Here is a 57671-nt window from a genome sequence, read left to right as displayed (position 1 = left end):
TTTTACAATCGGAGATAATTCGGTTAATGCTGCCAAAATTGATGTTTATACTACTACAGGCTCGCCCATTACAGTTGATCTCATCGCAGATGGTGATTATTTAACTAAAGAGCTGGTAGATTTATGATCGTTCACAAACATTACCCGCATTAGTATCAACAGCATAACGGATATTGCCGGTATTGGATATGATGACTTTCAATTCAACTTTGCTCCAGTCAACCTTCCTCCAGTTGCCGTTGATGACAGTGCCACCACTGCCTTTAATACTGCTGTGACCATCTCGGCAAGTACCCTGTTAGCTAACGATACCGATCCCGACAGCAACCCCCTCAGCATCACTGGTGTCAGCAATCCTACCAAGGGTACAGTAGTCCTGAATGACAACGGCACGGCTGGCAACTCGGCAGATGACTCTATTGTCTTCACCCCGACAACTGGGTTCAGCGGCAATGGCAGCTTTAGCTACACCCTCAGCGATGGTAGCCTCACCGACATTGGTAATGTCACCGTTGCCGTGGGGACTAACCTTTTTGGTGGTAACGGGGAGGATTTACTTGATGGCACAGCAGGCAACGATCGCCTCGATGGCGGCAACGGCAAAGACATCCTCATTGGCCGCGCTGGTAATGACATCCTCAATGGCGGTAACGGCAAGGATGAGTTGACAGGCGGTACTGGCAACGACATCTTAACTGGTGGCAATGGTTCTGATACCTTCATCTTCGCAGCCCTAGACGGCACTGATACGATTACCGACTTTACCCCTGGACTCGATTAAATTGGTCTATCCGGCGGTCTGACTTTCGGCGCTTTGTCCTTCTCTGGCAGCAACATTATTGTTACCGCCAGTAATGAAATTCTGGCAACTCTGACTGGTATTAATACCACTACCCTCACGGCTGCTGATTTCTTAGCGGTCTAGGATTATAGCCTGTTTAGCTGATTGGTCATGCGATCCCTTTTGAACTCAAAAGAAAACGGGATTGCATTTTCGTACATACAGCTATTTTAAGAATTTGATATTTGAAAACTGGATGCGATTGAATTAGTTGGCTCGATCGCTGCTACCTCGCTCTGTAGCTGTTTCTACTGCTTCCTGTGCCGGCGTAACTGCTTCGCCCACGTTATTTTTTACCGATTCTATAAATCTTTTGGTACTGGGGGCAATGGGTTGGTCAAGATTCAGCTTTTCTCGGATATTGTCAAGTACACCACTTGCATCCTTCTCTGTATCACTTGTTGGCTGCCGATCGGGACGGGCAACTTCGTAAGACTTAGCTTCAGGGGTTAAATGTGTAGCGATCGCTTGCATTTTGTGGCCCAAAAATTCCTATTCGGAGCTAAAAATCAGCGCTATTCCTACAGCAAAGATTATCCTACTCGCAGGCAAGTTGTAACTAAGCGCGATGTAAACTTTTTTATTGAAAAACTCTGTTTTTTCTGTAATGACTTTTATACAGAATAATTGCTGTTGTTGGTTCGCAAATCTATCTAAAGATATGACTTGGTGTCAATTTATGGTGTTAGCATCCTTCCCAAATCAACCTCAACAAGAAAGTTTTTGCCGCTGCGGCGTCAACAGACAACCGATCGCAACTACGAACTCAAGAAAGGTACATTTACTACTTCCCCTGGCACCGATCCGACTTGCACTTTCAATCCTTCGCCGCCCGCTTTTGTGCGGATGTAAGCAAGACCAAAAAATCCCGATTCAGTTTCCGTAAAACTGGTGAGTTTGCCGACTTTTTCTTCTCCGATTGTGACTGCTGTTCCGGGTTCAACCGCACCGCTCAACTGCACGCCCCAAAGTTGCTGTTTGACTCCTTTGTAGGTGTTCAACCGGGCAATTGTTTCTTGACCGATGTAGCAGCCTTTGTCATAGGTAATCGTGTGTAAAAGACGGGCTTCTAGGGGGTTGTAATCGTCTGTGAGTTCAAAATCGGGGGCGGGGCGTCCTTGTTCGATTCGCAGTTGTTCCCAAACTCGATCGCCCATCGGTACGGCCCCAGCTTTGACTAATTCATGCCACAAGTGGGCTGCATCGCTTGCTGACGCAATTAACGTGTATCCGGGAGTTGCTAAACCGCTACCAACCGCAACTCGAACCCCCCCTTCATCCCCCCCTTGGTAAGGGGGGGAAAGAGGGGGGGTTTTTATCAATTTGTTAGTAGCGTAAGGTTGATTTTCAAGTTCGACAACTCCGATTTTTTCTAATAGTTGAGTGCTTTCCGGGCCGAGCAAACTGAAAGCAACAGTTGTATCAGTTAAATCTGTTAACTCGACGCGATCCATTGGGAAAATATAGCGATCGAGCAATTCCAGCAGTTGGCGGCGGCGGTTGGCTGAAACTAACAGCAGTACAGCATCTTCTGTAGCATAAGCGGTGGCGAGGTCGATCGTCCGGGCGGTGGATGTGACGAAAACGGTATCGCAACCTTGACCGGGTTTGAGTATATTGAAGTTATTGGTACTTTGATTGTGCAAGAACCGCAGCCGATCGCTGTCTGAGATTTGAATGCGTCCCCAGTGAGTGCGATCGTACAAAGCCGCACCTTGTTTAGTTGCTGCGATCGCTTTTGCGTCGTTACCAAAACTGACTGGCACAATTTCTTTGGTTGTTAACTCTGTAAAAGTAGCACCTGCTGCGGCTTGAATGTCGTGCAATTCTTGAATCAGCATAAGATTTTGTTGAGTGTTGACTGTTGACTGTTAACTGTTGACTGTTGACTGTTAACTACTGCTTTCCTGTCAACTGACAACTGAACTATTTGTCCAAATTAGCGAATATTTCTTGTATTAATTTGCTGGCTTTGGCATCAAGACGATTCCAATCTACATCCCCAGTGTCATCCTCAATCAAGCTAGTGTCAATTACGACTTCCTGACTTTGCAGTTGAGTGTGGGCGGGCTCGTAGTTGACAAAGCAGACTCGATAGCAAAGTTCCCAAATATCGACGCATCTTTGCTCGCCTTGATGCTCTAAAATTAGTTGATAGCCGGGAATTGGAATCTGCACTTCTTGATAAGTGCCCGTCCAGACAGACTCCTCTAATTGTTTGCGGATGTTGTCGAGCACTCGGATCATCGCTGGCTGCATGAGCAGTTCAGCTTGCTGCCACGCGATCGGGCTAGTTATTTTAGGCTTCATATACACGGTTCTAAAAAAGAAAATCAATAAATTCATTTTCTAGCATTGCGTGCCAACTTTTGAGACATCCGCCACAGAATGTTAAATTTAGTCGTCACCAAATTCACAAGTCAACCGTCAACAGCAACAGTTAAAGCCGTTCTCGGCTTGACGGCTAAAAACGGCTGAAACTGTTTATATTGAGTTATCGGATGGGTAATGTAGGATTTGAACCTACGGCATCCTGCGTGTAAAGCAGGCGCTCTACCACTGAGCTAATCACCCAATTGCACTCATAGGGATTTATCATATCACAGTAACTCAGAAAGATCAAGTAAAAAAAATCCTAAACTTTAAATGCCCTCTGGCCGCACCCACGATCAAATAACCCTGTGGAGTTTGCCCTTGGTGGCAGGCCTCACCTTTGGCCAGACGAGCAGCAGCAACCTGACTTTGCTCGTTTCCGGCAGTTTCTTATTCGGCGGGCTGATGTTTGGCCCCGACTTGGATATCTACTCTTGCCAGTATCAGCGCTGGGGATGGTTCAAACCGATTTGGCTCCCGTACCAAAAAAGCCTGCGCCACCGCTCTTTTTTGTCCCACGGCCCTCTGATCGGCACTGCTTTGCGAATCTTGTACCTCGCTATCTGGATCGCGGTTTTCGGAATGTTGGGATTGGCAGTTGCCGAAAAAGTCGGGAACTTAGGCGGGAATTGGCAGGATGTGGTTTTGAGTTACGGGCGATCGATCTGGGAACACCACATCGAAATTTTAGCCGTTTACATCGGTCTAGAATTGGGCGCTATGAGCCACTATCTGAGCGATTGGGGCGGCTCTGCTTACAAAAGATTCAAAAAGAAAGGATTGAGCGGGTTGCGCCCTCCTAAGACAATTAAGAGGCCCAAAATCAAAGCTCCCACTCGCACATCTAGCAAATCCATAGCAGAAGGAAGAAGGAAGAAGGAAGAAGGAAGTTCGGCAACGAGCACTGTACAAGATGTAACGGATGTAACGGATGTCAGTTCGATGGAAGTCGGAAGAAGGAAGTCGGAAGAAGGAAGAAGGAAGAAGGAAGAAGGAAGAAGCAAGAAGGAAGAAGGAAGAAGCAAGAAGTAATAAAATTAATGGTTGGAGCCCTTAACAACGTTATAACCGTCTTGGCGGTTGATATAAAAGGTAAATTATTATGTCTAATCCTGAAAGTAGATCGCTCACCGCACTCAAAGAACTTATAGAAGTTGTGGCTAAATTGCGATCGCCAGACGGCGGATGTCCTTGGGATTTAGCCCAAACTCCCCAAACTCTACTTCCTCACATAATCGAAGAAGCTTATGAAACGGCCGACGCGATTCGCAAAGGAGATAAAGATGCGATCGTCGAAGAATTGGGCGACTTACTGTTACAGGTAATTCTGCAAGCTCAAATTGCCAGCGAATCCAATCAGTTTACCTTCGCCGAAATCGCTGCAGGCATTACAGAAAAACTAATTCGGCGACATCCCCACGTCTTTGGCGATGTCGAACTCAACAGCGTGGATGAAGTCAACGAAAACTGGGAAAAAATCAAAGCAGCAGAAAAAGGTACAACTTCGGAAAAGCCAGCAACTTTAGCCTCCAAGATGAGCCGTTATGCCAGCACTTTGCCTCCGATCGCCGCCGGGATGAAAATCTCTCAAAAAGCTGCGGAAGTGAGTTTTGATTGGGACAGTGTAGACGGCGTTTGGGATAAATTTCACGAAGAAATGGCAGAATTTGAACACGCTCTCAAACACGAGGATAAAGCAGCGCAGCAGTCGGAATTGGGAGATATTATGTTTGTGTTGATTCAATTAGCTCGCTGGTATGATTTAGATCCGTCGGCTGCTTTGCAGGGAACAAACGATCGCTTTGTGCAGCGGTTTGCGAAAGTAGAGGCTGCCTGCGATCGACCTTTGTCAGATTATGCCCCAGAAGAGTTAGAATCTCTGTGGCAGCAAGCTAAAGCTTTAATTGCTAAACAAAAGGGCGATCGGTAATAACTTACTCCCGATCGCTATTGTTAAGAACAGGCAAGATGCCTGTTCCACAACAACTCAATATTTTGCTTGTGGGCCGTTGCTCCTAGCCCGCCCAAAAAAAGCTGATTAACAATACTGCCAGATGTCAGCAATCAACTACTCGTAAAGCTTCGCGTCATTATAGGGGGGATGTTCGCAAGCGATATAAAGCGCATTTGTCGGTTCCAGGGCTTCCCCAGTCACCGGATCGATCGGCTTGAGCACAAAGCATAACAGAGAGAGCGATCGCCAGTCCAAACTTTCTAACTTCCCGCGTTCGTAGCGACTAACAGTAGCATTACTAATACCAACATCTTTTGGTACAGGATCTCCGGCTGTCCGAAACAGAGCGGCCTCATATTCTTTTGTGACCATTTCTGTTTCAATAATTGACCAGCCCCGAATCTCTCTAGCTGCTTTCAGAAGTTTGCCCAATCTACTGCGTCCCGTATCCGTAAATCGCACAGGGCGCAGTTTTTCCCGATCGAGGACAGCCTTAAAGTCAAGAAATCCGGGCATTTTACAGATCCAATTTAACTATTATGTCAATCCTACGCCTCGACGTTTGGGTTCCAAAATTCAGTTCCGATCAACAGTAAGTCTTCTAGAGTAACCAACCGCTTTTCAACCGGGTGAACTGGTTCGAGAACATCGAGGAACAGCCACAAAAGATCGGGTGCAGGCTTGTTGTAATAGCCATTTTCGATTCTCGAAATGCCTGCAATGCTGACCCCCAAGACTTTCGGCAAAGGCTCTCCCCCTAGATTATAAAATTGAGCCTCATGCTGCTTGGTCTTTTCGCTCAGTTCGTGAACGCTCCACCCCCTAGCTTCCCGCCACGATCGCAGGAATTTACCCAACCGCCGCAGCCCGGTATCAGTAAATCTCCGTCTCAAGTATTCTTTTTCTGGCTTAGCTTCTGCTACCACCATCAGTCATCACCTATCTGCAAATAATCTAGTCGTAGAGCTTCGCATCGTTGTATGGGGGATGTTCGCACGCGATGTAAAGCGCATTTGTCGGTTCCAGGGCCTCTCCTGTCACCGGGTCGATCGGCTTGAGCACAAAGCATAACAGAGAGAGCGATCGCCAATCCAAATTATCCAGCTTCCCGCGTTCGTAACGGTTGACTGTTGCGGCACTGATACCCACATCTTTGGGTACGGGTTGATTTGTAGCTGTGAACAGCGCCTCTTCATATCCCTTGGTTTTGAACTCTGTTTCGCTGACAGACCAACCTGTTGTCTGTCTTGCCGCTTTTAAAATCTTCCCCAAACGCATCCGCCCCGTTTCAGTGAAGCGAACGGGACGCAATTCCTGCTCTTTGTCTACCACAGCTTTGTTAGAGAGTCCTGACATTTTTCCCACCTACGTTAACTCTCAAACTAGCACAGCATCAATGATTGAGGGTTGCACGAGCAACATCTGAGCTGAAGAAGTTTAAATTAATTTAATTGCACAAGTGCAATAAGAGTCTGATATAGTAATATGTAATTGACTCTAAACCGAACTTGCCTCTCAAGCCCTGAGTATACAGCCATGACAGCACTATTTCGTCGCATCCAACCCTCGAAAAAGCTCTGCATCACCGTCAGGTCGATCGCCCAACTGCTCAAAATCAGCCAAAACCTGATTAAGCGAGTCGAATCCTGGGCTTTCGTGGTTTTCGTGCACCGGCGGGACAGAGGCGGACAATTTATCTCGTACCGCAGGCTGGAAGAATGGCAAAATGCAATCGCCCATCAAATCCAAACCTGCCCCACCCTTGGAGAACTCTCGCAGCTCAAAACATCCATTCTGTACGACAGCCGGAAATTCAAAAAACAATCTCTCCCAAAAACACTTGACTTTTTAAATCAAATGTGCACTGAAAGACAAGACGAACTCAACATCTGGGAAAGCTTAAACTGCATTGCTTCCTAGGAGAAATGAGGCAGATTTCCTTGCCAGAAAACAGAAGCGAAACATTTGCGAGCAATTGCGAGATAAAATCACCCCAAAAATCACCCGCGAATGCTCCGCCACATTGATGAAAGCAATCACCAAAGCAATTAAGACATTGCCTGAGCGATATAATCAAAATAAGGAGCTGCTTCCTTAGCATCCTCCTGATTGAGCAAAGCCAAAGAAGCTTCCTTCAAACAGCGGATAGCTTCGACCATGCCAGGAACAGGAACGCCGAGAGAATTATACATTTCCCGAACGCCAATCAAACCGATGCTTTCGATCGGCTCCTTGTCACCCGCCAAGATACCGTAGGTAATCAGGCGCAAGTACCAGCCGTAGTCGCGCAGACACAAAGCCCGTTCGCGCTGGCCGTAAGCATTGCCCCCAGGAGAGATAAAATCAGGTCGTTTTTTCCAGAGTTTTTTACTAGCTTCTTCAACAATTTTCCTCTCACTGTCAGACAGCGCAGTAGCAATACGCACCCGCTGTTCTCCGGTTTTAAAGAAATCATTGATACTTTGGAGTTCGCCGGTACTGGGATAACGAAGTTCGTCGTCGGCTTGGAGAATTAATTGGCTAACTACGCTCATTGTTATTCAAATTTGAGGATAACATTAATAAACATTCCCATCAGTTGGCGACGGGATTCTTGGTTCGCAGACTTGCCTTGCTCCTAACATTTATGAATCCTAGAAGTAGAGGGTAAATCTCCCCAAGCGTTATGCTTGATGTTCAAGCCAGTTTCCTTGTGTTCCAGGGTACTGCGGGAAAAAACTCAAAAATTGCGAGTGAGAGTTTTGATGTCGGCAGACACTTTGACTGTTTAACGAGTTTTTGCTACATCGCCCCAACAGCCGATCGCACCGACGGGATCGAGGCAACTCGCGACAAGCTCGACTCCCCGGTTGAAGCTTGGCTTTAGCAGCAAGACGTTCAGCAGCAGGAAGACAGCCTGCAATTGAGCTTGAGTGCGATGGCTTACGCCCCGCTTCGCTACGACTTATCTCAGGAAAGAGAGAGCGATATTGCATTACCATATTAAATCCTACCATGACTACTTGTGACCAAATCTAAATTCCCCACCCCAAACTCGACGAAATTGGCAAACCCGTGCCAGCAAGGTCAACTGATTGAGATAGAGATTACCGACTTGACAGACACCGGCGACGGAGTTGGCCGTTTTGGTGAGTTAGTAGTGTTTGTGCCCGATACCGTGACTGGCGATCGAGTCCTTGTGCGCCTCGTGCAAGTCAAATCCACCTATGCTACAGGCAAGCTGGACACACTTCTGGAAACCTCCGAACACCGCATCCGAGCTAACTGCATTGTCGCCGACAAGTGCGGCGGCTGTCAGTGGCAGCACGTAGATTATCAATATCAACTTGCAGCCAAGCAAAATCAAATCATTCAAGCCTTAGAAAGGATTGGCGGATTTAGCAATCTGCAAGTCGATGAAATTTTAACTGGAAAAATCGAGGGATTTCCTCAATTTTTGGGATACCGCAACAAAGCGACTTATCCTGTGGCCATATCTGCAACAAATCAAGTCCAAGCAGGTTACTATCAAAAAAGCACCCACAAATTAGTCAATCTCAATCAGTGTCCGGTGCAAGACCCGCGCCTCAATCCTTTGTTAAAAGAAGTCAAAGAAGACATCCACTGGCGGGATTGGCAAGTCTACGACGAAAAGAAACATACAGGAGAATTGCGCCATTTGTCCTTGCGAATCGGACGGCGCACCGGCGAGATGCTGCTAACTTTAATAGTTCGCACTGGAGAGTTGCCGGGACTCGAAGAGCAAGCATCAGAGTGGCTGAATCGCTATCCTCAACTGGCAGGGGTTTGTTTGAATATAAATCCCGCTCAAACTAATGTGATTTTTGGTGCAGAAACTCGCTGCATTGCGGGTCGTTCTTATCTGCGAGAAAGCTTTGCTGGTTTGAAATTTCAGCTAAGAGCCGATACTTTTTTCCAGGTAAATACAGAGGCTGCTGAAGCATTGTTAGAGGTGATGGTAGGGGAATTGAATTTGCAGGGAAACGAGATTTTGGTTGACGCTTTCTGCGGAATTGGTACTTTTACTTTACCCCTGGCAAAACAAGTAAAAATAGCCATAGGTTTAGAAGTGCAACCGGCGGCGATCGAACAAGCCAGATTAAATGCTGAGTTAAATGACGTGAGAAATGTCGAGTTTCAGGCGGGAACAGTAGAAAGTTTGCTGCCTTCCTTGGGATTGACACCGGATATTGTGCTGCTAGATCCGCCGAGGAAAGGGTGCGATAGCGCGGTTTTAGAAGCTATCAAGGAAATCAAACCAAATCGCATTGTTTATGTTAGCTGCAAGCCTGCTACTTTGGCTCGCGACCTGAAGATTTTGTGCGAAAATGGGGATTATAAGTTAGCGCGAGTGCAGCCGGCGGATTTCTTTCCTCAGACTTCTCATGTTGAGTGTGCGGCGTTTTTGGTGCGGTAAATCAAAAGGGCGATCGTTTTTTGGGAATGAAAGGGCGATCGCGCTTATGTGATTCTTGGCATTTTGGTTGAGTGTTATAATACTATTGGTGCTAAGTTCCTAAGTGCGTGGGTTTGGAGAGAATGGAAACTAGGTCTTTGAGTAAAGTCTATGTCGGCTAGGGATGTTTTCCATGAGTCTGTGAAATCCGCTCTCATGAAGGATAATTGGGTGATTACTCACGATCCGCTGAGGCTAAAGTTTAGCGAAGACGATCGGCTCAGAATTGACTTGGGGGCGGAACAGCTTTTAGCTGCAGAGCGAGGTGTGCAGAAGATTGCGGTGGAGGTTAAAAGCTTTCTGAGTGAATCAGCTATGTTTGATTTCCACCTAGCCCTCGGTCAATTTTTGAATTATCGACTAGCACTCAGAAATTTGGAGCCAGATAGATCGCTCTATTTGGCAGTTCCCATCGCTGCCTATAATTCATTTTTCTCTCGTGCTTTGCCCCAAGCGGCGATAGCTGAGTATGATTTGAAGTTGTTGGTATACGACCCCACGAATGAGGTGATTGTGGAATGGATCGATTAGCTAAATATCGGCAGATTGTTCGTACCTTCCTGATGGAATATAGCAAGACTAAACCCATCAATGGCGACCTTGAAATTCAGGTATTATTTGACACCGAACATGACCATTATCAAATAGTAGAGTTAGGTTGGGACGGTCACAATCGGATTTATAGTTGCCCGATCCACTTAGATATCCGAAATGAAAAAGTCTGGATTCAACGCAATCAAACCGATGAACTGATTGCTGAGGAGTTAGTGCGGATGGGTGTGGCACGGGAGGATATTGTTTTGGGGCTTCAGCCTCCCTATGCAAGGCAGTTTACGAGCTATGGTGTTGCTTAGGCTGTGGCGATTGTCACAAGGGCGATCGCTTTTAGGGAATGAAAGGGCGATCGCCCTTCTGTTAGATTGGTTTGTTGAGGGGCGATCGCACACTATTGCTCCCCTTCATTCAATTCGCTCAAAACTTTTGCCACTGCTGATGCTTGCTCTGGATACAGTCGCGCTAAATATCCACACATTTGATAGGCAGTATCTAAGTAGTATGCACAGGGAATTAACAAGCGTTTAAAATTTACTCGATCACCGGTTTCAGCAAACAATAACGCAATGTCACGTAAGTGCGTGTTACGGTCGCTAAGCATCGCCTCTAAAGTTCTTAGAGCCTCCTCACCTTTTCCTGCAATTGCTTGTATTTGAGCAATTTTCTTGAGGGCTTGCAGGCGTTTTTTTTCATCTTCAATTTTTTCTTGAGCTGCAAGGGCGATCTCAAGAGTTGTAAATTGTTGTCCTTTTTTGAACTGCTCCCAGGCGATTTTCCAAAGTGCGTTTAGTTGCTGGGCTCCCTCTTTAATCTCGTTGATAATTTTAATAGCAGTGGGAAATTCCCCTATTTCTGCATATCCTATGGCTATTATAGAAAAATCTTTATCACGTTCCCCTGGTTCTTTTGTTTGTGCAGCTTCAAGAAAATCGGCAAAAGTTGCTAAGGCTGCTTGGGTTTCTCCTACAGTCGAGCGTGCCACTGCTATAATAGTCAAAGCTTTAAGCATATTTAAGAATTCAAAAGAGAGAGGATCTGCACTTTTATAGTATTCCTCAGCCTTATTGAGGGCTATCTTGCATTTCTCTATTTGTTGTGGATCTGCCTCTACCTGCAACTGTGTTATACTTCTGAGTGCATGAACATGAAAGTATGGGAGAGGGATTGCTTCCAAGGTTCTAAGAGCAACGTCAAACTCTCCTACCCTTGCTTGTGCTTCTGCTATTAATCCTAAACTTTGCGATCGTTGACGTTCTTGGTTTTTACTAATTTTTTGTGCAAGTTCAAAAGCGCGATCGCAGATAGGTTTCGCCTCTTCTATCTTTTCTGCTTCTACCAAGATCCGTGCTATTATCGCTAACACATTTGCTTTTTCCGCAGGATTATCAATATTTTGTGCAATTTCGCAGGCAATACGGGCGGTAGTTACTCCTGCTTCTTTTTGAGCATTTTTCACCTGTACTTCTGCTACTCTTGCTAGAGCTGACGCTCTCATAAATGAGATAGAAGCTTCTGGTTTTTTTTCAATTTTAAGGAAAGTAGCAAAAGTAGTTCGTGCTGCTTCATATTGTCCAGCTTGTGCCTGTATCTCTGCTATTACTCCTAGAGTTTTCGCGTGCATTGATGGAAGATCTATTTCTGTAGCTATCTTCAAAGCAGTAGTGAAATCTTCTGCTTTTGCGTATACCTCTGCTATTGATGATAAAACTTCATTCTTCCACTCTTTACCGCAAACATTGTCCTTGATTTTCAGTAGGGCGGGAAAATTTTTCACTTGGCCTTGTATCCTCACTATTTCCACCAAAGCCTGCGTTCGTTCTCGTTTACTCTCAATCTGTTCAGCAATTTCAAGTGCATCATCAGTAAATGGGCTTGCCTCAGCTTTGGCTATTGCAATTCCACACAAAGCCTGTGCCTTAAATGGCTCCTCGATCAGGCTTGCAGTTACTAACGCATCAGGAAAATTTCTTGCCTCGGCTTGCGATGTTGCAATTGCCGACAAGGCCTCGGATTGATAATGCTTAATCTCAATTTCTTCAACAGTCTCTAGTGCAGTAGTAAATTCCCTCACTTTGGCTTGCTCTGTTGCTATTCTCATTAAGGCATATGGTCTGTCTGAACAGTCAATCTTTTTAGCCGTTTCACGGGCATCGGCAAACTCTCCTAGTTCAGCTTGCGCTATTACAATGTTTCGGAGAGTGTCAGCTTTTTTTTCTTCATTTGCAATACCATTTGCTATTTCTAACTGTCTTAAAAAAATTGCTTTTATTTTGTCTTTATTTCCTGTTTTGAACCACACTTTAGCTATACTTATACTTAGAAAAAGTTTTTCAAGTTCTGGTCTATCGTTAATTTTTTGTAGAGTGGCGATCGCTTCTTCAACCATTCCTACCTCTGTCTGAACATTTGCTAGAGAAACAAACGCACGTACTTGATGCAATGGGTTATCTATCTTATCTGCTGTTTCAAGAGCTTCAGTCAAAGTGGTTTGTGCTGATTCCCTGTCGCCCACTTCTATTTGGGCTTTTGCTATCTTCTCTATCAAAATTTCCCACCATGAGGTTGAAACAAGTGTTTTTACAATCTCAAAAGCGTTGGTAAACGTAACAAAATATTCTATATCTCCTTTCTGTACCTGTACTTTTGCTATATTTAACAGCACTGACACTTGCCATAATATTTGTGAGCTAACGCCCTGCACAGTTTTTAAGGCAGCAGCAAAGTTGCCGCGATTACTGATATTACCGCACAAAATACAGCGGTAGCGATCATCAAAAAGCTTTTGCTCTAAAGAAGTACAAATATCTTCACTGACTTCAAAAACATGGGCAAGTAGGTAAGCAGCAGACTCGCTTTGCCACTCCTTAACCCCATTTGTTGGTAAACGAGGCAATTCCTTTTGCTGCAACCGCTCCAGTGTTTCCTTTGATTCCTGAACTTTGCCTGTATCTTTCAATTCCCACGCCAGTAATAAATACCACAATATACGGTACTCAATTTCATATAAATCTGTCAGGTTCCAAGCTCGTTCTAAATAGCCTTTCCGCAAAGCATCTAGGGGTGAATCTTGCGCTGTTGTCTGCAAAAGTTGCCGTGCGTGTAACAGCATAAATTCTGCCATTTCTCCTGCTTTGTCTTCCTCGGCGGCGGCTAACAAGGCAGTCTGCACGGTCTTCAAAGGCAAGTCAGGCTCATCGGGAAACTGTTTAATAGAGTGCGAGTAAAAGTCTTCGTTACGTGCGATCGCATACAACTCCTCGCACCGCTTCGCTTCGCTTAAATGTTCTGCATAGTATCTCAAGGCATAACGACTCTCCTTTCCCGGCCCATGACTACAGTAGTTAATCAACTTATCCAAGGCATCCTCACCATCGTCACGCAATTCGATAGCAAACGTCGTCCCCAATAGTGGGTGGGCAAAAGCGTAGGATTCATCGTTTGAAATCTTTATCCAGCGTGTCACTTGCCAACACAGATGTAGTTGGCGTAAAGAGCGATGGCGCATTCCCGTAATTGCCTTAACATCTTGTTTTTCAAGTGCGCCTTTTGCTACCGCCAACAGTGCAAAAAATTGCCACCTTTCATCGGGCAAATCTAGTTTATCTAAGGGCTTTAACTGCTGCTTGACATAGTTCTCAAATCCCTTGGGAGTTTGTGCCAATAGTTGTCGTATATCTTGTTTCTGTTTTGCAGCGTGACTCAACTCATCAATTAGATAACTCAGGTAAAGTGGAAAGCCTTGAGTAATTTCATCTAATTGGGTAACGAAATTTATATCTTCGGCAAATACTGCTAACTCACCGTCACCAGTTTGTTTTAACCAGTCTGCGATCGCACAACGGGGCAAACGATCGAGGTGTATTGGCTCAACATCATTTGTCCAACCAGACAAGTATTCTGGCTTCTCCCCTTCAGAGGCTCTCGCTGAAGCAATGACGAATACATTCGGAGGTAAAGGAGTAGGAAAGGGTGGTGAGAAGGGAATATCTGTTTTATCTAATTCATCCAAAGCTTCTATGAGAATGACTAATGGCTTTTCTTCTTTTCCAGGCTCTCTTAATATGTTGTATAGTGCTTTCCTTAACTCATCTATTTCGTTAGGGAGTTGCTCGTAATATCGTTCATAATATGTATAAATTTGCTGTAGTAAATTCCAATAAGCACTTTTAGCAGAACGAGTTTTATCATACCGTTCGCTGAAGAAATGATGAGCAATAAAATAGCCTTGTTCATGCCGTACTTTAAACCAACTAGCTAACAGTGAAGTTTTACCAAAACCAGCACTAGCAGTCACAAGGATGACACCACTGGAATTATCAGCTAAAAAATTGTCCAGTTTTTCAATTTCTTTAGAACGTCCTATAAATAGCTGGGTGTGTTCGCTTACTATCTGCTTAACCTTATCGGCCACCTCGCGATCGGGCTGTTTTCTTTTTTGACCAAAGTTGTCGTCTAAAATCTTTTCAACTTTGCGTACTCTATCGATTTGGAGTTTAGAAACCTCTTTTAGGATATTTCGATAATCCCAAATATCTTTTTGTGTGTCAAAAGTTAACTTCCCCTTAATTATTTTATTAATCTCTTTATCGCCGTAAGAATCTTGCTTTTTTGTCAAAATATAAATAATTATCCGATCGTATTTTTCGTAAAGTTTGTGTTCAACAAACTTGGTTAATGTCTCTTGAACTTTTTCAATACCACGCGTGGCTGTAATTTGAAAAGCCACTCTTGCAGTTTCATCACCCAAATCAACGCTGGGGTAGTTAGTCCCTTTGGTAAAATTTAAATTTTCCAGATTTCTATAGCAGTAAACCTCCGCAATGATAGGTATCAATATATTTTCAGCCACCTTGTTAGGGTCTGTTAGGCCCATTGCCGTACAACCTTCAATTTCGGTTACGAAAATAGCCATCAACTCGTTAATTCTCTTTAGTGATTGCTCAAGATTCATACTCTCTATTTAGAAACTGATTTACTTCTTGTTATTATTGTACATTACAAAGACTGCTGTAAGCGCAAAATCATCAGCCTTGAGTAAAAAAAATCGTTTGCTTATCAAGGGTCATAGCTACCTTGATAAGTGCTGTAGATGCGGTAGCCAGGGAATACTAAAGCAATGCCAATTGGGCTGTGAAGTGTCCCCGGATAGTTTTCTTCTGGCAAGCTAGCCCCCATCCGAATGTTGATCGCACCCAGCCAAATGTAGAGTCATGGTCTTCTATACATTCTCTTCAATCGCGTAGCCTTGATTTCTCCCCCAATCTATCCAAGCTGATGCCATCTGTTTTACCCTTCCCCTTTGTTCGGGTTTAATGGGATTTTCACCCGTAAGTGCACTCAACGCCGATAACCAGTAAAGGGGATTTCTTTTGAGTTCCGATAGCAACAGCGGCACGATTTGTGTTCCCATACTAATAATTTCCTGATAGGCAGGATGCTGAGACATTTGGGCGGTTGAAGAAAGTCCAGCAACATCTTTCTCCCAATCCGAGGCGAGTGCATAAAATTTGTCAACTATATCAGGGGGAATTTTAGCATTTTTGTTGAGAATATTTTGAGGAGTATTGGGTGAAAGACTTTCTGGCTGTGCGAGTAAGTTTTCGATGCCTATTAAAACTAACTCTTCTATCGATACATTCAAGTCGTTGGCGAGTTTTTGTAACTTCAGGAGTCGCTCATCAGAAAGGGCGATCGCGATCGTATTCATCTGACTTACGCTCCTAGCATGATGCCTTAAGTATAGCCAATAAATCACTGACCTTTAGTCACCGTTAAACCAAATTGTAGGGTGCGTCAGACATTAATTCTTTCGATTTCAACAGGTTTGAAGGATCGGACGCACCCTACGGACAGTATTTCCATCGTCCCCACCATCAACTAGATGCAACCTAGATCCAGTCCGGCCTGAATAGGGGGGAGTCCAGAAGTATAGAATAGAGGTTGCCAAACCGGCACACCGCCCGATCGCTCGTCCCCAGCAATTTGTTACCCTAAAAATAGTATCTTCCCTCCCTCAACTCTCTCCCATGAACAACGCTTCTCCCCTAATTCAAACGATAACTCCAGAACGCTGGGCCGGGTTTAGTATGGACTTTATAGGGGCGGGTTACACGGGTGTGTTGGTCAAAAACGGCCGCGCCGTGCGTACCCTAAAATCCGGGCGACATTTCAGCTTTGCCCTTCCCCTGCTGGAACAGTCTCAAATTGTCCTCGTAGACACCAAACTCCGCAATTTGGAGGTGCAGTCGCACGGAGATTTTTTGTCTAAGGATCGGTTTTTAATTGATGCCACTCTGACTGTTATTTATCAAGTTATAGATCCGAAACGGGTAGCTTTGGAATTGTCCGATCCTATAGGTGCTTTAGCAAGTGCAGTTAAGGATTGTATGGGATTAGCGATCGGGCAAATACCTCTACAACAGCTTATCAGTCAAGGACGACTGTTGCTGCGCCAAAATTTGCTCGATCGCGTCCAAGATTTTTATACTCTGGGTTTTAACTTAGAAGACGTGCGAATTGGCGATGTCAGCTTTCCCGAAACCAACGGAGTTATTCGCCAAGTTGAGGGAATGAGTGCCCGACAGGAAGCAGAAAATGCCGCCGCCCTGCAAATGAGAATTGCCGAAGCAGGCCGTCCGATTGTTCCTCAATCTCCCGTACAGCAGTTAAACTTAATTTCAGGTAATTCTCCTGCGAGTCTTCCAGCTTCAGACACAGCAGCAGGGTTCGATCGAGATTTACAACAACTGACACAACAACTTGCTCAAAACAGTCTCCCTCCTGGGAGAAATCCTCCCCAACTTGCACCAACGGTACTCGCAAGCAGCGATCGCAAAACAACCGCATTTTTAATCTACAAATTTTCTGGAGAAGCGATCGCTTTAACGGCCAATCCTTTTACAATTGGACGCGAACCAACCAACACTTTAGTATTACAAGATCCGCAAAGTTCGCGCTACCACGCTCAAATCCGCCGGGCCACCGACGAAATTGGCAAACAGCGATATCAGCTTGTCGATAGCGGCAGTTCCAACGGCACTTTTGTGGGTGGGCAGAGGCTGGCGGCTAACGAGCCTTTTTGGCTGCCAAATGGCTGCGAAATTGCGATCGGCGACCAAAAATGGATCTTTCAAAATTCGTGAGTGAGAGAGATGAAGATTTTTTTAAACAGCAGATAAACACAGATTAATTCCATCCGCTTTCATCTGTCCGGCTTCTGTAGGCTTTGTCAAGAGTCCCCGCCCTTTCAACACAGCTTGACAACTTCTCCCTCCCCAATTCCCTATACTCCCAGGTAGAATTCTCTTGCCAACCCTAGGGGGGATATCTCCACAAGCATTTCGAGCGACAATTTGTCAAGATTGAAAATATAAGTAGAGGACAACCCCATGAACTTTTCTATACAATCTGTTTACAACTGGTACCGCGACACCCTCCGCAACCCCAAATACCGCTGGTGGATTATTCTGGGAACGCTGGCATATTTGGTAAGCCCGATCGACATTGCCCCAGACTTTCTCCCCGTCATCGGACAAATTGACGATGTGGCAATTGCTGTCTTGCTGATTTCCGAAGTTTCGCAAATGGCGATCGACTACTTTAAATCCCGCCAAACAGAGACAGCCTCAGCATCCGAAGCGACCGGTGCCCATTATTCTGAAGCCCAAGGCAGCACCGTTGACGTAGATGCAGTTTCTGTAAAATAATTGCCAAAAATAATCGAGCGCTACAACCCCGACTTCTTCAAGAAATCGGGGTTCTTGTTTTTTAAATGGCAACTGCTCAGATCGTGCTCCAAAGCTGGTAATTTTAACTATGATCCATCTGTGCTAACAACAAATTTTTATAGATGAAGTTTAGCGAAATAGTACAAAAACTTAACTTAGCCACCAGTCGCACCCTCACAGCGTCGGTTGCTACCGATCCAGAAATTACAAGCGCGGCCCCTGTTGATGAAGCTGCATCGGGCACAATCAGTTATATAGAAGGTGCTAAATTTGCCGTTCATACAGCCACTACAAATGCTTCGGCTTTAATTTTACCCTTAGATGAAAGTCTTCAAGCTCAATGTGACGATCGCAACATTGCTTGGATTGCCGCACCCGATCCGCGATTGCTGTTTGCTGAAACGATCGCCATTTTCTATCAACCGTTTCGCCCAGCATCCGAAATTCATCCCTCAGCCGTCGTTCACCCCTCAGCAGAAATTGGTGAAAATGTCTATATCGGCCCCAACGTCGTTATTCAAGCAAAAGTCAAAATTGGCAGCAACGTTTGCATTCATCCAAATGTCGTAATTTACCCAGATGCGGAAATAGGCGAAGGCACAGTTTTACACGCTAATTGTGTCATTCACGAACGTACTCGCATCGGGGCAAATTGCGTGATTCACAGCGGTGCGGCGATCGGTTCCGAAGGTTTTGGGTTCGTGCCGACAGCCACAGGATGGGTAAAAATGGAGCAGTCTGGGTGCACTGTATTAGAAGAGGGCGTTGAGGTTGGCTGCAACAGCACGATCGACAGGCCCGCTGTCGGAGAAACCCGCATCGGCCAGAATACAAAAATCGACAATTTAGTACAGGTAGGTCACGGCTGTCAAGTCGGGAAAAATTGTGCGTTTGCCGCTCACGTTGGCATGGCTGGCGGGGTGAAAATTGGCAACAATGTAATTTTGGCAGGTCAAGTGGGAATTGCTAATCAAGCCAAAATTGGAGATGGGGCGATCGCCACTGCTAAAGCCGGAATTCACAGCGACGTGCCCGCAGGTGCGATCGTGACGGGCATTCCAGCAATTCCCCACAAACTATTTCTCAAAGCCACAGCAATCTACAACCGCTTGCCTGAAATGTACCAGTCTCTGAGGCAAATTCAGCGCAAGCTCGATCGGTAGTCATTAGTTATTAGTCATTCGTCATTAGTTAACCATTAACAGTCAACAGCAAACAGCCAACAGTCAACAGTATTATAGTTGCAACCCCTTAAATGTGAATAGCATAAACAACCTGCGACTGCTGTCGCCGTCAATACCAGCAATTGTCAAAATAATCTTGTTTTTCTCAACTTGGATTGTTGTGTGGCTTCCCGCAGCGATTGTGCTGGCGATCGCCCTCAAATGGCATCCACCCCAACCCTTGGGAAACAAAAAACTACCTTTACTAGCTTCCCTCTACGTAATTGTCCCCTTTATTTTATGGGCGACAAGTTGGATCGAAAACACATCTTTTGTTAACTGGGGTTGGGATTGGCAACCCGCAGTTTTGATGTCATTACTGCGGGGATTAGGATTAGGAATAATCAGCTTAGTAATTTTATTCGGTCTGCAATTAACTGCAGGCTGGATCGAGCTACAAATCAGGGAAATCTCCACCGAAACAGGCGAAAAAATAATTAATTTTTGGGCTTTAATTCTTAATCCTGCTAGTCTGCTGACTCTGTTATTAGGACTGTGGATTAGTGCGACAGAAGAGTTAATTTTTCGCGGCTGTTTGCAAACAATACTCCAGCAAGATTACTCAGTATTAATAGCAGCAGCGATCGCCAGTTTCATTTTCGCGATCGCCCACCTAATTTGGGCAGCCAAAGAAACTCTACCGCAACTGCCCGGATTGTGGCTGATGGGGATGGTTTTAACATTAGCCCGCATCGCCGACAATGGTAGTTTGGGATTGGCGATCGGCATTCACGCAGCTTGGATTTGGGGTATAACTACCGTAGATACAGAAGGCGCAATTAAACCTACTTCTACCGTACCAGAATGGATTACAGGAATTGCCACCAAACCGCTAGCAGGTGCAGCGGGAATTCTGCTATTGCTAGCAACAGCAGCCGTACTGTCAATAGTGATTGGTTATCAACCACCAACTTGAACGCGCAACAATCCAGAATTACCCGTTTCTTCTTCATTAAACATATTCCTTACCACCGCGCGCCAATGTTCGCCAGCAGGTAAAGTGTAACCACTGACTCGCAGCGGAATTTTGAGATTTTTTTGACCGCAAAAGTCTACTGAAAATCGTTTGACTTCGCCTCCTCCTTCCAAACGAGAAAGTGCAGCCGGCAAACATACTTGCAGCAACAAACCCGGTTGGTAAGATTCCACTTCGGCAATTAGTTCAACAGTATCACCCGGTTGTAGAGAACTATTCGTTTTGCTCAATAGAATTTTGACTGGTATATCTGCGGCAAAGGTACTCCAATCTTCGATCGCAATAGTTTTCATCTCAACTAAAGCTGTACCTTCCAAGAGAGCGATCGCCTCGATTTTTTGAGTGCTAAAAACCTCCTCTGATTCCAGTGGACGCATTTCACCTTCCTGCAGGGCATAGACAGTACCATTCAAATTGATTCCCGCCGCTTGGAAAGCACTCATTAAGGCAATCATCCCTACCGAATCCACAGTAGAATATAAACTACCGCTGCCATTTAAACAGTTGGCAAGTTGGTTGACAGTATTGAAAGCCAATCCCAAATCGCAATTCTCCCCCGCCATTAATAAAACTGCCGCACAGTAAGCTTGTTCGCTGCGGTTGATGACATTATTCTGATGCCTTATTTCTTGAGTTTTTAGGTAACTGCGAGCATATAACAAAGCTTCTTTTCTGGTAGAAGCAAGCCGCATAAAAGAGCGGTAAGCATCGCGACCGTTGGCAATTTGAGTTGGTATAATTGGCAAATGATAGGCTGCGGCAGCACCTTCACCAATTGCGATCGCCCTTTGCAACGCAAACTCAAGTTCCCGATCGCTCTTAACTTCTGCTAAACCAAATAAAGACTCGCCGATCGTACTTAAATCGCATAGATGTTGGGCAGCTATTCTACCCCAATAATTATCTGCTTGAACCGCATCACCCCATTTCCTTTCTTGCGGAGGGTATAAAGCTAATCCTTTTCCCGGCAAATACATCTTTTGTTCTCGCGCCGTTCCAGCTATAATTACATCGCGCAACTTTGTCGCATCGCCTCCTGCTGTTAGAGAAGCAACCGCAGCTAGAAGCTTAGCAGCCGTTTGTTCGCAGCAGTGATGTTCGTAATTAGTAGTTGCATCGCACAGCAAGTTAAAAGGCTTTTCTAAACAGGATAAAACTCGCAATTCCAATACTTCGTGCGATCGCAAATCAAAAGTTTCACCAGCCCGCAATAATTGAAAGCGCTGTGCCACTGCTTGAAACTTACCGAGTTCACCAACAGTGCTAACGCAAACATCATAATCTTGAGTAACTAAATCCTGCACTTCGGCCCGCCACTCACCAGGCTGTACTTTAAAAATTACCTTAGCTTGATTGCCTTGATAAGTATTGAGTGCGATTTGTTCCGCATCCAATAAACTGAATTCAACCGGGACACCGTTACAAAATAACCGCAACCCGAATTGCCCGCTAGCACACTTTACGTATAAAGTTGCGGGACTTTTATCGCCCGGATAAATGAACTTAGGTAGCTTAAATTCAGCTCAAATAGGTAGGGAAACCTCCAAACGCTTTTTGACACTGCACCATTCTTTACCCGACTGAGACAGAGCAAATGCCTCAATATTATAGGAAGTAATAGCATCGGGTAATTTGAAACTAACCTCAGCCTTACCCCATTCATCGGTGCGAACAATACCGCAGTAAGCTACATCAGCAAAGTCAGTCCGCGGCAAGAATTTTTCATTAGCGCGATCGGGCAAATCTACCAAATATACGCAACCATAACCTTGATTAAGAAAACTTGCCTGAATCGCAGCACCGAAAGCCACTACTTCATTTGGGTTAATGCTCTGCTGAGGTTCTTTATTCAGCATTTGCCTGACTAATGCTTGAACTGCTGGAATTTGGGTAGAACCGCCAACTAAAACAACTTCATTAATGTGAGATTTGTCAAGTTTGGCTTCGCGCATGGCGTTTTCTAGGGCGTTTTCTACGAGGATGCGGTAGCGATCGATCGAATCCGAGCACACTTCTTCAAACTTGGCCCGCGTCAAAGTCGTGTTCAAGTGTTTTGGCTTGTCTGGAGTCGCGGTAATAAACGGCAAGTAGATTTGGGCTTCGGTAACTCTCGACAGCTCTATCTTGGCTTTTTCTGCTGCTTCTGTCAGACGTTGCAGTGCTTGTTTGTCTTTTCGGAGGTCAATTCCTTCGGATCTTTGGAATTCATTCGCGATGAAATCGACAATTTGATTGTCAAATTCATCACCTCCTACATGAGCTTCCTCGGCAGTGGCTACCACTTCAAACACGCCATCGCCAACTTCTAGAATGGACAAGTCCAACGTGCTACCACCGAGGTCAAACACCAAGATGGTTTCGTTAGACTTTTTGTCCAACCCGTAAGCTAAACACGCCGCTGTAGATTCGTCAATGATTCTCAATACTTCTATTCCAGCAAGTTGGCCAGCTTCTTTAGTAGCTTGACGTTGAGCATCATTGAAATAAGCAGGAACTGTAATTACGGCTTGATTTACTTCTTCATCCAAGTAGTTACTAGCCTCTTCAATCAGTTTTCGTATAATTTTCGCTACTATTTCTTGGGGTGTCAATTGTTTGCCTAAATTCGGACAATTAAGCTCAATATCACCGTTAACATTGGTAACTTGGTAAGGTAGTTGACTGGGTTCGCGGAGGACTTCATTATATTTGCGTCCGAGCAACTTCTTGACAGAATGAAAAGTATTTTCTGGGTTGAGTGCAGCTTGACGTTTAGCTTCCTCGCCTACAAGGCAAGCTCCATCTTCAGTATAGGCAACCACAGAAGGAATACTAGCGATCGCAGTAATTTGACCGTACTTCTTAATAGCTACCTTTGAGCGAGTTGCACCCAAATCAATGCCGACTACGTTGCTGCTTTTGAAACGACCCCATTCTGGGTGTTGTGTGAGGTTTTGTGTAATATAGCGCGAAGTTGCCCAATTACTTACTTCTTGTAACTTTTCCTGGAGTGAGGCGGCGAGACTTTCTTCAGGACTAGCACCTGTTAAACGGCTATCCCGCACTCGCAGGTAAATGGCTGCGGCTTTATCGGCGGTAAGACTCAGTTCTACGGTTGCGCCCGGACTAGCAGTTGCAGGTGCGCTTACAGCTAGCTGTGCTGTTGAAGGAACAAGTAATGTTGACCAACCTTCCCAAGCTTTATCTTCTATCCAAGCGGCAATAGCTATCAAACCTACAGGTGCGGGCACTTCAATATCTATTTCCTGTCCGCAAAAGACATCGCCTAAGTCTTTTTCACAGCAAACATTTCCTTGCAAATCTAATATTAATAACCGCGCTGCTTGTGCTCCAACCATCCACCGCAACTGCGTTTGACGGTTGGCGGGTGTGGGGTCAAGAATCATCGCGGGGGTATTTTCCACCTTGGTAGTTTCACACCCAGACCCGTACCAGCCATCATTCATATCGGGATCTGGGGTATTTTCCACCCTGCTACTTTCACTCACATACAGTCCCCGCACTAACCTAGTTTGCGGTTGCGGCATCATGCTTACTCGCACCTCTGGCCCTAAATTTGAAAGCAAAGTTGCACCTCGCTCTACCTGTTGGGAACCGGGAATAACAACTGTCGCCACTGCATCGAGGTAACTGATCCGCAATTCTAATCTTTTAGTAGTGAAAAATGGTAAATTGAAATTAGCGTTATAAATGCCAACTGTGACGGGTTCTAGTTGCTGTTCACCGAGTTTGCGTTCTCCAATCCACAATTCAACTTGTATGGGTTGGTTAAGCGGTTGATTAAAACCCTCGACTTGCAGGCGACAATTTAAATTATGTTCCTGCAATTCATGGCTTTTTAGGGTAGCTTGCAAAGGTGAGAGAACATATTCCGCTACACTGAAAGACCATTCAAATTTATTATTTTGATATTCCCAGTCTTCCCTGTCTTTCAAGTAAACTCGATAATTCCCTACAGGAAGCTGAGTCAGTTCTACTAACGTTAACCCTTCTGTCGCTAACTCGATTTTTTGAGTGCGGTAAACGCTCCAATTTTTTTCGATAGCTAATTCTACAATTTCCTGTGATGTTGCATCCTGACTTTGTTTTATTAACCAGTCGGGGGCTATGATGAGTAAACGTATCGAGTCATGAATTGCTTGATAAATTTCCTTGTCTGGTAGCAATATATGGGATTTTTTAAAATGTGGTATTTGCGGTTTTATCTTAAAACCGGGAAATATCTGACCGTTCGGCACTAAGGGAATTGTGCGCCGTTGCGGTGGGCCGTAAAAGTTTTCTAGTGAAATTTGATAATTATCATAATTTTTAGAGGGTTGGGAATCGATGAAGGCGAACGCATTTCCGACTAACATTCGATCGACATAGTAACGAGCCAGTTCTGGGTCGGTAACATGAATATTTAAATTAGACATTGCACTGTGTGAGGTGAATAAACTGTGTTGTTATATTGGCTTGGCTCGATCTAAAAACATCAGTGGGAGGTTACTACTTAAGGAGGAGAGTTTTCCCTATAACCCTTCTTAAAACGAAATTTAAGTTTTACAATTTTTACGTTATAGTTAAGAATTGCCTTCACACAGTAGGTTAGATGCACGCTGAAATTGTGGATTTGGTATAACCAATTCGTAGCGGTAAGCTATTCTTGTTGCACCCTACAAATAGACTATGCGTAAATCCTATTAACGTTAATCTGCGTTAATCTGCGGTTAAAAATCAGACATTAATTCAAGTGTCGATCGATCGTCACAATCGAAACAGGCCGCAACGCATCAAAACGAGTTGAATTTCCCCCAGCCACAGAACGCGATAACTGCACTTGCACGATTCGGTAACTCCAGTGCGGTTCCCGGCGCACCCGATCGCCCATCCAGCTCAAAACAGTAGCAATATCTTCAAAAGCATCCAAAGCCAGGACTATCGAGCCTCCAGGGAGCAGCCGCAGCGCGCAAACGCCCAAAATTTTAGTCAACCCTCCGCCACTACCACCAATAAAAATCCGGTGCGGAGGACGCAAGCGGTGCAAGATTTCCGGGGCGGTTCCGTTAATCGAGAACACATTTTGCAGCCCAAAACGGCCGTAGTTGAACTCGATTGCAGAAGTACCAGAAACCGTTTGTTCGATCGCGTAAACCTCAGACTGCGGGAATAAACGAGCAATCTCGATCGACACAGAACCGTTACCAGCACCCACATCCCAGACCACTTGTCCCGGTTGCAAAGCCAATTGTCCCAACACCAACACCCGCAATTCCCGTTCAACCGTTAAACCAGGCTTATCGCCACAACCGATAAAAGCTGCATCCGGTATTCCCAACAAAGGCAACTTTTCCAAATCCAAAGGTTCTGCCCTCGGCGGGGGTTCCCGCAGCATCACAACCACGCTCAGCGGTGCAAAAGACTCTCCCAGCAAAGCTGACAGAGAACGCAGGCCCACCCGCTCGTCAGCAGAACCCAAATTCTCGCAAACCCAAAACTCGTAGCGTGTAGGCAAATCTAGAGCTTTTACCCAATTTGCCAGGGCCGCCGGAGTATGAGTTTCGTCTGCGAGCACCGCAATTTTCTCGACACCGAGCTTGAGTTTGGCAGTCAGTTCCTCAAAATAACGTCCTTGAGAACCCACAAAATGAGCGTCTTGCCAAGGGATTTGCAAGCGGTTAAAAGCCAACTGCACAGAACTGACGTGGGGGTGAAAAGTCAATTTTTCTGCCGGCAATTGGGAAATTAACAACTTTCCCCAGCCGTAGAACAGCGGGTCTCCCGCCACCAAAATTACAATGAGTTGAGGCCAGGGGGTGGAGGGGGGCGAAAAAGTCCCTGGATCTGGCTCTAAATTCGCATCAGTTGCCAACCAGCGCTTAATTTCAAGAATTGCCGCCGTCAAATCTTCCAACACCCAGATCTCGCAGGAATGGTGCGGGAAATAGCTCAAATGTCGATCGCTCCCTATTAGCAGAGCGGCCATTTCTACAACCTGCCGCGCCGAGGAGCTCAGCCCAGCAGCTCCATCCAAACCTATACCAACAACGTGTACTGCCACTTTTTCAGCAAAGCTGTTTTTTTCTGATTTTTCATAAGTTTTTTGCTTGACTTTGTTGCCAAGCCCAAGTAATTAAAGCATTTAATAGGCAATATCCTGAGTGTTGTCACAGGGGAGAGGGGGAGAGGGGGCGAGAGAGTTGGAGAGTGGGAGATGGGGAGAGTCAGATAGGGGAAAAAATCTTCCTTCTTCCCTCTTTTTACCCTGAGCGAAGCCGAAGGGCTTTCTTCCTTCTTCCCTCTTCCTTCTTCCCTCTTCCTTCTTCCCTCTTCCTTCTTCCCTCTTCGTTCGTTAAAACTCAAAAACAGGCCAGTCCGGTTGCCGGAGGTAGGTAGCCATGTCCTCAAACTTCCGCAGTTCCACTCGGTTTACGGACAGTTCTTGCGGCGTGTCCAGCCATTGCTCGTTTAACTCTGACAGCAAAGCGCACAAGCGATCGCGGTCTAGGTTCGGCCCGGTGTCCCCAAAATAAGCCAGAGTAATGTGTGCCGTAAAATGATATTGCTGTTCGATTCCTAAAGCAATTAAATCGGGATTTTGATAGATCGATCGGCGAAACTCAAGAATTTGCTTGTAAGAGTTTTCGTCCGTCGGTGCCAAACAAACACCCACAGCTCTAGTCATCACCATCAACCCCAGCACTATCCAGCGAATGGGAGTGCCGCCCGCCAAGGGTTTGCAGGCGGCAAAACGATCGGCCATGCGCGAGCGCAGTTGCTCCTCAAATTCTGGATTTTTATCAGAGGCATCTCGAAAAGCGCTGTTCCAAATCAAATCGGCTACGGTTAAATGGAAGCTATCAGGAGGCAGTGCCACGAGCGCACCCTCCGCTATTTCCTGCAATAGCCGTTGTTGGCTCGACTGCAAATTACTATAAAATGCAGCATTTTCTGCATCTTCCCCCGCAGGCGGCGTAATCACTGAATAACCTGGAAAAGGTACAGGATCTCTCCGACCTGCTTCGTCGGGCTTAAATTTTGGAGATTCCTGAATGTGTTCCACCTGGGACTTGTAGGAGTCCAGCAGCGTCATTCGCGCCACCCGATTTACGTAAGCTTGATAAGTATCATCCAATCTTGATTTCCTCGCGGTGACAAACTCCCACACCAAATTTTATATTATGCTGCGGGCTTCCAACAGTCCAATTCAGGATATGTTGGACTTGCGGAACGTGCAACTCTGATTTTTTTGGCTACTGAGCGTTTTTCATGCAAATTTACCTGTTTTGGGGGGAAGACGACTTTGCCATGGCGCAAGCTGTGACAAGTTTGCGCCAAACTGTCCTCGACCCCAACTGGGCTAGTTTTAACTATGACAAGATTATTGCCGATTCCGCCGGAGCTGTGGTCGAAGGGCTCGATCGAGCCTTAACGCCGCCCTTCGGTACCGGCAGCCGTTTTGTCTGGCTGGCAAATACGACTGTAACGCAGCAGTGCTCTCCAGAACTGTTAGCCCAATTTGAACGGACGCTGCCGGTGATTCCCCCTACCACCGTGTTGCTGCTGACATCCGTCAAAAAACCCGACAGCCGGCTCAAGTCTACCAAGTTACTTGTCCAGTCCGCCGCCGAAGTCCGCGAATTTTCGCCGATTCCGCCTTGGAATGACAAAGAATTAGCCCAGCGGGTGCGCCAAGTCGCGGGCGAAATGAACGTAAAATTGACCGCCACAGCGATCGAACTTTTGGCCGAATCCATTGGCAGCGATACCCGCGGGCTATACAGCGAACTGGAAAAATTGCGACTGTTTGCGGGCAACCGCAGCCAACCTCTGAACCCGGAGGAAGTGGCAGCACTGGTACACTGTCACGCCCAAAATACCTTCCAGCTAGCCGATGCGATTCGCGAGGGCAATACCTCCGCCGCTTTGGATTTATTGGCCGGCTTAACTGGCCGCAGCGAGCCTGGTTTGAGGATTGTGGCTGGCTTGACTGGTAAGTTTCGGATTTGGCTGTGGGTAAAGGCGATGATCCAAGCGGGCGATCGCGATGATAAAATTGCTCAAACTCTAGACCTCGGCAATCCCAAACGAGTATACTATTTTCGCCAAGAAGTCAAGAACGCCAGCTTAGAAAAACTGCAAAAAAGTTTGCCCTTGCTGCTAGAGTTAGAAGCTTCTTTAAAGCGGGGCCGGGAAGAAATCTCAACCCTGCAAACCAAAGTTATAGAACTTTCTAGCTTGTTTCGCTGAAGTCCGACAGCCCAGCGGGATGGGGTCGCAACTGTAAATTTTTACAACAAATTTCGAGCGCTGGTATGTGCTTGATGCCCGATCGGCGGCCAAAAGGTCTTGAATAGATAGTGACATCCTCCCTCACTAAATTCGTCATGACCCTAGCTTTCATTCACGCAGGGAATCGAAGATTACGGTGTGGGGTCTCCCGCCGGGTTAGCTAGAAATACTCTCAGAATGCGACAGTAGAAGTTAATGTGGTAAATACATATTGTCCGCCGCCGAACGCCGATCGGTTAATATTATTTACCGGCTCTCCACCCCCCCCCAAAAGAGCGCTACCCATGACACAACAGAACCTGCGGGAACTTCTCAAGCAGGGCGATCCAAAAGCGATCGCATCTAGCATCAACCGTACACTCACACCCAAAGGCATCAACGCCGATGTGACGCGGGATAACGGCTGCCTCCACATAATTCTGGAGTCAGACAAAGTACCGAGTCAAATGGCATTGGTCGATTTCATCCGCACCGGCATGACGAAGCTGGGACTCGAATCAATTCACACTGTAAAGGTTTACGGGCGTCGAACAGGTGACGGTGAGCCTGCGTGGGAAGATGAAATTGAGCTGATGCCTGCGGAGCCAATGCCTTACCCCTCCGAGAGTGGAATGCCAGACGACTCTGTAGGTTTAGATGATGTCGAGCCCGAAGGCGAAGACTATTATCAAGAAGGAGAATTCGATCGAGATGACGAAGAGGAAGAGGAAGAGGAAGAGGAAACCCCGCCTCCGAAAAAACAATTCCCCAAATGGGTAATACCTGTGGCTATCTTAGTGCCTCTGGCGGCGCTCGCAGGGCTTTTCTTTACTGGCAATTTCCCCTTCGGCGGCTCGAACCCAGAACCGAGGGCCCCCGAAGCTGCTTCCCCCTCCCCGAAAGCCACATCTCCCGCGTCTAAAGCGACCCCATCCTCTCCGGGCGCATCTCCCGCCACCCCACAGGCCGCCTCTCGGGTTCCGGCAGCTACTCCCAATGCTGCAGCAGTACCCGCAAGCCCAGCTCCGGGGACATCTCCAGCACCCAAAGCGGCACCGGCATCTGGGCCGCCCAAGCCAGCCTCTCCAGCACCAAAAGCGGCCGCGCCTAAGCCTGACTCTTGGAGGGAAGCCGTGAACAAAGCTCAGAATGCAGCAATTTTAGCCCAGACGGCTAAGTCTCAAAATGAGTGGATTGCAGTAGCAAGCGAGTGGCAGAAAGCGGTTGGGCTCATGAGAGCAGTGCCCTCAACGAGCTCGAACTATCAAAAGGCTCAGCAAAAAGCGGCAGAGTATGAGGCTAATCTGATTGTTGCCAACCGCAGGGCGGCGGCAGCGCCTTAAGAGTTTTGAGTTGAATACTCGATATGTAAAAAGTCAAAAGTAAAAAGTAAAAAATCTTGTTTTTACTGACACCTTTCTTACTTTTGACTTTTTACAATTTTACTAAAAAATTCAAATAATTTAGCGGGTGTGCCGTAGCATCGTTCTTATATGAATAACATTGATTGAAAATCTGTGGCTGACATTCCTGGGAGTGAAAATATCCCCGCAGCCCAATTTACTCCCACAGGACAGCTCGTAACTACTCCCTTTGCACAAATATTGGAATAAGTCAAGCGCTTGTGGGAGACGGCAAATTAGTATTGGGCATAGAAAAATCCACAGGAAGCAGCGGAGTGACTGTCCCGTTCGGCTTGCCAGAAGCAGGGTCTGGCTGGTAAAGTTGGATACGATCGCGCCCAAGTCGTTTAGCTTGATACAGCGCTTGGTCGGCTGCGGCAATCAGAATTTCGGGTCCAGCAGATTCAGATGCAGGAACAATACTCGCTACGCCGAAACTGACAGTGACGTACGGACTCACCTGACAACCAGCGTGAGGAAGCTGCAAAGCTGCGATTTTGAGCTGTATGTGTTCGGCTACCAGCACCGCCCGTTGAATTGCGGTATTCGGCAAAATAACGGCAAATTCTTCGCCTCCGTAGCGAGCTACTAAATCGGCGGGGCGATCGACTGCATTGCCGATCGCCCCGGCGACTTGCCGCAAACATTCGTCTCCCCCTGGGTGCCCGTAGGTATCGTTGTAACTTTTAAAAGAATCAATATCGCACAGAATCAGGGACAGAGGCGTTTCTTCCCCCGCTTGTCTGCGCCACTCCATTTCTAAATACTGATCGAACCGACGGCGGTTTGCTAGCTGGGTGAGTTCGTCTAAAGTTGCTAAGCGCTCTAACTTGAGGTTGGCCGCTTGCAACTGCTGGTATAGTTCTGCTTGCTTGATCGCGATCGCCAACTGTGTGGCTAAAGAAGACAGCAACTCTACTTCCAACTGCATCCACTGCCGGGGACTGCACTGGTGGGCCATCAGCAGCCCCCACAACTCGTCTCCTTGCACTAGCGGTACCACCAAATAAGCTTTCACCTCAAATTCTGCGAGCAAGTCAATTTGATCTTGTGGCAAATCGGCGGCGCAGACATCGGCGATGGGTCGGATCGCCCGATGTTGGTAGGCTTCCAGATAGAACTCGTCAAAACAGAAATTTTCCAGAGTTTCTCCCAGCATCGGCCGGCAGTTGGGAGCTACAGATTCCACCGTCACCGCCCCCGTCGCGGGTGCAGCGCACAGATACCCCGTACAGAAGTTGAATCGGACGATCATCACTCGATCGGCCTGAAGGAACTGGCGCACTTCTGTCACAGTCGTGTTGAGCACTTCGCCCAAATCCAGAGACTGGCGGATGTGCTGAGTTATCGTCGCCATCAGCAGTTCTCGTTCGTTTTGCTGCCGCAGCGCATCCTCTGCCCACTTGTACTCGGTAATATCTTGAGCGGTGCCGAAAATTTGTTTGGGCCGGCCGTCGGCTGTGCGGGCGAACACTTGATCGCGACAGCGGAACCAGCGCCATTCGCCCGATCGATGTTTCAGTCGGTACTCCAACTCCAAAATATGCCCGTCTTGGGCCGAGGGAAATTTTTGCAGGTGCGCTTCCACCCTCTCCAAATCTTCTGGGTACACCAAACTGGAAAACAAAGCCATTTCCATCTGTAAAATTTCTTGAGGAGTGTAGCCGAGCAATTTAGAAGCTTGACCGTTGACGTAGACGTTGCGCCGTTGGGTCAAATCGTATATGTATAGCAAGTAAGGGGCCGCGTCAGCAATCTGCTGGATGAAAAGCTGGCTCGATCGCAATTTTTCCTCTACCTGCTGACGCACTTTCACTTCCTCTAAAGCCTGATCCCGCAGTGTCCGGTAAGCTTGGATGCGGTGGGTGAGGTCGGTCACGTCCTGAATCACCAGCAGCGCGTAGAACGATGGGGAATTGACCCCCGGCCATATTGATGACGAAACTGAGGGTCGATATTCCCCAGACAAAAAAGCACTTGTTGGTTCTCCGACTCCGAAAGTACCGTCTGGTTCTAACTCAAGAGTCTGGAGAAGCCAGTCTCTAATCTCCTCTTCTGCAACGCCAGCCTCCAGGGCCGGCACAGCAGTCACAGTAGTTTGCTGAATTCGCTGCTGCCCGTCTTGGCAAGTTGCCGGAATCAGGTGTTTGTGAATTTGAGAAGAAAAAATTGTTGGCGGGCCTCCTGCAAAGATTTGCTTGAAGCGAGTTGCGTACTTTAGCTGACTCAGATGAGGAAAATGGGTTGTGATCTTTGTCCCCAATATTTTCCTGCGAGGAATTTTTGTCCACTCTTCCAGACAAGTATTCCAAAACAGCACCACAAAATCATCTCGCAGCAAGCAGGCACCCACTGGTACGCTGTCGAGAACCCCAAACTTTTCCTTAATAGTTTTGCTCTCCTCGATCATAGACCCCCGGCAAGTTGATTGATAGCAGTCAACAAGGTGTCAAAGGAATTGACATTGAAAATGAGGATGATATCTCCTTCAATGTGAAGCCTTTCAATAATGAAACGGGTCTGGGCTAATAAAACAACTGTATCAGTAGCTAAACCGCCAGATGTCAGCAAAGTAGCGATCGTCCCTTCCATGTAATTAGGAATTGAGTAGTTCAGGCGTTGCTGAAGTACGTTGCTAATTGCACCCATGACCCCATTGATAACAATATTTCCCACTTCACTTAGCGTACCAATTTTGACTGAATCTAGGTCGTGAGTTCCAACCTCTTCCCCTGTCAGCATGGTAACGAGCATGGCCGCGCTGTTGGTAGGAAAGACTAGCTGAGCAATGCCTCCAAAGGAACCTGTGAATTTGAGCTGGACGGCGGCGATTTGCTCGCCGTTGAGGTGAATCTCTAACTCTTGTTGCAGGTCGGTGGGAGACAGGACTTGGAGGAAGGGGATTTGCAAGCGAATGGGAGACTCGATCATGTCGTTCAAGATCCCTGCTGCTTGACCGATCCCGATGTTGACGAGTTCCTGCAAAGCATCGAGCTGTCGAGCGCTTAATTTCATGGGGTGCTCTCCTCGCTGGCACTGATAGCTTTTTCGATCCACCCGATCAGTTCTTCTGAGTTGGGCATTTTGTGAATGACTGCGACGGCTCCGAGTTCGATGCACTCGGAGCGGGTGGTTGCTTGAATGTCTGCGGTAATTACGATGACTGGAATTTTATATCCTCGATCGCGCATGGCTTGCAGGACTTCCCGACCTTCCATTTCCGGCATCAGCAGATCTAAGAGCATACAGTTTGGGGTTTTAGTGCCGAGCAGTTCTAGAGCTTCCGGGCCGCTCGATGCTTCCCAAGTCTCGTATCCTTCTGCTCGCAGGATCTTGCAGATTACCCTGCGAGTCAACCAGGAATCTTCGACAACGAGAATTGATGTCACTACGTTCTCCTCCTTCAATTGTTTAGGACTGATCGGCGTTGCAGGTACTGCTTTTATTTTGACAGCAGTTTAAACTAGCTGGGACGGTCTGCGATCGAGCTTCACTCGGAATTCCTGTTCTTAAAAATTAACGCATTAACGTGTTGGATAGTTTAGTATCTTGGACTATGGGAAGAAAAAACCCGGTTTCGGAATGAAACCAGGTTTGGGGGTATCTGTATTGCTCATAATACCGATGCTCAATTATAGATTACCAAACGCTTCCGGAGGGACTCTATTCGCTGTTTGGCAGTGGCATTCTCAGGATCGCAGGCGAGAGCTTGTTCGTACATTTCCAAGGCTTGAGCTGTTAATTTCTTGCGCTCGTAAGCGTGACCTAGATTATTGAGAGATGTAACGTATTCGGGCTGCAACTTTAGGGCTTCTTTGTACTGGCGGATCGCAATGTCGTACTGTTCTTGACCGAAGTGTGCAAAACCGAGGGCATTGTAAATAGCTGCTTGATTTTCTTCGCCTTCTAAATCTTTGGCTTTCAGGGCTTTTTGAAACAGTACGATCGCCTGGGAGTAAAGCTTTTTATCTACATAGATACTTCCTAATTCGTAGTATTCCTGTGCTGTTCCTTTTTCTGTAGTCAGCTTATTTTCTAAGCGTTCCAGAGACATTTCCAGCTTCCGAGTTTTGAGGATTTGGCGCACAATAAACCAGGAAGTGCTGCCGAGTATAGCGAGCAGGACTGACAAGTAAACGATCAGCAAATTACTATCCATGTTTTTTTAAAATTAGGTTAGGTCTGTGGAAGGTTTTATTTATTGTAATGCGCTAGCAATCTTTGATATTTGCCTTTGCAACTGTATAAAAAACACGAAAAGCGCGAGCTACAAGTCAGATCGCCATTTCGGAATCAGCAATAATTCAGAAGTAAGAACAAAGAAGGAAAGTTTGTCTGAATCTCATAGATTTATCAGGAGTTTTCCTTCTCTGGCAGACAGTTAAATCTTTCTTACTTCTGGTTTCTGCCTTCTAAAAATCAAGCGAACTTTCAGGCTCCGGCTCGATTAGCCATTTCCACAACTTTACCGAATGTTGCGGGGTCAATGATCGCCATTTGTGCCAGCATTTTGCGGTTGATTTCGATGTTGGCTTTCTTCATGTTGCCGATCAGTCTGCTGTAGCTCGTGCCGTGCTGGCGCGATGCGGCATTGATCCGAGCAATCCACAGGCGGCGGAAATCGCGTTTGCGTTTTTTGCGATCGCGATAACCGTTACGCAGGGCCTGCATCACCCGTTGGTTAGCTGTGCGGAACTGTTTCGACTGTGCGCCTCGGAAACCCTTGGCTAATTTGAGAATTTTTTTGCGGCGCGCTCTGGCGACATTACCGCGTTTTACCCGTGTCATCTTTAATTTCCGTTAAACTTTACAAGTATGGAAGCATTAACCGCACGTTAGCATCGTTGGTCTCGTCGATGACGACCAGCTTAGAGAGACGGCTTTTGCGAGCTGAACTTTTGTGCTGTAGCAAGTGGCTTTTGTAAGCTTTGCGGCGCACAATTTTACCGCTGCCGGTCGCTCTAAAGCGCTTTGCGGCTGCTTTGCGAGTTTTGAGTTTTGGCATGGACTGGTGTTATTTGGACACAAGCTTCAACCGTACCACGTTTTTGGTACTTTCTGCAAGGGAGATTTGCCGGTGGCGGGCGGCATTGCATTTGCTCCGATACACAGGATGCGCGTGAGGCTCATCTTGCGGTTCTTTGCAGCAGTTGACGCCGACACAGAATCTTAGACCGCCGTTGCGGTATAATTAATAGTTATACCCGAGGTAATCGGCAGGGTTTAATATTTAAAAGCTGCTGGTGAGGCACGATAATTAAATTGAAGATGCAACATTAATTATTGGTTATGGCGCTGAGAGAGTCCCTTGAAAAAATCATATTTGAATATCCATTGGTCAGTAGCGACAACTTCAAGGAACATTCGTTTGCTAGTTATGTCAGAAATGTAGTGTCGAAATCAATAAGTGCTTCGTTAGAATTACCAGAAATCTATACCGTAAAAGCTTCAGCAGGTAATGGCTCTTGGGCTAAAGTTCCTTGGATAGCAATATTTAACAAGCTTGTCACTGAGAGTGTCCAGTCCGGGTTTTACTGTGTTTATTTATTTCGCGCTGACTTCTCTGGCGTTTATCTTTCTCTCAATCAAGGCATAGCAGATAAAAGAGATCAGTTCGGACTTGGGAAGTCGAGAGACATTTTAAGGGTTCAAGCACAATTATTTAAAGATCGGCTTGGTTCTGACAAGCTCAGGGAATTTTCTGATCCTCTCGATCTTAAGCTTGATTCGATCCCAAAGGCAACTACTTCTAGAAGGCTTGGACTTGCGTATGAAGCCGGAAACATAGCCTCGAAGTTTTATTCAAGGGGATCGCTTCCTGACGACAAGGAGTTGGTAGGCGATGTTATGAAAATGCTTGAAATTTACTTCTCCCTGTTTGAGGAGGTTTCTTTGAAGGAGGAGGCTGATTCTGATTTATTCCAGGAGGTTTCGTTGAAGAAGGAGGCTAAGAACAATGAAGCAGAAAGAGAATGGTTTGAAGAGCCGACAAAGTATAGACTTCATCGAGTAACAGAACGAAATCAGAAGCTATCTAGAAAAGTTAAGCAATTGCAAGGATGTATATGTAAAGCTTGCAATTTTAATTTTGAGTCTCGATACGGAGAAATAGGCAGAGGATACATAGAAGCTCATCATAATGTTCCAATTTCCAACTTAATTGGGGCAAATATTAAACTAGATCCGCTTAATGATTTTACTGTCCTATGCTCAAATTGCCATAGTATGATTCATCGCATTAAACCAACGCCAACCCTAGAGGAGTTTAGGCAAAACCTGAAGATGTAGCATGAGTAAAGGCGTTTATATCAAAAAAAATAGGCTAGCCATATTTCACAGCGCCTATCTCAATCAATATTATGATGGCTCCCCGCAACGCCGTCTTACCTCAGCTTTTGACCTGGTATTTTACCAGGTGGGTACCGTTGGCTCGGACTTAAAGTTTCTGGGTACAAGCCCAGTTTACTGCTGTCCAAACATCTTGATTCCCGAGAGTTAAGAGTTATAGATCAAAAAAACATTATTGGCAGTCACCAACGTCGCAGTAGAACCTTTATTTAATATATACCAACTAACCAGATTTTGGCAAGCTTCGAGCAATTTAACTTGCATACCAGATGGATTCTACGGTTTGAGCGATCGCCAGTGCTGGCGATCGCCCCTGAGCCACCGATTCCCCGTCGAGCACTACAGTAACGTGACCGAGTTTGCGGCCCGGACGCGATACTTTCTTACCATACCAATGTACAAAACCACCGCTAATTTGTGCCAGTTGTTTTCGTTTTACTAAATAATCGGACTCAGCCGACTCGTAGCCGAGCAAATTTACCATCACAGCACCTGCACATTTCAGATCGGAATTGCCTAAAGGCAGTTGACAAACTGCGCGCAAATGCTGTTCAAATTGTGAAGTTTCGCAAGCATCGATGGTAAAATGTCCAGAGTTGTGGGTGCGGGGTGCAATTTCATTGACTAACAGCTTATTGTCAGCGGTTAAAAATAATTCAATGCCGAATACGCCGACAGCTTCTAAGCTGTTGAGGAGAGTGCGGGCGATCGCACAAGCTTCAGTTTTTACCTCTAAACTAATATCAGCGGGCGCAATCACCAGATGACAAACCTGATTTTGCTGTTGGGTTTCGACGATCGGATAAATCGCCATTTCGCCAGTTGCCGATCGAGCTGCAATCACAGCCAACTCGCGATCGAACGGCACAAACTCTTCCACTAGCAAAGACTGACCTTGAAGTTTAGCACGAATTGACTCAAAACTCCCCCGATCCTTAACAATAAAAGTACCTTGGCCGTCATAACCGTGGCGGCGAACTTTGACGACAAACGGAAAGTCGATCGATCCAGCATCCGAGTTTCCTTCACTCTGCACGCTGTCAGAAACAGAAATTGCCGGAAAGTCGATCGCCACCGCCTTAAACAATTCGGGGGGCAAATCCGTGCTGCAATCCCATTCCCAAAACCTCGGAGTTGGCAAACCCAAACCTTGTAAATAACAGCGTTGAACGTACTTATCCAACAAAGGAGAAAGCGACGACAAACTCGGCTGAAATAACACACCTTGCTGTTCTAGCGGCCGCAAACCATCCAAATCCACAAACTCATTTTCAAAAGTAATAACATCGCAGTCATCCGCCAATTGAGCCGTAGCCAAAACATCATCAACAGCAGCCAAAATAGCAGCAGCAGCAACAGAAACTGCTGGATCGGTAGCATGAGGAGTTTGCACTACCAATTCAATACCCAGCGCCCTAGCAGCATCCCCCATCATCCAAGCTAACTGGCCGCCGCCGACAACGCCCATCCGCTTAAATTTGGCAGACGAACTCGCAGCGGTTTGATTTGATTTCATGTGAGTAAAATTCCTGGTATCAACCTGCCTATTTTATCGCTATTTGTCCGCGAATGAATTACAGGAATTGAACATTTAAAAGCCAGAAAATAGTTTTAATTGCATCAGTAAATCGAGGCAGAAGCCAGAAAAATTCGGCGGCGAAAGTCTTTAATTATTGCACGATCCCAGCCGTTGGGAAACAGCGGTAGAGCCCGACGCCTCCAGAAAAGTGCCACATCTAGCAATTCCCTAGCGCCAAGCATGGCATAATTGACAGCACTGCAAAAAGCAGATAGACAGGTACAAACACTGAAAATCAGATATTCAGGGAACAAAAGTTATAGGTGAGGATACTGTGAAAGTTTTGGTTGTGGGGAACGGAGGTCGCGAACACGCGATCGCAAAAAAACTGCTAGAATCTACGCGGATTAAACAAGTATTCTGCGTACCGGGCAACGGCGGCACAGCTACCACCAAAGGCTGTCAAAATCTGTCGCTCAACATCGACGACTTCCAAGGCATCGAACGCTTTGTGATGGTCAACAACATCGGATTAGTCATCGTCGGCCCCGAATTGCCCCTATCGCTAGGCATCGCCGACTATTTCCAACAGAAAAAAGTCATGATTTTCGGGCCCACCAAAGCCGGAGCCCAAATTGAATCCAGCAAATCCTGGGCCAAAGAATTGATGCTCGAAGCAGGCATCCCAACACCCAAAGCTGCCGTATTTACAGACGCAGAAGCAGCCAAAGCATACGTTCTGGAACAAGGAACCCCCATAGTCATCAAAGCAGACGGACTCGCATCAGGCAAAGGAGTCACCGTTGCCACCACCGTCAAAATGGCTCACAGCGCCATCAACACCATTTTCCGAGGCGAATTCGGCACCGACAACATCCGAGTCGTCGTCGAAGAATTCTTAACAGGTCAAGAAGTCTCGATTCTCGCCCTCACCGACGGCATCACAGTGGAACCGTTGCTGCCGGCCCAAGACCACAAAGCTATCGGCGAAGGCGACAAGGGAGCCAACACCGGCGGTATGGGGGCCTACGCCCCAGCGCCGATTGTCACCCCAGAACTCATGGAAAGGATTCAAGAAGAAATTCTCGAACCCACCCTCGCAGCACTGCAAAAACGCAACATCGACTACCGGGGTGTACTCTACGCAGGTTTAATGATTACGCCCGAAGGAGAACCCACAGTCTTAGAATTCAACTGCCGTTTCGGAGACCCCGAAACTCAAGCCGTTTTGTCGCTGCTGGAAACTCCTTTGGAAGATTTGGTGCTCGCCTGCTGTCAGCAGCGTCTCGGTGAGTATTCCAACATTCGCTGGAAGTCGGGGGCCTCTGTTTGCGTAGTTTTGGCTTCTGGGGGCTATCCTGGAAGTTATCAAAAAGGCAAAGTTATTACAGGTATCGAGGAAGCTGAAGCCAAAGGAGCAGAAGTGTTTCACGCCGGCACCCAGTTGAAGCAGCAGCAGTTAGTGACCGACGGCGGCCGCGTTTTGGGCGTGACTGCGGCGGGAGAAACTTTGGAACAAGCTATTTCCAAAGCTTATGCAGCAGTTGATTGCATCGAATTTGAAGGGGTTTACTGCCGTCGGGACATCGGTCGCCGAGCTTTGGGCGATCTAAATTAGGAATTGCGACATCGGCCGCCATCCGAAAGCCAAGCAATCTCAATGTAGAAATGTAACAATGAAGTTTGGTATCTCTGCGGTGGCGGTAGCGGACAAGTCGCTGCAGAAAATTCGATCGGGAACCAACGGAATTGATCTTGCTTTTAATATTGAACTGGTGAAATGCTGGCCATACTAAACAAAATCGGAGAAATTATTGCCCGCTGGTGGTCGGATTTTACCCTCCAGACCCGCCTGATGGCCGGTGCTACCCTCGTAGTGTCGTTAATTATGAGCAGCCTGACATTCTGGGCGGTGAATACTATTCAGCAAGACGCCCGACTTAACGATACTCGCTACGGCCGGGACCTGGGTTTGCTGTTATCGGCAAATGTGGCGCCGCTGATTGCCAAAAACGATCGCTCCGAAGTCGCCCGCTTTTCCCGCCAATTTTACAGCAGCACTTCCAGCGTCCGCTATATGCTGTACGCCGACGAATCAGGGGATATTTTTCTGGGGATACCCTTTTCGGAATCGGAGGTACAAACTTCTCTGACACTGCGCCGCCAGATCAAACTTCCCGATAATTTTCTCGCCGATATTGAGGCGAGAAATTTAACTTCTTTGCCTTTGGTGCGGCAGCACTTGACGCCAGACGGAGAAGTTACCGACGTATTTGTGCCGCTAATTCACGAAGACAAATATTTGGGAGTTTTGGCGATCGGCATTAACCCAAATCCCGCCGCAGTTATCTCTTCAAATCTGACTAGGGATGTCACTTTAGCAGTATTTGTAACCATTTGGGTGATGGTAATTTTGGGCGCGGTATTTAATGCCCTGACAATTACTCAGCCCATTAAACAATTAGTCTTCGGGGTCAAAAACATCGCCAGCGGGAATTTTAAGCAGCGAGTTGACCTACCTTTGGGGGGAGAATTGGGCGAGTTGATCGGCAGTTTTAACGAGATGGCCGAGAAACTAGAAAGTTATGAAGAACAAAATATTGAAGAGCTGACAGCGGAAAAAGCAAAGTTAGAAACTTTGGTTTCAACTATTGCTGACGGGGCGTTGTTACTGGACGCGAATTTGCAGGTAATTTTAGTCAATCCGACGGGCAGGCGGATTTTTGGATGGGAAGGCAGAAATGCGATCGGAGTCAATGTTCTGAACATTTTGCCTTCCCAAGTGCAGCAGGACTTGGCCAGACCCCTGCACCAAATAGCCGCGGGCGATCGCGAAGGCGGCGAATTTCGCATCTCGATGGGCGAACCAGTCAACCGTACAATTCGGATTGTTTTAACTACTGTCATTCTGCACAAAGCGCCCGGAGTGGAACCGCTGTGCAGAAGCTGCATTCGCGACGAGGAAAATAACTGTAGCGAGTCCGAACGACCGGAAGCTGTAGAGTGTACTTTCTACGAGGAAACCTCGAAAAATCAAGATTCCGGGCAATACCGCGAGAGTCTCAAAGGCATTGCGATGACTGTGCAGGACATCACTCGTGAAGTAGAACTCAATGAGGCTAAAAGCAATTTTATCAGCAATGTTTCTCACGAACTGAGAACACCTTTGTTTAATATCAAATCTTTTATTGAAACTCTCTATGAGTACGGAGAAGACCTTCAAGAAAGCGAGCGCAGGGAATTTCTGGAAATTGCCAATCGAGAAACCGATCGACTAACTCGTTTAGTTAACGACGTGTTAGACTTGTCGCGGCTGGAATCCTGCCGAGTTTATCAGTTGGAAGCTGTTGACCTCCCGCAAGCTGTAGAACAAACCCTGCGGACTTATCAGTTGAATGCTAAGGATAAAGGTATTGAATTAGAGCAAGAAGTTGACCCGTATTTGCCGCCGGCTTTAGGTCATTACGATTTGCTGCTGCAAGTATTTGCCAATTTAGTAGGAAATGCCTTAAAATTTACGCAGTCGGGCGGCAAGGTAGCCATTCGAGCGTATTTGCTAGAGTCGGAGGCGCAGACTCACAAAGACGGCGCACCCGGGAACCACAACTTGTCACCGGATGCTCAACATTTTCCGGTTGTGCGGATCGAAATTTCTGATACGGGGATTGGCATAGACCCCGAAGACCAACAAGCAATTTTCGATCGCTTTTTCCGGGTAGAAAATCGAGTTCACACTTTAGAAGGAACCGGATTAGGTCTTTCTATTGTCAGAAACATTATTGACAAGCACCACACTAAAATTAATTTAGTTAGCGAAGTTAATGTGGGTACAACTTTCTGGTTCGACTTGGCAGTTTATCAACCGAAACAAACAGTAGAGATGGAAAATTCTTGGCCAGTGGAAGCAACAGTGGAGAGTGAAACAATTGCGAGTCATGTTAGATCGATTTCTGTTGCACCGGAATGATTGTTGACTGTTGACTGTTGACTGTTGACTGTTGACTGTTGATAGTGATATTGTTTCCGCTTGATTGGGAATCAAGAAGAAAGCAAATTAGTTAGATTGGGATTTTTTAACCGCAGATATCAGCCGAGGGACACACATGAACGCCGATGGCATTTTATCTGTGTTTATCGGCTGATATTTGCGGTTCAACCTACATTCCTATTGTTTCCTGTAGATGGGATTATAATTACGTCAACTCTTAAGAAAGAGTCTTTCGTGCGCGTTCCGATCGCTCTTCTGCGGTATCCATAACATCCGCCATTTTATCCACCATTTCCCCTGGATAATTTTCCAGTACCCGAGTAGAAAGCGAAATCCGGCCCCTACCTTCATCGAGGTCAACCACCAGCGCTTTCAGGGGTTGACCGGGAGCAAATACCTTTCCAAGGTTATCAATATATTTTTGGCTGACTTGCTTGATGTGCAGCAAACCGCTAACTCCTTCCAAGTCCACAAACACGCCAAAAGGCTTGATGCTGCTGACTTTTCCTTCCACCAACTGACCGATTTGCAAATCCTTGAAGGCATTCGATTGAGTTGCCATCCGCTGGGAAAGTACAAGTTTTTCTCGATCGCGATCGACCTCCAAAAAATTAACGCTCAAAGATTGACCGATCAGCGATTCTATGTTATCGCGTTCCACTAAGTGCGATCGGGGAATAAAACCGCGCATTCCCTGAACATCTACAGTCACGCCGCCCTTATTGGCCCCAGAAACCCGCACCTGAAGAACTTTACCGGTTTCCTGCAATTCAATTAAATCTTCCCAAGCTTGCTGAATTTGTAACTGCCGCAGAGACAAAGTAACTTGGCCATCTGCATCTTGTTCGCGGATAATCAAAAAGTCCCGTTCCTCATCCAGCGGAACCACTTCCGACAAATCAGTTACCGTTCTCAAAGCAGCCTCTTCGATCGGCAAAAAAGCCGAAGACTTGCCGCCGATATCAACATACGCGCCGTTTGAGTCGTACTCGAACACTTTGCCGCGCACTACTTGTCCCTTCTGGAACTCGTAATTGTGCTGTTCGAGGGCTTTAGCAAAATCGTCCATTGAAAAGGATGCTTTTGCGCTTTGAGAACCTGTAGATTTGGAATTCATGTCAGTTTAGTTGTCAGTTGTCAGTAATTTAGTTGTCACTTGTCACCAATGGGAAAGATGAAGTCATATTCTCCCCAACTCTTCTCTCTCCCCATCTCCCACTCTCTAAGCTGGTTGAAGTTCCTGATGAAATAGTTGCTGCACCTGCATCCACGAGTCGGCTGCTGCGGTAGCGTTGTAACTGCCGCGGTGGTCGCAGAAGAAGCCATGATCGGCATTGTAGCGGAAAATTCGGTGAGAAATATGGTGTTTTTGCAATTCTGCGGCGATTTGGTCAACTTGTTCTAAGGGAATGCTGGGGTCTTGAGTGCCGAAAAAGGCGTAGAGAGTGCCTTTAATGTCTGCTGTGCGGGCGATCGTGGGGGTTGAACCCCCGGGGGTTTGAGTGGCGATCCCCGCGCCGTAGAACGACGCTGTAGCCTTGATTTCGGGCAAAGTAGCGGCGAGGTAGGCGACGTGTCCTCCAAAGCAGAAACCGATGCAGCCAAAACCTTCTTGTTTGACAGAGGGTAGAGTTTTGAGGTAATCGATGGCGGCTTGGATGTCGCCCAGAAGTTCGGAAGCTGTGGTTTTTTCTTTGTATTCTCTGCCGATTTTGATAGCTTCGGGTGTGTAGCCCGTTTCAAAGCCAGGGGCTTGACGCTGGTAGATAGCCGGGGCGATCGCCACATATCCTTCTTTTGCTATTCTTTCAGTAACTTCGCGGATGTGCGAATTGACGCCAAAGATTTCTTGAATCACGATAACTGCGGGAAATTGCCCTTCTGCTGCGGGTTGGGCTAGGTAAGCAGCGATTTGCAAATCTCCGTTGGGAAATGTGACGTTAGCTGTGCGAATTTCTGAGTTGGTCATAGCGAGTTTTAGTGCAAATTTTGCTCTATAGCAATTCTATTTCATTTGTGAATGAGATTTTTTTTTACGAACCGCGAAGACGCGAAGAACACGAAGGAAGAGAGGAGAAGTTTTGTATAGAGATTGTTGGCATTATACCAAGGTTTCTGGATCGACCTGCCTCTAAAAGTATGTTTTTTTGCTAAAAATTCTCTTCTCTTCTCAATCTTCGCGTCCTTCGTGTCTTCGCGGTTCGTAAAAAATTCTATTAGTAACAAATCCCCAAATTTACCATATCGCATTACCCGGAAATCTCTGCTTCAAAACAGGCATTACCGGACAAGGTTTTTGCTCCTGTAAATTCTCCGGTTTGTTCCAAGTAAAAGGCCCTTTCTTCTCCGCCGCCATCCACAGCAAGCTTTTTGCTCGCGTCATCGCCACATACAGCAGTCGAAACTCTTCTGCTGTTTTCAAATAACCTGCTTGTTCCCAGGCTTCGCCTAGATTAGGTAAAGGATATTTTTCGTGCAAACTTGCTCTAATCTGCGCTCTCGCTACCTCTGCTAAAGTAAAATCTCCTAAAAATCGGGTTTGCGGCAAAACTCGCAAATTTCCGGGGATGGTTTGTTCGTGCAGAAACGGCAAAAATACGCAATCCCAATCCAATCCTTTAGCTTTGTGCATCGTAATAATTGTTAGTTGACCTTTGCTGGTATAGCGTTCTTCTATTTTGTCGTCTGCATCCACAGGTTCAAATCTTTCGGAACTGACAATTTCGCTCAGTACGCCCAAAATATTACGCATTGAATTGTTGCCGGCTGTTTGGATTGCTACCCGTTCTGCTAATTTGTCGGCCGTGGCTAATTCTGTTTGGTCGTATTGCAGCGCTAAGGCTAAGAATGAAATGATTTGGTATGGTGGCAATTCTAAGCTAGCTTGCAGCAAACCGCAGCAAAAATAGCGACATTTGCGAACGGGGTCTGACTGCTGCGGGTCTAGCGGGCCTGGGTAAAGAAATTGCTCGGGGCTAGTCGCAAAAGCATTGTAGTCTTGTTTGGGAATGAGTTGCCGATCGCTCAAAATCTTTAAGGCTGCTTTCAGGTAGTCTGGAGAGTGGGGGCGATCGAGGAATTGCAGCAGTGTTAAGATTTCCCAAGGTACTTGAGAATGTCTGTCGCGTTCTCCCACATCCTCAATTTTAATCCCGTATTTCCGCAAATCAAAGCTTAATCCGTGTTTTTGAGGATTTTCCAGCACTTCTTTGATAAACTTGCCTTGTTTGTTTTCCCGCACCAAAATAGCCATCGATTTCAGATTTTCTAACGGCAATTTGGCACTATTTTCCCCCTCACTCGCTTCTCCCCCTGAATCGATATCTTTGCCATCCCTGCCCAATTCAAAATCGCTCGGTAAAAATTCCTCTACCAACTCAATTACCCGCTTGCCAATTAACTCAATTGTATGGTAAATATCGCGGGGAGTATGCAATTCTAAGCCTCGACCAATGGGAGCCGGATTGGCATTCTGCTGCGGGTCATGGCTGGGTACTGGCTTAATAGTTTGGTCGCGAAAAGGCAGTTCTGTTCCCGCTAATTTCGAGCTATTTACCCATTGCAACATAAAGTTAGCGGCATCGATAATTACTTGAGTGCTGCGGCCAGCACCGTCCATCGTCGCTAACTTATTTTCCACTTCGCACCGATCGCAAAATTGGTTAAAATAAATCGGGTCTGCAGGAGTGAAAGTAGAATTAATCGCTTGATTTGGGTCGCCAACTCTGATAAAATTGGGAGGCAAGGTAGGATGATCGGGATCGATCGCCAATGTTTCCAAAAGCCGAGTCTGCAAAGGTGTAGAATCCTGCGCTTCGTCCTCGAAAACAGCAAATACTTGCTTTTGCTCGATCGCCCTCGCCCTCGGATTTTCCAACACCCGCAAAGCAGCTAAAATCATCTCGTCGTAATCGATAAATTCCCGACTCCTCAACAAAGCCTGATATTTTTGATATAAACCCCCAGCTACAGCTAAAATCTCATAACCGTCCCCAGTATCAAGAGCGTTCATTTCTAACAACTGTTCGGGAAATAAACCCGAAGATTTCGCCTCGTGAATCACCGTTTTCGCTACCTGCGGCAAAATTTCCGTCCGCAAAACCGATTGTCGCCGCAGCCTCTCCGTTTCCTCTCCGTCGAATTGCTGTCCTTCCAGCAAAACTTGATATCTGCGGGGATTTTCCGCAATCCAAAGTTCTACACAAGTGCGAATTAATCGGTGACTTTGAGTTGGAGTAACTAAAGTTGAATTTTCTAAATTTAAACCAGACAAATCGGGATGGCGCATCGCAATATTCAAAGCTAAACCGTGCAAAGTGTGCACCGCAAAACCGCCTTGCGATAAAGACAATTGGGCCAATCTTTCCCGAATTTTAGCTTTAATATTAGCAGCAGCCGATCGCGTAAATGTCACGACAATTAACTGGCGGCGGCTGTGAAGCTGGTTGCGGGCGATCGCAATTGCCGACGCAGCAGCCATTCCCGTAGACTTCCCGGCCCCCGGAACCGCCGAAACAGCAAGGGGGCCGCCTTGCCAATCCGCCATGTCCTGTTGGCCCGCACGCAAGCTTTCCCGAATTTTAAGGCAAGCTTGTTCTCGCAAAACTGCGGCAAACCCTGATTCGGAAAGCGCTGAGGCTACATCCGGGCGATCGATCTGGGTTGTCGATCGCATAAAATCAGTATCAAATTCATCTGTCATTCGATTTTAGATTTTAGATTTTAGATTTTAGATTAGAAAAATATTTGTCGCGTTCAGCCTTTTCAAACGGTATCAGAAACCGAGTTGCTTTAGTTGCGATCGCGTATGGCCAGAACCCAAACCGTCAATCGATTTTAGATTTTAGATTTTAGATTTTAGATTGAATAAAGCGACCTCGCTCAGAAATCCGGGGGCTGGCGGGAGCGAGGAGCTTTTTTATCGCTCCACGGATAAATCCGGGGACTTGTGACCAAATTGTTTTCGGTCATCACACTGATATTTATTGGCTTTCATCTGCGTTCATATGCGTTTATCTGCGGTTAACAATCCCAAAGTATTCAACCTCTACCGTTTCCATTTCGGTATCGGCTAAACTAACACTATCTATTGAAGCTTAAATTGAAACCAGCATAAAATTCAATACCCAAGCCTTTTTTATAGGAGTCACCCAAATGAAAACTCACCTCAAAATCAATTCCCCCCCGCCCAAGCCAAACCCAAACCCAGCCAACAGCAGCACAACTCGTTTTGCTGTGGCGGTATTCTTAACTTTATCTTCAGCCATTGCTTTGCCTAGCTGCGGAGGAGATCAATCGACCGGCAGCGCTCCACCCGGCGGAGCTTCATCTAGCATCCGTGAAAACCAAGTTCCCGCATCGGCTCCACCACCCCCACCCGCACCCGAGCCACCAGCCCAAAGGTCAAAAACTCCTGGTGCATCAAAAAAAGCAGCAGAAACTCCAGCAACCCGTCCCCAACTGATTAAAAAAGCCCAACTCAGTGTAGTTGTCAAATCTATTGACGCCAGCACTAAATCTGTTACTAATATTGTCGAAAAACAGCAAGGCGATATCTTGGGTTTCCAAAATCAAAAGCCGCCGGATTCGAGTGTCCGCCAAACCGCGTCTGTGGAGATTCGCGTGCCTCAACAACGGTTAGAAACTACTTTAGAGGCTTTGACAAAACTCGGAACTGTAGAGAACCGTGCTCTGACGGCTGAGGATGTTACCGATCAATTAGTTGACAATGAGGCTAGACTGCGGAACCTCCGCAAATCGGAAGAAATGGTGTTAAAAATTATGGAGCGATCGGGCTCTGTCGGCGACGTGCTCAAAGCTGCTCAAGAGTTGAGCAATATTCGGGAGTCGATCGAACGCATTGACGCGCAGTTAAAAAGTTTGCGAAATCAAGTAGCCTATTCGACTATTAGCTTAACTCTAGAAGCAGCAGTATCGGCTCAACAAACTCCCGAACCTTCTCTAGGTTTGCGGGTGCAAGAAACTTGGGGGAAAGCGACTCATTCGGTGGGTGAATTGACGCTCGGTTTGTTTGCTTTGGGTATTTGGCTGTTGGCTTACAGTCCTTATTTTCTGTTAATTGCGGCTGCGGTTTACGGCTTTAATCGATTTAAGAAACAGCATTCTGTTCCGCCAATTCAAGAACCGAAACCGCCTCAGTAGTCAGTTGTCGGTAGTCAGTTGTTCGTTGTCAGTTGTTAGTTGTTATTAGCTTTCCAGTCAACAGTCAACAGTCAACAGTCAACAGTCAACAGTCAACAGTCAACAGTCAACAGTCAACAGTCAACAGTCAACTGACTAATCATCAATTTGCCATCCATCTTTGGTATAGTCTTCATCCACAATCTTTTTCGGACGCATGACCAGAACAACTCGCCCCAAAATAGGAATATCCGGGGATTGTTCAAACCAGTACAACTCTAGATTGCCAGCGTTATCGGCAAGGAAATAACTCTCAGCATCCCACTGTCTTTGGGCTCGATCGGCAATAATCAAAACTTCTTCTACTTTCCCTTGCAGCGGTACCGGCAATCTATCGCTCATTTCCAAAACCGCCACCGGATCTTCAGCGTTCAAAATTACCTGCCATCCGGGAATCGCCACCCAAGCTCCGGCTCCGGAAAATTTTACCATTCGGAACGGCTCGATTTCCTCCGGCAAAGGCACTGCCAGCAAATCTGTCGTAGAAAGCGGCAATTTGCCCACAACCGGGACAATCCGGGGCAATTGTTCCTCGGTATCGAGTCGGTAGACGGGCAGGCGGGGCGCTTCCCGTCTCGGAACTACGGTAAAATCGACGAGCAACTGCTCGATTTGCGCCCTAGCGGTTTGGCTGCTAGCTAATTTTAAACCGCGAGCAATTAGGCGCGATCGCTCTTGCAAATCGCTTTTCTGTCTTGCTAATTGCCAGCATTGGTAAGCCATAGCATCGCCGGGAGTGTCTGTGAACCCTTGGGGGAGACTCCCGAAGTGCGAAAACTCCTTGATCGCTTTAGCAACTTGGCGAGCATCGTCAACATCCAAATTGTGGGTTAGCATCAAAGCTGCGGCCCCGGCCCGCTCTACTTGAGAGAGAATCCGAAACTCGTATAAGATATCGCTACCTTTGCCCAAGAAGTGCGATCGAACTTCCTCTGAAGCCCCAGCATTTACCATGCTGGTGTAGACTTGGGCTGCGACGCTTACTTGATTTTGCTGAATTGGCTCAAAACCAGTTTCTTCAAAAATCCTTTGAGAGTTGTAGCCAGCTTTTAGCAGTGCAGTGCAGGCGTGTCCCCACTCTACCCAAGTGCCTTCTTTTCGGCGGAGCGATCGAATTAACTTTTCGGCATCCACAGCAGTTGTGGAGGATGCAGATGCAGGAGGGGATGAATCTTGCGGTGTATCAGTCATAATTGAATCAAAAACTAGCGCTAAGTTATGTGTGATTGGATACCGGCAAGGCTCGTGTCGCGGCAGAGCGATAGATTAATAGTAAGTGAGTTATGAGACTATTGTTACAGAATAGTTGCTCGCCTAAATTTACAAAGGGGAGTTTATCGTATTGTTATGGATAATGCCATTTCAGAGCTCGATCAAATTAAACGCCAGCTCATGACCCTACACAGACCGAAAAAGCCCAAAATGCTGGTAGTAGACGACGAACCAGACAATCTGGATTTACTCTACCGCACTTTCCGACGAGATTTTAACGTGCTCAAAGCTGAGAGCGGAATTCGCGCCTTGGAAGTCCTCGGCATCGAAGGCGAGGTCGCCGTGATCATTTCCGACCAGCGGATGCCCGAAATGAAGGGAACGGAGTTTTTGAGCAAAACCGTACCCCAGTTTCCGAATACGGTCAGAATTATCTTGACTGGTTTTACGGACATTGAAGACTTGGTGGATGCGATTAACTCAGGACAGGTTTACAAGTATATCACCAAGCCTTGGGACCCGAACGAACTGAAAATGGTGGTGCAAAAGGCGGCCGAGACTTATGAAATTCTCAAGCAGCGGACTGAGGAATTGGATCGCGCCCAAAATCAAATACAACTGTTAGCAACAATCATGCAAACGGCTGGGGATTATCCGAGTTTGGAAGCAAGCTTAGACCCAATTGCTACTGCTATAAGTGATAATTTTTTGGCGGACTGTTGCATTTTGCAACTGGTGGAAGGAAATGTTTTAATACCAGTCCAAGGCACTCACACCACTGGTTCAACTGTGGAAAATTGGCTGGCAGATGACCCTCTGGTTCGAGAAGCAATTACCTCTCAAACTATTCAGGGTGCTGTGAATATTGGGATCGACACAGCCTTAGCGAGCCTGCCGCACTATCAGAAATCCGGCATTCAAGCTCACCTGAGCATCCCGGTGATTCACAAAGGTCGATCGATCGCCCTGATTTCCATGCAGTGGAAGCAACCTTGTTCCCTTCGCCCCGACGAACTCACAACAGTTCACCTCGCCGCTCAAGAAGTTGCTTTGGTATTGACGAGTTTTCAGGGTCATTAGTCATCAGTCAGTCGATTTTAGATTTTAGATTTTAGATTTTAGATTTACTTGCAGCGCAGTGAATCTTGGAGCTTGAACAAAAGTCTAAAATTTAGGAATCTCCACGACGATTGTCGGGAGCTTGTACCTGTTTTTGGGCGGTATCGTCAGTCATTAGTTGTCAGTCATTAGTTATTAGTCGGCTCTCTGTCTTGAGTTTAAAATAATAGCAAACGAAGGATTCAAGAAAACAAAATCTCGCGGATAGCTAACAATAAAAAGCATTAATGACTGGCGACAGCATGACATTAATGGACGGATTAATTATTTTTACATGATGACAAACTAGCAATTACCAGTTACCAGTTACCAATTACAAATCACCAATTACAAATTACCAACCACCAATGACTAATGACTAATAACGCAGAACAAATTAAAACTATATTTAATCGAATTGCACCAGTTTACAACCAATTGAACGACTGGTTGAGCTTTGGGCAACACCGGATTTGGAAGCAAATGGCGGTGAAATGGAGCAGTGCGGGTCCCGGCAATACTTGTTTAGACTTGTGCTGCGGTAGCGGGGATCTAGCTTTGTTGCTGGCCAAACAAGCAGGGCCGACGGGTTGCGTGTTTGGAGTAGATTTTTCCGCCGAACAATTGGCCGTTGCCGCCAGGCGCGATCGACCTTTTCTCACCCCTGCAAGTCCCATTTCCTGGGTAGAAGCTGACGCCTTAGACTTGCCTTTTGCTGACAATTACTTCGACTGCGCCACAATGGGTTACGGCCTGCGCAACGTGACTGACATCCCCCGCAGTCTTCAGGAATTGCACCGCGTACTCAAACCCGGTGCCAAAGCAGCTATTCTCGACCTCCACCGCCCCAGCAATTCCCTAATGCGGAGCTTTCAGCAGTTTTATCTAGACAGTCTCGTAGTGCCCATTGCTCAGCAATTTGGCATGACTCAAGAATATGCTTACATTAATCCTAGTTTAGAAAAATTCCCGATCGGCCAGGAGCAAGTCGCGATCGCCAACAAAGCCGGATTTGCCGCCGCCACCCACTACCCCATTGCTGGAGCTATGATGGGAGTATTGGTATTAGTCAGTTGACTGTTGTCAGTTGTCAGTCGTCAACAGTCAACAGTTAACAGTCAACAATCAACAATTCCCAATTCCCAATTATTGATGAATCCCTCTGACATTTGGCTGTTGTTGGCCCCACCTGTAGTGGGAGGAATTATTGGCTATTTCACTAACGATATAGCAATCAAAATGCTGTTCCGCCCCTATCGAGCTATTTACATCAAAGGGCGGCAGTTGCCTTTCACTCCAGGCTTGATCCCCCGCAACCAAGAGCGCTTGGCAAAGCGAATTTCCGACACAATTATGGGTTCGCTGCTGACGCCGGAGGAACTGCAAAACTTGGCGCGCCGCCTCCTGCAAACTGAGCGGATGCAGTCGATAATTCTCTGGCTGTTGCAGTTGGCCCTGGATCAGGTAAAAGCAGACGCAGAGCAAAAAACCGCTAAAATTCTCGCTAACATTCTGCGAGATTTGCTGGGGGAATCTGTGCCGCGAATTCTCAAAGTTTTGGCGCGCCGGGAAGATTTTTTAGAAGCTCAGCTAAATCAAATTTTTGACCAAGTTTTGCTGGAGATTCAGTTAACGGAAGCTCAGGCGGCTCAGCTTGCTGAGTGGTTGTTGCAGGTAGTAATACCCCCGGAAGTGCTGCGTCAGGCTTTAATTGACTTTTTGACGGATCGCAATATTTCGATCATCGATGAAGGGTTTCGAGAAAAAACCAGCGGCACTTATTGGGTAGTAGCAAATTTGTTTGGTTTGCGCAACACTTTAACTCGGCTGCGGACTTTTTGTCTGGATGACAGAGAAGCGACAAATCAGCGGTTAGCAGAGTTAACTGTTTCTTTGGGAATTCGCGGGCGAATTCAGGAATGGCTGCAAAATTTGTCGATGCAAAATTTACCGGTTTCGACTGTGAGACAGTTGCGAAAAACTATGCGCGACAGCGTTCGCAGCTACGTTCAGCAGCGGGGTACAGAGGTACTTGAGGGGTTGAGCAAATCTATTGATTGGGAAAATATTTCGCGGTTGATTCTCAATCGATTACAAACTTCAGCGGTGATGAGCGCTTCCCTGGAAATTGTTAGCAAAGAACTTGCTTTGGTTTTAGAGCGCTATCTAGAGAGGGATTTAGAAAATATTGTAGCTCAGGCTATCCCGATTTTGAATATCGACCAGGTGATTGTCGATCGAGTAAAAGGTACTTCTCCTGAAGAGTTGGAGTTAGCAATTCAGGGAATTGTCCAAAGCGAGTTGCAGGGAATTGTAAATTTAGGAGGTCTTTTGGGTGTTTTTGTCGGCTGTTTGCAGACAGTTGTGGTTTGGATTCAGCGGTGATTTATTTCGGCAGTTGTGAGATATTTGTTGTAGTCTAATATTCACTCGATTTGCGCCCACAGTACCAAAAACGCGGTTTTTCGGCAGTAGTTGCCACCTAAGCCAGAAGGTTTTTGGTAGAAACCGGGTTTTTGTGGCCCAATCCTAATTTACCTATTTCCTAAATCTATGCCAGCCCCAAATTCGGACGATCGCAAATACATCCCAAAAAACCCGCGCAACCTCAGCCGCCAACAATACGAGCGTTTAACCGCAGAAATGGCCACTCCCTATCGGCCTCTGCGACAGTTTGTTTACGTAGCTTGTGGCGCTTCGGGCTTTATCGGCGGCTTAGTTTTCCTCGCTAAAATTGCCTCGGGCAGGGAAATTGGTTCTGCTTTGCCCAACTTTGCCCTGCAAGTCGGAGTTGTGGCCCTGATGGTGTTCCTGTTTCGCTGGGAGCAGCGCGCCGAGGGCCGATCCCCGAAGTCGAAGTAACAAAAATTTACAAATTGACACAAAAATCTATCTGAGGCAAGGAAAAGTTAGAAATATAAAGAAATTATTATGAAATCCTGGTTTGCCAGCGATCCCTGTAATGATAAGGATGTGGCTTCAATTGGGGTCAGCAAATTTAAAGACCCTAATCATAAACCGCTTTTAATTCGTTCAATTGGGGTCAGCTCTCATAAAGACCCTAAATATATAAAATAAATTTAAGCCCAGCGCCAGCCTTCACTGATAGAAGAGCTGGCGTTCGGCATTTTGCGAGGATCGGGAGATTGGGAGATAGAATCTAGTAGGGTGCGCACCGCGCACAGAGAAGCCCGTACCAGCGCCCTGAACCGAGTTTGTTGCCTAGCATCCGATATCGGTAATACCAGTTCCCAAAAATCATGCAACTCTAGGCCCATACTCGAAACCACGATGATCGGTCATTTGCAAATCTAAAATCTAAAATCTAAAATCTAAAATCTAAAATCTAAAATGGTTTAAGTGCTGGGGCGATCGAATAATTTGGCATTTCCCGAAGACCTTAGCCTGTGCAGTAACTAATGAGATGTGTCAAAGTCGAAGTAGAAAAAGATGTTGGGAGGTTTAACTATGGATCGATCGTTTTTCCAAGGGCGGTGGACGTTATTTTTAGCAGCGGGGGCGGGAATTGTATTTTACAGCAATGCTGCGGCTGCTGCCGAAAAGGTAGTGCTCAAATACAGTGCGATCAGAATGACTTTACCCGTCAGCGAATTAGAAATTTTTGCACAAACTGGGAAAATGTCCCCCGCGTTAGAAATGTTGCTGGGAAAGGCAAAAAAAGAGCCGGAAGCTGTTCGCAGCAGTCTGACGAGCTCGGTAAAAGTGAGTCAAAGGTTTTTGGATCAAACGCTCAACAGCAAGGTTGGGGAAATAATTCTCGATGAAGTGGGTCAGGTAATTCGCACTCCTTCTGGGAATGCAAATCGAGAAGCTTTGCGCGAGGCCTTGGTGCTGTCTGCAACTAATGATAACGAGATTACGCTGCTGGAAGCGATGAAGAATTATCCGACTCCAGAAGTTTATGTTGAGGGCGATCGTTTAGTTGAAGCTTACGGTAAACTTGTAGCTTTGTCAGAACAATTGGGCGGCGTTTCAGAACGGCTGCAAGATATTTTGAACAAGATTCGTCTGCCTAGATTGTAGTGGATTTTGTCCAGCGGGGTTGATTGCTTCGACCTAGCACAGAATGTTAGTGAACCTGCATAAATTACAGTGGAGTCACATTTTATTTTTCGTGCAAAATTTGTCAGATATTAACTTGGCTGTGAAAGAAGTTTCGCGATAAATGTTCGATGTTTACAAAAAGTTTAAATAAAATACCTATATATTTAGTAATAAAACTATTTGAGACAAAAATGCAGGCCAGAGCTTGTGTATCCCCCATAAACTGAAATACGATTGGGTGGACATTGCAGATTATATATTTTAAAATAGAGAAACGCTGTCAGAGTCAGGCGCTTGCGGAAAAACGGCTGGCCGTGAGTAATCTCGTGCTATAACAGACGCCATGACGCAACCTATTCGCCAAAACTATTGACTAAAAAAAGTTGAAAAAAAAAGGTGAGAGACTGCATTAATTATCAGCACCTCGAATTCAACAAATAAAACCGTACCTGTCAGGTTAGTACACTTTCACTCTATCAACCCTATTTACTGGGTAACACTAGCAACATGAACAACAATCCTATTCGTTCAAAAGACCGTTTCTTGGTTTTCGGCGCTCCGGCAATCGAAGATGCTGAAATTCAAGAAGTGGTATCAACCATGAAAACAGGTTGGTTGGGTACAGGCCCGAAAGTCATGAATTTTGAAAATGACTTCAAAGCTTACAAGGGTTCCCAGTACGCGATTGCAGTCAATTCCTGTACGGCGGCACTGCACTTAAGCATCCTCGCTGCTTCTTTAAAACCGGGGGATGAAGTCATTACTACTCCGATGACTTTTTGCGCTACAGTTAATGCGATCGTTCACGCAGGCGCAACACCGGTACTGGCGGATGTAGATCCAGTGACAATGAATATTGACCCGGCTCAAGTTGAAGCTAAAATAACTTCAAAAACTAAAGCAATTTTGCCGGTTCACTTCGCGGGTCGTCCCTGCGATATGGATGCGCTTTGCGAGATTGCTCGCCGTCACAACTTGAAGTTAATTGAAGACTGCGCTCACGCGATAGAAACAGAGTACAAGGGACGTAAAGCGGGCACATTTGGCGACTTCGGATGCTTCAGCTTTTATGTTACCAAAAACATTACGACCGGCGAAGGAGGAATGATTCTGGCGGCCAGTAAAGAAGACGCAGACAGGCTCAAAATTTTAGCGCTGCACGGTATGAGCAAAGATGCTTGGAAGCGCTTCGGAGACTCGGGTTACAAGCACTACCAAGTGGTGGAAGTCGGTTTTAAATATAATATGATGGATCTGCAAGCTGCGATCGGCATTCATCAAATGAAACGAGTTGCCCCTTATTGGCAGCGGCGGGAGCAGATTTGGCAGCGCTACAATGAAGCATTTGCGGATCTGCCGATTACTTTGCCCGCCAACCCAGAACCGGATACAATTCATGCTTATCACCTGTACACCATTTTGGTAGATGAAGCCAAAGCAGGAATTAGCCGCGACGAGTTTCTCAACGCTATCAATGCTGAAAATATCGGTGTCGGCGTACATTACATGAGTATGCCGGAACATCCTATCTATCAAGAAATGTTTGGATGGCAGCCGGAAGACTATCCGAATGCTAGCTACATCGGACTGCATACAATTAGCTTGCCGATTTCGGCAAAATTAACAGATGCAGATGTGGAAGATGTAATTGCTGCTGTTAAAAAATGTTTGGCGATCGGCAAAACTAAGAATCCAGTTTTGGCAACAGCAGACTAAAGTCCTGAAATAGGTGGTCATTAAAAAATCTTAGCTGTTTTTTAACAAAAGCAGCTAGGATTTTTTTTAGTCCACAACGCCCTTTGCAAGGTAATGATACCAAATCGGGGTTTAATACCCGGTCAATAGAGCATTACTCACAAGTTAAGCTAAAAGCACTATTGTCAATGAGTAATTTTACTCATTTTTTACCTGTTGACTCAATTAAAATATGGCTCCATTGGTTCCTTTATTATTGAAAAAAAATTGTTCGGGACTTCTTTGAGTTCCAGGGAAAGGAGAAATAATTAGCCTGACATGAGGTTTTCGCCGTCGCTTAACAATCCCTAAATCTTGATTTTCGTCGGCGGCAAAATACTTAACTAGGTCAGAAGCTATTCCTTTTTGATAGGCAACCGAAAAATGATACATCCCCCGATAAATCATTTCTAATGAAACCCGTTCAATTGGTACTCCTAATTCATCGGCCACCGCATCTCCTAAATCTACTAAAACCGCATAAAATAGCCAAGTAGCCCAGATTTGGAGCTTAATTCCGTTTAATGAACCTGTCCATAAATAGCTGAGATTTAATAATCTTTTTACTGTACAAAATGCCTCTTCTATTCGCCAGCGTCTTTGATATAAATCTGCTACTACATAGGGGGGCAATATTTCAGGTTCTCGGACACTTGTCAGATAAGAACGCCAGGAAGTCTTGGAGCGAATTTGTACTAATCTTATAGTCAAAGCTGGTGTCTGTTTTGTGCCTGCACCTATTTTAATTATCTGGTCTTTGACATCATACAGCGTATCCCAGGTTTATGAGGTACAGTAACAACAGTGTGTAAACCAGTTTTTTAAATGTTTGGGATTCATCAAATCGAGTGCGGTGGCAATTAGAACATCAACCATTTTTGGAGTAGTGGGAGAAAACTGACGTAAAAAAGCTTTTAATTGTGACCACCAATGTTCAATGGGATTAAAGTCAGGAGAATAGGGTGATTGGTAAAGAACGCTCGCCCCAACAGATTGAATTAAAGGTTCGATTTCTTTCACTTTATGGGCGGGGACATTATCCATGACAACTACCGCACCCTCCCATAGTTGTGGTAGTAAACACTTTTCGACAAAGACTTGGAATGCTTTGCCATTCATTGAACCATCCAATGTCATTACAGCTAACACCTTTTTTAAGCTAATTGCCCCAATTACTGTCACCTTTGAGCCTCGATAAAATGGTTTAAAATCATAGACCCTACTTCCATAATAGCTTAGGGCATGAGTTCGTGTTAACCCCAGTAAAACGCCCATTTCATCGATAAAAACTAAATTTTCTGGTGGGATTTGCTTAACTTTCTGCCAATGCTCAATTCTCAAGTTTCGGACTCTTTCTGTTTTCCATTGGTCACTGCGCGATGTTTTTTTTTACGGTAAGTTTTTGTTTCTGTAATGCCCGACACATTGCACTTTTACTGACCCATTGATGATGATTTTCTCCCCAATATTCACAATATTCTAATAATGTTGCATCTGGATATCGTTCAACCATTGCCTGTAGTTGAACTTCCGTTCCATACAATGCCCCCTTCATTGCCCCACCTGGTTTTTTGGGTTCTAAACTACCTTGACATTTATGAAGAGATAGTAGTTTTTGTACAAAGCTTTTAGCTACACTAAATCTAGCCGCAACTTTTCTGATTGAGGTGTTATAGCAATCCTAAATGATTTACAAAATCTTATAAATTATAATACCTAGGGAGTATAATAATACTTGGATACTGGAA

At 46.1% G+C, this 57671-nt stretch carries 50 protein-coding genes, 1 tRNA gene, 1 other RNA gene and 3 pseudogenes (1 of these 55 running past the window's edge); 25 read left to right on the top strand and 30 right to left on the bottom strand.

Annotated features, from left to right (window positions below; translation table 11 throughout):
• Window positions 1-127 carry the 3' portion of a hypothetical protein gene (locus tag QUB30_RS16900; protein ID WP_333335295.1) on the top strand. Its footprint begins 119 nt before the window's first position, so the window shows 127 of its 246 coding nt (coding positions 120-246); the start codon falls outside the window, past its left edge; it ends in the stop codon at window positions 125-127.
• 12 nt (window positions 128-139) lie between these two features.
• Window positions 140-781 carry an Ig-like domain-containing protein gene (locus QUB30_RS16895; protein ID WP_333335416.1) on the top strand — a complete coding sequence of 214 codons (642 nt, stop codon included), beginning with the start codon at window positions 140-142 and terminating at the stop codon, window positions 779-781.
• 267 nt (window positions 782-1048) lie between these two features.
• Here the strand turns inward: QUB30_RS16895 and QUB30_RS16890 are convergent, their stop codons facing one another.
• The 4 genes from QUB30_RS16890 to QUB30_RS16875 form a co-directional block, all read right to left on the bottom strand.
• A complete protein-coding gene (locus QUB30_RS16890; protein ID WP_333335292.1) occupies window positions 1049-1327 on the bottom strand; it encodes a hypothetical protein in 279 nt (92 codons plus the stop codon).
• A gap of 272 nt (window positions 1328-1599) precedes the next feature.
• Window positions 1600-2679: a CAF17-like 4Fe-4S cluster assembly/insertion protein YgfZ gene (gene ygfZ, locus QUB30_RS16885; protein ID WP_333335413.1), complete on the bottom strand. Its 1080-nt coding sequence runs from the start codon at window positions 2677-2679 to the stop codon at window positions 1600-1602.
• A gap of 88 nt (window positions 2680-2767) precedes the next feature.
• Window positions 2768-3151: a hypothetical protein gene (locus tag QUB30_RS16880; RefSeq protein ID WP_333335410.1), complete on the bottom strand. Its 384-nt coding sequence runs from the start codon at window positions 3149-3151 to the stop codon at window positions 2768-2770.
• 192 nt (window positions 3152-3343) lie between these two features.
• Window positions 3344-3415 (bottom strand) — tRNA-Val (locus tag QUB30_RS16875).
• Window positions 3416-3487: 72 nt separating this feature from the next.
• Between QUB30_RS16875 and QUB30_RS16870 the strand changes: the two are divergent.
• Window positions 3488-4102, top strand: a pseudogene (locus tag QUB30_RS16870) (metal-binding protein); the annotation flags it as partial.
• Window positions 4103-4316: 214 nt separating this feature from the next.
• Entirely contained in the window at window positions 4317-5144 is an 828-nt protein-coding gene (gene mazG, locus QUB30_RS16865) for a nucleoside triphosphate pyrophosphohydrolase (protein WP_333335289.1), read from the top strand.
• A 138-nt stretch (window positions 5145-5282) separates the two neighbouring features.
• Here mazG and QUB30_RS16860 read toward each other — a convergent pair whose 3' ends face one another.
• The 3 genes from QUB30_RS16860 to QUB30_RS16850 are packed head-to-tail and all read right to left on the bottom strand — an operon-like array spanning window position 5283 to window position 6524.
• Complete coding sequence (locus tag QUB30_RS16860) at window positions 5283-5684, bottom strand: helix-turn-helix transcriptional regulator (RefSeq protein WP_333335286.1); 402 nt, start codon at window positions 5682-5684, stop codon at window positions 5283-5285.
• A 32-nt stretch (window positions 5685-5716) separates the two neighbouring features.
• Window positions 5717-6097 carry a helix-turn-helix transcriptional regulator gene (locus tag QUB30_RS16855; RefSeq protein WP_333335283.1) on the bottom strand — a complete coding sequence of 127 codons (381 nt, stop codon included), beginning with the start codon at window positions 6095-6097 and terminating at the stop codon, window positions 5717-5719.
• A 25-nt stretch (window positions 6098-6122) separates the two neighbouring features.
• Entirely contained in the window at window positions 6123-6524 is a 402-nt protein-coding gene (locus QUB30_RS16850; RefSeq protein WP_190655959.1) for a helix-turn-helix transcriptional regulator, read from the bottom strand.
• A gap of 180 nt (window positions 6525-6704) precedes the next feature.
• On the opposite strand from QUB30_RS16850, the gene QUB30_RS16845 reads away from it, so the two are divergent.
• Complete coding sequence (locus QUB30_RS16845) at window positions 6705-7088, top strand: hypothetical protein (protein WP_333335280.1); 384 nt, start codon at window positions 6705-6707, stop codon at window positions 7086-7088.
• Between the two features lie 128 nt (window positions 7089-7216).
• Here QUB30_RS16845 and QUB30_RS16840 read toward each other — a convergent pair whose 3' ends face one another.
• Window positions 7217-7702: an allophycocyanin subunit alpha-B gene (locus QUB30_RS16840; RefSeq protein ID WP_333335277.1), complete on the bottom strand. Its 486-nt coding sequence runs from the start codon at window positions 7700-7702 to the stop codon at window positions 7217-7219.
• Between the two features lie 131 nt (window positions 7703-7833).
• On the opposite strand from QUB30_RS16840, the gene QUB30_RS16835 reads away from it, so the two are divergent.
• The 4 genes from QUB30_RS16835 (at window position 7834) to QUB30_RS16820 (ending at window position 10478) form a co-directional block, all read left to right on the top strand.
• Window positions 7834-8034 carry a hypothetical protein gene (locus QUB30_RS16835; RefSeq protein WP_333335274.1) on the top strand — a complete coding sequence of 67 codons (201 nt, stop codon included), beginning with the start codon at window positions 7834-7836 and terminating at the stop codon, window positions 8032-8034.
• Window positions 8035-8172: 138 nt separating this feature from the next.
• Window positions 8173-9585, top strand: a complete 1413-nt coding sequence (gene rlmD / locus QUB30_RS16830; protein ID WP_333335271.1) for a 23S rRNA (uracil(1939)-C(5))-methyltransferase RlmD — start codon at window positions 8173-8175, stop codon at window positions 9583-9585.
• Between the two features lie 150 nt (window positions 9586-9735).
• Window positions 9736-10155 (top strand): element excision factor XisH family protein, encoded by a 420-nt coding sequence (locus QUB30_RS16825; protein ID WP_333335268.1) that lies wholly within the window; start codon window positions 9736-9738, stop codon window positions 10153-10155.
• On the top strand, window positions 10143-10478 hold the full coding sequence (locus tag QUB30_RS16820) for a XisI protein (protein WP_333335265.1): 336 nt from the start codon (window positions 10143-10145) through the stop codon (window positions 10476-10478). The genes QUB30_RS16825 and QUB30_RS16820 overlap by 13 nt, the downstream gene beginning before the upstream one ends.
• Window positions 10479-10570: 92 nt before the next feature.
• On the opposite strand, the gene QUB30_RS16815 is transcribed toward QUB30_RS16820, so the two are convergent.
• A complete protein-coding gene (locus QUB30_RS16815) occupies window positions 10571-15130 on the bottom strand; it encodes an SMEK domain-containing protein (protein ID WP_333335262.1) in 4560 nt (1519 codons plus the stop codon).
• A 267-nt stretch (window positions 15131-15397) separates the two neighbouring features.
• Window positions 15398-15934, bottom strand: a complete 537-nt coding sequence (locus QUB30_RS16810) for a hypothetical protein (protein ID WP_333335259.1) — start codon at window positions 15932-15934, stop codon at window positions 15398-15400.
• Between the two features lie 271 nt (window positions 15935-16205).
• Here QUB30_RS16810 and QUB30_RS16805 point away from each other — a divergent pair, with 271 nt between their 5' ends.
• The 4 genes from QUB30_RS16805 to QUB30_RS16790 all read left to right on the top strand — a co-directional run bounded on the left by QUB30_RS16805 (window position 16206) and on the right by QUB30_RS16790 (window position 20045).
• A complete protein-coding gene (locus tag QUB30_RS16805) occupies window positions 16206-17321 on the top strand; it encodes an SPFH domain-containing protein (protein WP_333335256.1) in 1116 nt (371 codons plus the stop codon).
• 246 nt (window positions 17322-17567) lie between these two features.
• On the top strand, window positions 17568-17885 hold the full coding sequence (locus tag QUB30_RS16800) for a YkvA family protein (protein WP_333063952.1): 318 nt from the start codon (window positions 17568-17570) through the stop codon (window positions 17883-17885).
• 143 nt (window positions 17886-18028) lie between these two features.
• Window positions 18029-19069, top strand: coding sequence for a UDP-3-O-(3-hydroxymyristoyl)glucosamine N-acyltransferase (gene lpxD, locus QUB30_RS16795; protein WP_333335252.1), 1041 nt, complete (start codon window positions 18029-18031; stop codon window positions 19067-19069).
• 94 nt (window positions 19070-19163) lie between these two features.
• The gene (locus QUB30_RS16790; protein WP_333335248.1) at window positions 19164-20045 is read left to right on the top strand and encodes a CPBP family glutamic-type intramembrane protease; all 882 of its coding nucleotides are present in this window, start codon (window positions 19164-19166) and stop codon (window positions 20043-20045) included.
• Here the strand turns inward: QUB30_RS16790 and QUB30_RS16785 are convergent.
• The 6 genes and pseudogenes from QUB30_RS16785 to QUB30_RS16760 form a co-directional block, all read right to left on the bottom strand.
• Complete coding sequence (locus tag QUB30_RS16785; protein WP_333335244.1) at window positions 20030-21499, bottom strand: hypothetical protein; 1470 nt, start codon at window positions 21497-21499, stop codon at window positions 20030-20032. The two genes, QUB30_RS16790 and QUB30_RS16785, sit on opposite strands and share 16 nt — an antisense overlap.
• Window positions 21500-21628: 129 nt before the next feature.
• Entirely contained in the window at window positions 21629-21820 is a 192-nt protein-coding gene (locus QUB30_RS16780; RefSeq protein ID WP_445300509.1) for an alpha-2-macroglobulin family protein, read from the bottom strand.
• A gap of 24 nt (window positions 21821-21844) precedes the next feature.
• Window positions 21845-23047 (bottom strand): annotated as a pseudogene (locus tag QUB30_RS16775) (Hsp70 family protein); the annotation flags it as partial.
• Window positions 23048-24828: 1781 nt separating this feature from the next.
• Entirely contained in the window at window positions 24829-26145 is a 1317-nt protein-coding gene (gene cbiE, locus QUB30_RS16770; RefSeq protein WP_333335241.1) for a precorrin-6y C5,15-methyltransferase (decarboxylating) subunit CbiE, read from the bottom strand.
• The gene (locus QUB30_RS16765) at window positions 26121-26447 is read right to left on the bottom strand and encodes a hypothetical protein (RefSeq protein WP_333335238.1); all 327 of its coding nucleotides are present in this window, start codon (window positions 26445-26447) and stop codon (window positions 26121-26123) included. The genes cbiE and QUB30_RS16765 overlap by 25 nt, the downstream gene beginning before the upstream one ends.
• Window positions 26437-27177 (bottom strand): DUF1868 domain-containing protein, encoded by a 741-nt coding sequence (locus QUB30_RS16760; RefSeq protein WP_333335404.1) that lies wholly within the window; start codon window positions 27175-27177, stop codon window positions 26437-26439. Before QUB30_RS16760 ends, QUB30_RS16765 begins: the two co-directional genes overlap by 11 nt.
• A gap of 176 nt (window positions 27178-27353) precedes the next feature.
• On the opposite strand from QUB30_RS16760, the gene holA reads away from it, so the two are divergent.
• A complete protein-coding gene (gene holA / locus QUB30_RS16755; protein WP_333335235.1) occupies window positions 27354-28334 on the top strand; it encodes a DNA polymerase III subunit delta in 981 nt (326 codons plus the stop codon).
• 326 nt (window positions 28335-28660) lie between these two features.
• Window positions 28661-29698: a hypothetical protein gene (locus QUB30_RS16750; protein WP_333335233.1), complete on the top strand. Its 1038-nt coding sequence runs from the start codon at window positions 28661-28663 to the stop codon at window positions 29696-29698.
• Window positions 29699-29969: 271 nt separating this feature from the next.
• Here the strand turns inward: QUB30_RS16750 and QUB30_RS16745 are convergent, their stop codons facing one another.
• From QUB30_RS16745 to rpmI, 6 genes are all read right to left on the bottom strand, one after another.
• On the bottom strand, window positions 29970-32168 hold the full coding sequence (locus tag QUB30_RS16745) for a diguanylate cyclase domain-containing protein (RefSeq protein ID WP_333335231.1): 2199 nt from the start codon (window positions 32166-32168) through the stop codon (window positions 29970-29972).
• Window positions 32165-32773, bottom strand: a complete 609-nt coding sequence (locus QUB30_RS16740) for a chemotaxis protein CheC (protein ID WP_333335229.1) — start codon at window positions 32771-32773, stop codon at window positions 32165-32167. Before QUB30_RS16740 ends, QUB30_RS16745 begins: the two co-directional genes overlap by 4 nt.
• On the bottom strand, window positions 32770-33147 hold the full coding sequence (locus QUB30_RS16735; RefSeq protein WP_333335224.1) for a response regulator: 378 nt from the start codon (window positions 33145-33147) through the stop codon (window positions 32770-32772). Before QUB30_RS16735 ends, QUB30_RS16740 begins: the two co-directional genes overlap by 4 nt.
• A gap of 239 nt (window positions 33148-33386) precedes the next feature.
• Complete coding sequence (locus QUB30_RS16730) at window positions 33387-33917, bottom strand: tetratricopeptide repeat protein (protein ID WP_333335221.1); 531 nt, start codon at window positions 33915-33917, stop codon at window positions 33387-33389.
• A gap of 272 nt (window positions 33918-34189) precedes the next feature.
• Window positions 34190-34546 (bottom strand): 50S ribosomal protein L20, encoded by a 357-nt coding sequence (rplT, locus tag QUB30_RS16725; protein ID WP_006634165.1) that lies wholly within the window; start codon window positions 34544-34546, stop codon window positions 34190-34192.
• 19 nt (window positions 34547-34565) lie between these two features.
• On the bottom strand, window positions 34566-34763 hold the full coding sequence (gene rpmI / locus QUB30_RS16720) for a 50S ribosomal protein L35 (RefSeq protein ID WP_006634164.1): 198 nt from the start codon (window positions 34761-34763) through the stop codon (window positions 34566-34568).
• 284 nt (window positions 34764-35047) lie between these two features.
• Here rpmI and QUB30_RS16715 point away from each other — a divergent pair, with 284 nt between their 5' ends.
• Window positions 35048-36046, top strand: a complete 999-nt coding sequence (locus tag QUB30_RS16715) for an MrcB family domain-containing protein (RefSeq protein WP_333335218.1) — start codon at window positions 35048-35050, stop codon at window positions 36044-36046.
• Between the two features lie 75 nt (window positions 36047-36121).
• Here the strand turns inward: QUB30_RS16715 and ssrS are convergent.
• Window positions 36122-36309, bottom strand: a non-coding RNA gene (ssrS, locus tag QUB30_RS16710) — 6S RNA.
• Between the two features lie 50 nt (window positions 36310-36359).
• Complete coding sequence (locus QUB30_RS16705; protein ID WP_333335215.1) at window positions 36360-37622, bottom strand: 5-(carboxyamino)imidazole ribonucleotide synthase; 1263 nt, start codon at window positions 37620-37622, stop codon at window positions 36360-36362.
• 337 nt (window positions 37623-37959) lie between these two features.
• Here QUB30_RS16705 and purD point away from each other — a divergent pair, with 337 nt between their 5' ends.
• Together purD and QUB30_RS16695 are read left to right on the top strand one after the other, a co-directional pair.
• Window positions 37960-39243, top strand: coding sequence for a phosphoribosylamine--glycine ligase (purD, locus tag QUB30_RS16700; protein ID WP_333335212.1), 1284 nt, complete (start codon window positions 37960-37962; stop codon window positions 39241-39243).
• A gap of 162 nt (window positions 39244-39405) precedes the next feature.
• Window positions 39406-41592 (top strand): ATP-binding protein, encoded by a 2187-nt coding sequence (locus QUB30_RS16695; protein ID WP_333335209.1) that lies wholly within the window; start codon window positions 39406-39408, stop codon window positions 41590-41592.
• Window positions 41593-41830: 238 nt separating this feature from the next.
• Here the strand turns inward: QUB30_RS16695 and QUB30_RS16690 are convergent, their stop codons facing one another.
• The 3 genes from QUB30_RS16690 to QUB30_RS16680 form a co-directional block, all read right to left on the bottom strand.
• Window positions 41831-42730, bottom strand: coding sequence for a S1 RNA-binding domain-containing protein (locus QUB30_RS16690; RefSeq protein WP_333335207.1), 900 nt, complete (start codon window positions 42728-42730; stop codon window positions 41831-41833).
• Window positions 42731-42835: 105 nt separating this feature from the next.
• Window positions 42836-43582 carry a dienelactone hydrolase family protein gene (locus QUB30_RS16685; protein ID WP_333335204.1) on the bottom strand — a complete coding sequence of 249 codons (747 nt, stop codon included), beginning with the start codon at window positions 43580-43582 and terminating at the stop codon, window positions 42836-42838.
• A 267-nt stretch (window positions 43583-43849) separates the two neighbouring features.
• Window positions 43850-46315, bottom strand: coding sequence for an ATP-dependent helicase (locus QUB30_RS16680; protein WP_333335201.1), 2466 nt, complete (start codon window positions 46313-46315; stop codon window positions 43850-43852).
• A 452-nt stretch (window positions 46316-46767) separates the two neighbouring features.
• Between QUB30_RS16680 and QUB30_RS16675 the strand changes: the two genes are divergently transcribed.
• On the top strand, window positions 46768-47775 hold the full coding sequence (locus QUB30_RS16675; RefSeq protein WP_333335198.1) for a DUF4349 domain-containing protein: 1008 nt from the start codon (window positions 46768-46770) through the stop codon (window positions 47773-47775).
• A 135-nt stretch (window positions 47776-47910) separates the two neighbouring features.
• Here the strand turns inward: QUB30_RS16675 and QUB30_RS16670 are convergent, their stop codons facing one another.
• Complete coding sequence (locus QUB30_RS16670; RefSeq protein ID WP_333335195.1) at window positions 47911-49005, bottom strand: RuBisCO accumulation factor 1; 1095 nt, start codon at window positions 49003-49005, stop codon at window positions 47911-47913.
• A gap of 156 nt (window positions 49006-49161) precedes the next feature.
• Here QUB30_RS16670 and QUB30_RS16665 point away from each other — a divergent pair, with 156 nt between their 5' ends.
• The 6 genes from QUB30_RS16665 to QUB30_RS16640 all read left to right on the top strand — a co-directional run bounded on the left by QUB30_RS16665 (window position 49162) and on the right by QUB30_RS16640 (window position 55905).
• Entirely contained in the window at window positions 49162-50106 is a 945-nt protein-coding gene (locus QUB30_RS16665; protein ID WP_333335192.1) for a response regulator, read from the top strand.
• Window positions 50107-50499: 393 nt separating this feature from the next.
• Window positions 50500-51201: a bifunctional demethylmenaquinone methyltransferase/2-methoxy-6-polyprenyl-1,4-benzoquinol methylase UbiE gene (gene ubiE, locus QUB30_RS16660; protein ID WP_333335189.1), complete on the top strand. Its 702-nt coding sequence runs from the start codon at window positions 50500-50502 to the stop codon at window positions 51199-51201.
• A gap of 75 nt (window positions 51202-51276) precedes the next feature.
• Window positions 51277-52509, top strand: a complete 1233-nt coding sequence (locus QUB30_RS16655) for a DUF445 family protein (protein ID WP_333335186.1) — start codon at window positions 51277-51279, stop codon at window positions 52507-52509.
• Between the two features lie 168 nt (window positions 52510-52677).
• Window positions 52678-52986, top strand: coding sequence for a DUF3493 domain-containing protein (locus QUB30_RS16650; RefSeq protein ID WP_333335183.1), 309 nt, complete (start codon window positions 52678-52680; stop codon window positions 52984-52986).
• 606 nt (window positions 52987-53592) lie between these two features.
• Entirely contained in the window at window positions 53593-54168 is a 576-nt protein-coding gene (locus QUB30_RS16645) for an alpha/beta hydrolase (RefSeq protein ID WP_333335180.1), read from the top strand.
• A gap of 528 nt (window positions 54169-54696) precedes the next feature.
• Window positions 54697-55905, top strand: coding sequence for a DegT/DnrJ/EryC1/StrS family aminotransferase (locus QUB30_RS16640; protein ID WP_333335177.1), 1209 nt, complete (start codon window positions 54697-54699; stop codon window positions 55903-55905).
• Window positions 55906-56109: 204 nt separating this feature from the next.
• Here QUB30_RS16640 and QUB30_RS16635 read toward each other — a convergent pair.
• A pseudogene (locus QUB30_RS16635) lies at window positions 56110-56661 on the bottom strand (transposase); the annotation flags it as partial.
• Between the two features lie 45 nt (window positions 56662-56706).
• The gene (locus QUB30_RS16630) at window positions 56707-57264 is read right to left on the bottom strand and encodes a transposase (protein WP_333335175.1); all 558 of its coding nucleotides are present in this window, start codon (window positions 57262-57264) and stop codon (window positions 56707-56709) included.
• Window positions 57265-57671: the final 407 nt, after the last annotated feature.

The organism is Microcoleus sp. BROC3 (assembly GCF_036702515.1).
Classification (GTDB): Bacteria; Cyanobacteriota; Cyanobacteriia; order Cyanobacteriales; family Microcoleaceae; genus Microcoleus.
The sequence above is the reverse complement of the archived record's forward strand: the minus strand, read 5'-3'. Positions and strand labels throughout refer to the sequence as shown.

What these genes read in the sequence shown, in the direction of transcription:
- QUB30_RS16670 (WP_333335195.1), bottom strand. Translation starts at nt 49,005, where the DNA reads ATGACTGATACACCGCAAGATTCATCCCCTCCTGCATCTGCATCCTCC.
- QUB30_RS16665 (WP_333335192.1), top strand. Translation starts at nt 49,162, where the DNA reads ATGGATAATGCCATTTCAGAGCTCGATCAAATTAAACGCCAGCTCATG.
- QUB30_RS16820 (WP_333335265.1), top strand. Translation starts at nt 10,143, where the DNA reads ATGGATCGATTAGCTAAATATCGGCAGATTGTTCGTACCTTCCTGATG.
- ubiE (WP_333335189.1), top strand. Translation starts at nt 50,500, where the DNA reads ATGACTAATAACGCAGAACAAATTAAAACTATATTTAATCGAATTGCA.
- QUB30_RS16675 (WP_333335198.1), top strand. Translation starts at nt 46,768, where the DNA reads ATGAAAACTCACCTCAAAATCAATTCCCCCCCGCCCAAGCCAAACCCA.
- QUB30_RS16840 (WP_333335277.1), bottom strand. Translation starts at nt 7,702, where the DNA reads ATGAGCGTAGTTAGCCAATTAATTCTCCAAGCCGACGACGAACTTCGT.
- QUB30_RS16730 (WP_333335221.1), bottom strand. Translation starts at nt 33,917, where the DNA reads ATGGATAGTAATTTGCTGATCGTTTACTTGTCAGTCCTGCTCGCTATA.
- QUB30_RS16805 (WP_333335256.1), top strand. Translation starts at nt 16,206, where the DNA reads ATGAACAACGCTTCTCCCCTAATTCAAACGATAACTCCAGAACGCTGG.
- QUB30_RS16740 (WP_333335229.1), bottom strand. Translation starts at nt 32,773, where the DNA reads ATGAAATTAAGCGCTCGACAGCTCGATGCTTTGCAGGAACTCGTCAAC.
- QUB30_RS16650 (WP_333335183.1), top strand. Translation starts at nt 52,678, where the DNA reads ATGCCAGCCCCAAATTCGGACGATCGCAAATACATCCCAAAAAACCCG.
- QUB30_RS16645 (WP_333335180.1), top strand. Translation starts at nt 53,593, where the DNA reads ATGGATCGATCGTTTTTCCAAGGGCGGTGGACGTTATTTTTAGCAGCG.
- QUB30_RS16880 (WP_333335410.1), bottom strand. Translation starts at nt 3,151, where the DNA reads ATGAAGCCTAAAATAACTAGCCCGATCGCGTGGCAGCAAGCTGAACTG.
- QUB30_RS16835 (WP_333335274.1), top strand. Translation starts at nt 7,834, where the DNA reads ATGCTTGATGTTCAAGCCAGTTTCCTTGTGTTCCAGGGTACTGCGGGA.
- QUB30_RS16845 (WP_333335280.1), top strand. Translation starts at nt 6,705, where the DNA reads ATGACAGCACTATTTCGTCGCATCCAACCCTCGAAAAAGCTCTGCATC.
- QUB30_RS16850 (WP_190655959.1), bottom strand. Translation starts at nt 6,524, where the DNA reads ATGTCAGGACTCTCTAACAAAGCTGTGGTAGACAAAGAGCAGGAATTG.
- holA (WP_333335235.1), top strand. Translation starts at nt 27,354, where the DNA reads ATGCAAATTTACCTGTTTTGGGGGGAAGACGACTTTGCCATGGCGCAA.
- QUB30_RS16800 (WP_333063952.1), top strand. Translation starts at nt 17,568, where the DNA reads ATGAACTTTTCTATACAATCTGTTTACAACTGGTACCGCGACACCCTC.
- QUB30_RS16855 (WP_333335283.1), bottom strand. Translation starts at nt 6,097, where the DNA reads ATGGTGGTAGCAGAAGCTAAGCCAGAAAAAGAATACTTGAGACGGAGA.
- lpxD (WP_333335252.1), top strand. Translation starts at nt 18,029, where the DNA reads ATGAAGTTTAGCGAAATAGTACAAAAACTTAACTTAGCCACCAGTCGC.
- rplT (WP_006634165.1), bottom strand. Translation starts at nt 34,546, where the DNA reads ATGACACGGGTAAAACGCGGTAATGTCGCCAGAGCGCGCCGCAAAAAA.
- mazG (WP_333335289.1), top strand. Translation starts at nt 4,317, where the DNA reads ATGTCTAATCCTGAAAGTAGATCGCTCACCGCACTCAAAGAACTTATA.
- QUB30_RS16815 (WP_333335262.1), bottom strand. Translation starts at nt 15,130, where the DNA reads ATGAATCTTGAGCAATCACTAAAGAGAATTAACGAGTTGATGGCTATT.
- QUB30_RS16655 (WP_333335186.1), top strand. Translation starts at nt 51,277, where the DNA reads ATGAATCCCTCTGACATTTGGCTGTTGTTGGCCCCACCTGTAGTGGGA.
- QUB30_RS16860 (WP_333335286.1), bottom strand. Translation starts at nt 5,684, where the DNA reads ATGCCCGGATTTCTTGACTTTAAGGCTGTCCTCGATCGGGAAAAACTG.
- QUB30_RS16750 (WP_333335233.1), top strand. Translation starts at nt 28,661, where the DNA reads ATGACACAACAGAACCTGCGGGAACTTCTCAAGCAGGGCGATCCAAAA.
- QUB30_RS16695 (WP_333335209.1), top strand. Translation starts at nt 39,406, where the DNA reads ATGCTGGCCATACTAAACAAAATCGGAGAAATTATTGCCCGCTGGTGG.
- QUB30_RS16760 (WP_333335404.1), bottom strand. Translation starts at nt 27,177, where the DNA reads ATGACGCTGCTGGACTCCTACAAGTCCCAGGTGGAACACATTCAGGAA.
- QUB30_RS16680 (WP_333335201.1), bottom strand. Translation starts at nt 46,315, where the DNA reads ATGACAGATGAATTTGATACTGATTTTATGCGATCGACAACCCAGATC.
- QUB30_RS16690 (WP_333335207.1), bottom strand. Translation starts at nt 42,730, where the DNA reads ATGAATTCCAAATCTACAGGTTCTCAAAGCGCAAAAGCATCCTTTTCA.
- QUB30_RS16715 (WP_333335218.1), top strand. Translation starts at nt 35,048, where the DNA reads ATGGCGCTGAGAGAGTCCCTTGAAAAAATCATATTTGAATATCCATTG.
- rpmI (WP_006634164.1), bottom strand. Translation starts at nt 34,763, where the DNA reads ATGCCAAAACTCAAAACTCGCAAAGCAGCCGCAAAGCGCTTTAGAGCG.
- QUB30_RS16640 (WP_333335177.1), top strand. Translation starts at nt 54,697, where the DNA reads ATGAACAACAATCCTATTCGTTCAAAAGACCGTTTCTTGGTTTTCGGC.
- QUB30_RS16685 (WP_333335204.1), bottom strand. Translation starts at nt 43,582, where the DNA reads ATGACCAACTCAGAAATTCGCACAGCTAACGTCACATTTCCCAACGGA.
- QUB30_RS16745 (WP_333335231.1), bottom strand. Translation starts at nt 32,168, where the DNA reads ATGATCGAGGAGAGCAAAACTATTAAGGAAAAGTTTGGGGTTCTCGAC.
- QUB30_RS16825 (WP_333335268.1), top strand. Translation starts at nt 9,736, where the DNA reads ATGTCGGCTAGGGATGTTTTCCATGAGTCTGTGAAATCCGCTCTCATG.
- QUB30_RS16705 (WP_333335215.1), bottom strand. Translation starts at nt 37,622, where the DNA reads ATGAAATCAAATCAAACCGCTGCGAGTTCGTCTGCCAAATTTAAGCGG.